41 protein-coding genes, 2 tRNA genes and 1 pseudogene are annotated in these 42,542 nt (G+C 60.8%); 26 read left to right on the top strand and 18 right to left on the bottom strand.

What is annotated here, in order from left to right:
• Positions 1 to 2,477, top strand: a 2,477-nt coding sequence (mgtA, locus tag Q7S58_RS13280; protein WP_304826314.1) for a magnesium-translocating P-type ATPase, incomplete at its 5' end; no start/stop codon positions are given.
• A 122-nt stretch (positions 2,478 to 2,599) separates the two neighbouring features.
• On the opposite strand, the gene Q7S58_RS13275 is transcribed toward mgtA, so the two are convergent.
• Both Q7S58_RS13275 and Q7S58_RS13270 read right to left on the bottom strand, forming a co-directional pair.
• On the bottom strand, positions 2,600 to 3,646 hold the full coding sequence (locus Q7S58_RS13275; RefSeq protein ID WP_304826311.1) for an LLM class flavin-dependent oxidoreductase: 1,047 nt from the start codon (positions 3,644 to 3,646) through the stop codon (positions 2,600 to 2,602).
• Positions 3,647 to 4,073: 427 nt separating this feature from the next.
• Entirely contained in the window at positions 4,074 to 5,408 is a 1,335-nt protein-coding gene (locus tag Q7S58_RS13270) for a sigma-54-dependent Fis family transcriptional regulator (protein ID WP_304826308.1), read from the bottom strand.
• A gap of 364 nt (positions 5,409 to 5,772) precedes the next feature.
• Here Q7S58_RS13270 and Q7S58_RS13265 point away from each other — a divergent pair, with 364 nt between their 5' ends.
• From Q7S58_RS13265 to Q7S58_RS13235, 7 genes are all read left to right on the top strand, one after another.
• The gene (locus Q7S58_RS13265) at positions 5,773 to 6,138 is read left to right on the top strand and encodes a hypothetical protein (RefSeq protein ID WP_304826305.1); all 366 of its coding nucleotides are present in this window, start codon (positions 5,773 to 5,775) and stop codon (positions 6,136 to 6,138) included.
• A gap of 184 nt (positions 6,139 to 6,322) precedes the next feature.
• On the top strand, positions 6,323 to 7,090 hold the full coding sequence (locus tag Q7S58_RS13260; RefSeq protein WP_304826302.1) for a cytochrome c oxidase subunit II: 768 nt from the start codon (positions 6,323 to 6,325) through the stop codon (positions 7,088 to 7,090).
• Positions 7,091 to 7,096: 6 nt separating this feature from the next.
• Positions 7,097 to 8,809, top strand: coding sequence for a cbb3-type cytochrome c oxidase subunit I (locus Q7S58_RS13255; RefSeq protein ID WP_304826298.1), 1,713 nt, complete (start codon positions 7,097 to 7,099; stop codon positions 8,807 to 8,809).
• A gap of 35 nt (positions 8,810 to 8,844) precedes the next feature.
• Positions 8,845 to 9,450, top strand: coding sequence for a cytochrome c oxidase subunit 3 (locus tag Q7S58_RS13250; protein WP_304826295.1), 606 nt, complete (start codon positions 8,845 to 8,847; stop codon positions 9,448 to 9,450).
• The gene (locus Q7S58_RS13245) at positions 9,447 to 9,761 is read left to right on the top strand and encodes a cytochrome C oxidase subunit IV family protein (RefSeq protein ID WP_304826291.1); all 315 of its coding nucleotides are present in this window, start codon (positions 9,447 to 9,449) and stop codon (positions 9,759 to 9,761) included. The genes Q7S58_RS13250 and Q7S58_RS13245 overlap by 4 nt, the downstream gene beginning before the upstream one ends.
• A 264-nt stretch (positions 9,762 to 10,025) precedes the next feature.
• Positions 10,026 to 10,205 (top strand): hypothetical protein, encoded by a 180-nt coding sequence (locus Q7S58_RS13240; protein WP_304826288.1) that lies wholly within the window; start codon positions 10,026 to 10,028, stop codon positions 10,203 to 10,205.
• A 57-nt stretch (positions 10,206 to 10,262) separates the two neighbouring features.
• Positions 10,263 to 11,786 (top strand): NAD(P)/FAD-dependent oxidoreductase, encoded by a 1,524-nt coding sequence (locus tag Q7S58_RS13235; protein WP_304826285.1) that lies wholly within the window; start codon positions 10,263 to 10,265, stop codon positions 11,784 to 11,786.
• 15 nt (positions 11,787 to 11,801) lie between these two features.
• On the opposite strand, the gene Q7S58_RS13230 is transcribed toward Q7S58_RS13235, so the two are convergent.
• The 7 genes and pseudogenes from Q7S58_RS13230 to Q7S58_RS13200 all read right to left on the bottom strand — a co-directional run bounded on the left by Q7S58_RS13230 (position 11,802) and on the right by Q7S58_RS13200 (position 16,406).
• Positions 11,802 to 11,876: transfer RNA gene (locus Q7S58_RS13230), tRNA-Glu, on the bottom strand.
• A gap of 33 nt (positions 11,877 to 11,909) precedes the next feature.
• Positions 11,910 to 11,985, bottom strand: a tRNA-Gln gene (locus Q7S58_RS13225).
• A 180-nt stretch (positions 11,986 to 12,165) separates the two neighbouring features.
• The gene (gene rpe, locus Q7S58_RS13220) at positions 12,166 to 12,876 is read right to left on the bottom strand and encodes a ribulose-phosphate 3-epimerase (protein WP_304826282.1); all 711 of its coding nucleotides are present in this window, start codon (positions 12,874 to 12,876) and stop codon (positions 12,166 to 12,168) included.
• A 253-nt stretch (positions 12,877 to 13,129) separates the two neighbouring features.
• Positions 13,130 to 13,489, bottom strand: a pseudogene (locus Q7S58_RS22200) (septal ring lytic transglycosylase RlpA family protein); the annotation flags it as partial.
• Positions 13,490 to 13,725: 236 nt separating this feature from the next.
• Positions 13,726 to 14,928: a CaiB/BaiF CoA-transferase family protein gene (locus Q7S58_RS13210; protein WP_304826275.1), complete on the bottom strand. Its 1,203-nt coding sequence runs from the start codon at positions 14,926 to 14,928 to the stop codon at positions 13,726 to 13,728.
• The gene (locus tag Q7S58_RS13205; protein ID WP_304826272.1) at positions 14,929 to 16,134 is read right to left on the bottom strand and encodes a CaiB/BaiF CoA-transferase family protein; all 1,206 of its coding nucleotides are present in this window, start codon (positions 16,132 to 16,134) and stop codon (positions 14,929 to 14,931) included.
• The gene (locus Q7S58_RS13200; RefSeq protein WP_304826269.1) at positions 16,131 to 16,406 is read right to left on the bottom strand and encodes a hypothetical protein; all 276 of its coding nucleotides are present in this window, start codon (positions 16,404 to 16,406) and stop codon (positions 16,131 to 16,133) included. The genes Q7S58_RS13205 and Q7S58_RS13200 overlap by 4 nt, the downstream gene beginning before the upstream one ends.
• A 280-nt stretch (positions 16,407 to 16,686) precedes the next feature.
• Between Q7S58_RS13200 and argS the strand changes: the two genes are divergently transcribed.
• From argS to Q7S58_RS13185, 3 genes are read left to right on the top strand one after another with little or no spacing between them, the layout of a single operon-like run.
• A complete protein-coding gene (argS, locus tag Q7S58_RS13195; RefSeq protein WP_304826266.1) occupies positions 16,687 to 18,363 on the top strand; it encodes an arginine--tRNA ligase in 1,677 nt (558 codons plus the stop codon).
• A gap of 8 nt (positions 18,364 to 18,371) precedes the next feature.
• On the top strand, positions 18,372 to 19,091 hold the full coding sequence (locus Q7S58_RS13190) for an SPOR domain-containing protein (RefSeq protein ID WP_304826263.1): 720 nt from the start codon (positions 18,372 to 18,374) through the stop codon (positions 19,089 to 19,091).
• A gap of 28 nt (positions 19,092 to 19,119) precedes the next feature.
• Positions 19,120 to 19,395 carry a hypothetical protein gene (locus Q7S58_RS13185; protein WP_304826260.1) on the top strand — a complete coding sequence of 92 codons (276 nt, stop codon included), beginning with the start codon at positions 19,120 to 19,122 and terminating at the stop codon, positions 19,393 to 19,395.
• Here Q7S58_RS13185 and Q7S58_RS13180 read toward each other — a convergent pair whose 3' ends face one another.
• Positions 19,396 to 19,602: a hypothetical protein gene (locus tag Q7S58_RS13180; protein ID WP_304826257.1), complete on the bottom strand. Its 207-nt coding sequence runs from the start codon at positions 19,600 to 19,602 to the stop codon at positions 19,396 to 19,398.
• Between the two features lie 58 nt (positions 19,603 to 19,660).
• Between Q7S58_RS13180 and trpE the strand changes: the two genes are divergently transcribed.
• The 10 genes from trpE to Q7S58_RS13130 are packed head-to-tail and all read left to right on the top strand — an operon-like array spanning position 19,661 to position 30,981.
• Positions 19,661 to 21,163 (top strand): anthranilate synthase component I, encoded by a 1,503-nt coding sequence (gene trpE, locus Q7S58_RS13175; protein ID WP_304826254.1) that lies wholly within the window; start codon positions 19,661 to 19,663, stop codon positions 21,161 to 21,163.
• Positions 21,164 to 21,182: 19 nt separating this feature from the next.
• Positions 21,183 to 21,779 (top strand): aminodeoxychorismate/anthranilate synthase component II, encoded by a 597-nt coding sequence (locus tag Q7S58_RS13170; protein WP_304826250.1) that lies wholly within the window; start codon positions 21,183 to 21,185, stop codon positions 21,777 to 21,779.
• Positions 21,776 to 22,804 (top strand): anthranilate phosphoribosyltransferase, encoded by a 1,029-nt coding sequence (gene trpD, locus Q7S58_RS13165; protein ID WP_304826247.1) that lies wholly within the window; start codon positions 21,776 to 21,778, stop codon positions 22,802 to 22,804. Before Q7S58_RS13170 ends, trpD begins: the two co-directional genes overlap by 4 nt.
• Entirely contained in the window at positions 22,801 to 23,601 is an 801-nt protein-coding gene (trpC, locus tag Q7S58_RS13160) for an indole-3-glycerol phosphate synthase TrpC (RefSeq protein WP_304826243.1), read from the top strand. The genes trpD and trpC overlap by 4 nt, the downstream gene beginning before the upstream one ends.
• A gap of 6 nt (positions 23,602 to 23,607) precedes the next feature.
• Positions 23,608 to 24,210 (top strand): phosphoribosylanthranilate isomerase, encoded by a 603-nt coding sequence (locus tag Q7S58_RS13155; protein WP_304826241.1) that lies wholly within the window; start codon positions 23,608 to 23,610, stop codon positions 24,208 to 24,210.
• A complete protein-coding gene (gene trpB / locus Q7S58_RS13150) occupies positions 24,191 to 25,384 on the top strand; it encodes a tryptophan synthase subunit beta (RefSeq protein WP_304826238.1) in 1,194 nt (397 codons plus the stop codon). Before Q7S58_RS13155 ends, trpB begins: the two co-directional genes overlap by 20 nt.
• On the top strand, positions 25,384 to 26,235 hold the full coding sequence (trpA, locus tag Q7S58_RS13145) for a tryptophan synthase subunit alpha (RefSeq protein WP_304826234.1): 852 nt from the start codon (positions 25,384 to 25,386) through the stop codon (positions 26,233 to 26,235). Before trpB ends, trpA begins: the two co-directional genes overlap by 1 nt.
• Positions 26,228 to 27,109, top strand: a complete 882-nt coding sequence (accD, locus tag Q7S58_RS13140) for an acetyl-CoA carboxylase, carboxyltransferase subunit beta (protein ID WP_304826230.1) — start codon at positions 26,228 to 26,230, stop codon at positions 27,107 to 27,109. The genes trpA and accD overlap by 8 nt, the downstream gene beginning before the upstream one ends.
• Before the next feature lie 58 nt (positions 27,110 to 27,167).
• Entirely contained in the window at positions 27,168 to 28,475 is a 1,308-nt protein-coding gene (locus tag Q7S58_RS13135) for a folylpolyglutamate synthase/dihydrofolate synthase family protein (protein WP_304826227.1), read from the top strand.
• Positions 28,399 to 30,981, top strand: coding sequence for an LPS-assembly protein LptD (locus Q7S58_RS13130; protein WP_370655515.1), 2,583 nt, complete (start codon positions 28,399 to 28,401; stop codon positions 30,979 to 30,981). Before Q7S58_RS13135 ends, Q7S58_RS13130 begins: the two co-directional genes overlap by 77 nt.
• 216 nt (positions 30,982 to 31,197) lie before the next feature.
• Here Q7S58_RS13130 and Q7S58_RS13125 read toward each other — a convergent pair whose 3' ends face one another.
• A complete protein-coding gene (locus Q7S58_RS13125) occupies positions 31,198 to 32,109 on the bottom strand; it encodes a decaprenyl-phosphate phosphoribosyltransferase (RefSeq protein ID WP_304826224.1) in 912 nt (303 codons plus the stop codon).
• A gap of 108 nt (positions 32,110 to 32,217) precedes the next feature.
• The gene (locus Q7S58_RS13120) at positions 32,218 to 33,336 is read right to left on the bottom strand and encodes a competence protein CoiA (RefSeq protein WP_304826221.1); all 1,119 of its coding nucleotides are present in this window, start codon (positions 33,334 to 33,336) and stop codon (positions 32,218 to 32,220) included.
• Between the two features lie 364 nt (positions 33,337 to 33,700).
• On the opposite strand from Q7S58_RS13120, the gene Q7S58_RS13115 reads away from it, so the two are divergent.
• From Q7S58_RS13115 to Q7S58_RS13105, 3 genes are all read left to right on the top strand, one after another.
• The gene (locus Q7S58_RS13115; protein ID WP_304826218.1) at positions 33,701 to 34,246 is read left to right on the top strand and encodes a hypothetical protein; all 546 of its coding nucleotides are present in this window, start codon (positions 33,701 to 33,703) and stop codon (positions 34,244 to 34,246) included.
• A gap of 59 nt (positions 34,247 to 34,305) precedes the next feature.
• Positions 34,306 to 35,361 carry a phosphotransferase family protein gene (locus Q7S58_RS13110; RefSeq protein ID WP_304826215.1) on the top strand — a complete coding sequence of 352 codons (1,056 nt, stop codon included), beginning with the start codon at positions 34,306 to 34,308 and terminating at the stop codon, positions 35,359 to 35,361.
• A gap of 145 nt (positions 35,362 to 35,506) precedes the next feature.
• Complete coding sequence (locus Q7S58_RS13105; protein WP_304826212.1) at positions 35,507 to 35,782, top strand: hypothetical protein; 276 nt, start codon at positions 35,507 to 35,509, stop codon at positions 35,780 to 35,782.
• A gap of 31 nt (positions 35,783 to 35,813) precedes the next feature.
• On the opposite strand, the gene Q7S58_RS13100 is transcribed toward Q7S58_RS13105, so the two are convergent.
• Positions 35,814 to 36,956 (bottom strand): acyl-CoA dehydrogenase family protein, encoded by a 1,143-nt coding sequence (locus Q7S58_RS13100; RefSeq protein WP_304826209.1) that lies wholly within the window; start codon positions 36,954 to 36,956, stop codon positions 35,814 to 35,816.
• A gap of 214 nt (positions 36,957 to 37,170) precedes the next feature.
• Here Q7S58_RS13100 and Q7S58_RS13095 point away from each other — a divergent pair, with 214 nt between their 5' ends.
• On the top strand, positions 37,171 to 37,470 hold the full coding sequence (locus Q7S58_RS13095) for a putative quinol monooxygenase (RefSeq protein WP_304826206.1): 300 nt from the start codon (positions 37,171 to 37,173) through the stop codon (positions 37,468 to 37,470).
• 47 nt (positions 37,471 to 37,517) lie between these two features.
• Here the strand turns inward: Q7S58_RS13095 and Q7S58_RS13090 are convergent, their stop codons facing one another.
• The 3 genes from Q7S58_RS13090 to Q7S58_RS13080 are packed head-to-tail and all read right to left on the bottom strand — an operon-like array spanning position 37,518 to position 38,751.
• Positions 37,518 to 37,958 carry a hypothetical protein gene (locus Q7S58_RS13090; RefSeq protein WP_304826203.1) on the bottom strand — a complete coding sequence of 147 codons (441 nt, stop codon included), beginning with the start codon at positions 37,956 to 37,958 and terminating at the stop codon, positions 37,518 to 37,520.
• Positions 37,959 to 38,008: 50 nt separating this feature from the next.
• Positions 38,009 to 38,500, bottom strand: coding sequence for a GNAT family N-acetyltransferase (locus Q7S58_RS13085; protein ID WP_304826199.1), 492 nt, complete (start codon positions 38,498 to 38,500; stop codon positions 38,009 to 38,011).
• A 29-nt stretch (positions 38,501 to 38,529) separates the two neighbouring features.
• Entirely contained in the window at positions 38,530 to 38,751 is a 222-nt protein-coding gene (locus Q7S58_RS13080; RefSeq protein ID WP_304826196.1) for a ferredoxin, read from the bottom strand.
• A 153-nt stretch (positions 38,752 to 38,904) separates the two neighbouring features.
• Here Q7S58_RS13080 and acpS point away from each other — a divergent pair, with 153 nt between their 5' ends.
• Entirely contained in the window at positions 38,905 to 39,297 is a 393-nt protein-coding gene (acpS, locus tag Q7S58_RS13075) for a holo-ACP synthase (protein WP_304826193.1), read from the top strand.
• A 172-nt stretch (positions 39,298 to 39,469) separates the two neighbouring features.
• Here acpS and Q7S58_RS13070 read toward each other — a convergent pair whose 3' ends face one another.
• Both Q7S58_RS13070 and Q7S58_RS13065 read right to left on the bottom strand, forming a co-directional pair.
• Entirely contained in the window at positions 39,470 to 40,882 is a 1,413-nt protein-coding gene (locus Q7S58_RS13070; protein WP_304826190.1) for a DUF4340 domain-containing protein, read from the bottom strand.
• Between the two features lie 24 nt (positions 40,883 to 40,906).
• Positions 40,907 to 42,469 carry a GldG family protein gene (locus tag Q7S58_RS13065; RefSeq protein WP_304826186.1) on the bottom strand — a complete coding sequence of 521 codons (1,563 nt, stop codon included), beginning with the start codon at positions 42,467 to 42,469 and terminating at the stop codon, positions 40,907 to 40,909.
• Positions 42,470 to 42,542: the final 73 nt, after the last annotated feature.

Raw genomic sequence — 42,542 nt, 5'->3', positions numbered from 1 at the left:
CCAGCGGGAGCCAATCTGACGCCGGCCTCTCCAGCGCGGAGGCGCAACGCCGCTTTGTTCGATTCGGTCCCAACGAGCCGGTGCGGGCGAAAGTCGCCGGCCCGCTTTTTCAATTCCTGCGCTTCTGCAGCAACCCGCTCGTCCTGGTATTGTTGATCGCGAGCGCGACCTCGGCGCTTGTGGGCCAGGCGGTCGGCGCGATCATCATCGCCGCGATGGTCGTGCTGAGCGTCGCGCTCAACTTCATCCAGGCCTATCGCTCCGAACGAGCAGTGCGGCGCCTCAGGGAACAAGTCGCTCCCACCGCGAGCGTCAAGCGCGACGGAAACTGGGTCGAACTGCCGCGCCGACAGTTAGTGCCCGGCGACATCGTGCGGCTTTCAGCAGGCGATCTGGTTCCGGCTGACGCCCGCCTGCTGCGATGCGAGGATCTTCACCTTCAGCAAGCTGCATTGACCGGTGAATCGATGCCGGTGGAGAAATACGTCGGCGAGGACACAGCCGACGCTACCAGCCCCGCGCGCCCTGACATTGTGTTCCTTGGTACTTCAGTCGTCAGCGGCGCTGCCATCGCCGTGGTGATCGCCACCGGTCCGCGGACCAGCTTCGGCGATATCGCGGCGCAACTTTCGGAGCGCCCTCCCGAAACCGAATTTAATCGTGGCGCACGGCAGTTCGGCGCCCTGATCATGAAGACCGTTTTTTTTCTGGTGCTGTTCATCCTGGTAGTTAGCCTGGGGATGCATCGCAACGCTCTGGAGTCGCTGCTCTTTGCAGTCGCGCTCGCGGTAGGACTCACACCGGAGTTCTTGCCAATGATCACTACGGTCACGCTTTCGATGGGCGCGATAAGAATGGCGCGAAGCAAAGTGATCGTGAAACACCTCGATGCGATCGAGAACCTCGGCAGTATCGACCTGCTGTGCAGCGATAAGACCGGAACCCTGACCTCGGGCGAGATGGAGCTTGACTCCTCGCTCGACCCGTTCGGAGAACCTTCTGAACGCGCTTTGCGTCTCGGCTATCTGAACAGCCGCTTTGAATCGGGAATCAAGAGTCCCCTCGATGCGAGCATTCTGAAGCATCCGCCGCCGAGCGTCGATGAATTCGAGAAGACCGACGAAATTCCGTTCGATTTTGAACGGCGCCGGCTCTCGGTCGTCGTCAAGACCCAGGGCGCCTTCACTCTCATAACCAAGGGCGCGCCCGAAGGAATTCTGGCCGCGAGCACTTCGTTCGAGGCCGGCGGCGAATGCCGCCCGCTGGGAGAGGCGGAGCGAAAGCGATGCACTGATGCCTTTCGCCACTTGAGCGCAAAAGGATTGCGCGTCCTTGCCGTCGCTTATCGACCGGTTGATCGCGGCGACCGATGGAGACGCGAGGACGAGCGCGAACTAATCCTTGCGGGATTCCTCACTTTTCTCGATCCTCCGGTCGAAGGAGTCGCCGAGATCATAGCTGCCTTGCGGTCAGATGGCGTCGGGATCAAGATTCTCACCGGCGACAACGAACTGGTGACCCGGCACGTGTGCGAGACGGTTGGAATCGACTGCTCGCGAATCGTACTGGGAACTGAACTCGAGCACATGACGGACTCGGCGCTGTTTCACGTCGCCGAAGAAGCTAACGTCTTCGCGCGGGTGTCGCCCGGCCAGAAGAATCGGATCATCCGCGCGCTCAAGAGCCGGGGCCACGTAGTCGGTTTTCTTGGAGACGGAATCAACGATGCACCTTCGTTGCACGCCGCCGACGTTGGCATTTCTGTGGCGGGCGCGGTCGATGTAGCCAAGGACGCTGCGGACATCATACTCCTCGAGCACGCACTGGGTGTTCTCCACAAAGGAATCGCCGAAGGCCGGAAGGCATTCGGCAACGTTCTAAAGTACATCCTGATGGGGACCAGCTCCAATTTCGGCAATATGTTCAGTATGGCTGCCGCAACCCTGTTTCTTCCGTTCCTGCCGATGCTGCCGATGCAAATCCTTTTGAACAACTTCCTCTACGATCTGGCCCAGGTGACGATCCCAACCGATAACGTCGATCCGATCTATGTTCAATCTCCGCAGAAATGGAACATCCGGATTATTCGCAACTTTATGATGCTGATCGGCCCGATCAGCTCGATCTTCGACTTTCTGACATTCTACATTCTGCTGAAGGTCTTTCACTCATCGGAAGCGCTCTTTCATACCGGATGGTTCGTCGAATCCCTCGCAACTCAGACTCTAGTGCTGTTCGTGATTCGTACCGCGGGCAAACCATGGTCCAACCGCCCGAGCCTGCCGCTCGCATTGACCACCATTCTGATCGTGCTTACCGGCTTGCTGCTCCCGTTCAGTCCGTTAGCGGGGTACCTCGGGTTTGTTCCGTTACCAGCAGCTTTCTTTCTTTTCCTCGCGATCGCTGTCCTCACCTACCTTATCCTCGTGGAGATGGTGAAGACGAGGTTACTGCGATCATTCCTGCTGCGGGCATAACGTGGCGCCGCGTCGAAGCTGCACCAGGGTAGCCGCGCGCCCCGCATCATGCTCGAAAAACCAGGAGCCCCGCTCGATGAGCAGGGCTCCAATGGTTCGCGGAATCACATTGCGGGCGAAGGTCAGCCTGCGGCTGCCGATACAGGAGGGCGGGCCGCGCCCTCCGGCTCGACGTTCTTGAAGTATGGGATAACGTGGCGGCCAATCAGCTTGATCGTGTCCATGATCGCCGCATGCGGCATCCTGCCCACTTGCACCAGCAGCATGAGTTCGTCGATGCCGGCCTCTGGGTACTTCTGCACGGCCTTGATGCAATCGTCGGGATTGCCGCAAATGACCGCTCCGCTCTGGGCCGCGGCGTCGATGTTGAACGCCGACGGCGCGATCGGTGCAACTGTCAGCGGCTTCGAATCGTCCTTCTTTTGACCGCGGCTCGAGATCAACGCGTCCGAGATGTTCGCATAGTACTGGTAAGTCTTGGCGCTCTTCGGGATATACAACTGCTGGCCCAGCTCCCAGAAAAATCTCATGTTGGGCTCCGCAACCTCGTAAGCTTTCGCTCTCGTTTCCGCGCAGCACGCCATCGCCGAAGAGGCGACCTGGTTGTTCACGAATGCGCCTGCGGGATTGGTGCACGTTTCAGCCGCGTCACGATAGATCTTCAATTGCGCCTCGAGCATCCCCGGCGCCAGGAATCCGAACGACAATAGCCCGACGCCCAGCTTGCCCGCGCGCTCGAAACTGCTGGGCTGCGTCGCGGCGTGCCACAGCGGCGGATGCGGTTTCTGGATCGGCTTTGGCAGCACCGAGCGCTCTGGCATTTTCAGATGCTTGCCATCGAAGCTGACCTTGTCCTTCATCCACATCTGCGGGATGGCGCGGACCGCTTCCTCCCATTGTTCGATCGTTTCGTCGGGGTCGATCATGAAGCCGCCGAGTTCCTGCTCGGTGATAGAACGGCCCGTGCCGAGTTCAACTCGGCCGTTGGAGAGAATATCGAGCACCGCGGCGCGTTCGGCGACCCGCGCCGGATGGTTGTAGCGATGCGGCAGCAGGACGACTCCGTGCCCCAGCCGGATTCGGCTGGTTCGCTGGGGCTGATCGCGCCGAAGAACACCTCCGGCGCTGAGCTGTGCGAATACTCCGTCAGGAAATGATGCTCGACGCACCAAGCTGCGTGGAATCCCATTTCCTCCGCCAGTTCGATCTGGGAGATTGCCTGCCAATAGGTGTTGTACTCCGAGAGTTCGTGCCATGGCTTGGCCATTTGCAGTTCGTATATGAGCGAGATTCGCATCGTGTGATTCCTCCCAATCGGGTTGTAGAGCGGCATACTCTGAAATATTTCGCCGAAATCTAGCAACAGGGATGCCATAAGCATGCTTGGCACGCCCAACTGATCACCCGTCAGAATAGGCTGGAATCCCTCAGATTCTCGTTCCTACGGAGGAGCCGAATTCAGTGCCGTAGCACGAGCCCGAATCGACCATCCGGCTCGAATTGATACACGTGTTTCCATCGGAGACAATTGCTTGCGAAGATGTCGCGGTCGGTGATGCTTCTTGCAAATCGTGGTGCGGAAGGATCGCGCGCCAGCTAGGCGAGATGGTACTTCGCGATCTTCGCGTACAGCCGCTTGCGCGAGATCTTGAGCAGCTTCGCCGCGGAGACCTTGTTGCCGCCGGTACTTTCCAGCGCGCGCCGTATCAGATCGCGCTCTGCGTCCGCAAAACTTCCTGGATGAATAGGCGCCGCACCCTGCTCTACCACCTGATGGCGGCCGCTAATAGATTCGGGTAGATCCGCGAGCTGAATCTGATGCGACTTGCCGAACGTGAATGCGGTTTCGATTGCGTTCGCGAGTTCGCGCACGTTGCCCGGCCACAGGTAATTGCGCATCGCTTCAAGCGCGGCTTCCTCCACTCCCACAACTGGCGTTGCACGAAAACCCCGTCCGTTCATTACTTCGATGAAATGTTCGACCAGCAGAGGGACGTCCTCGGGACGCTTTCTGAGTGGCGCGATAGAAAGCACGCTCGCCTGCAGCCGGTAGTACAAATCTGAGCGCAGGAGACCTGCGCTGACGGCTTCATCGGGGTTGCGGTTGGTAGAAGCTATGAGTCTCACGTTAACCGGGATCTCACGCGTCGAACCGACTGGGCGCACCGTTCGCTCCTGAAGCGCTCGCAGCAGCTTGCTCTGGGTGTCGGGGCTCATCTCGGTTATCTCGTCGAGCAGCAAGGTCCCGGCCTCGGCGGACCTGAACAGTCCTTCGTATTCGGTGGTAGCTCCGCTGAAAGCGCCGCGCTTGTATCCGAAGAGTTCACTTTCGATAAGTTCCCTCGGAATCGCCGCGCAGTTCAGAGCGACAAAAGGCGCTTTCGGATTCGGCCCGCACTCGTGAATCGCCCTCGCGACGAGTTCCTTGCCCGTCCCGCTCTCTCCGACGATAAGAACCGTTCCGCGCGTCGCGCCGACAGCCTCGATTCGTTCGTATAGTTTGCGCATTGTTTCGGCGCCGCCGACCAGGCCGTGAAACTGAGTCCGCTTATCAGGCGGCAATGACTTTGCCTCGCGTTCCAGCGCCTCGATGCGGGCGCCTGAGACCGCGGTCGTGGAGCGGAAATAGGTATCAGCGAGGATGATTATCCGGCAGTGACTGAGCTTGTCGAAGGATTGGTAGAGCTTGGGCAGCGAAGGCGGAAAGGAAGGGAAGAAAGCGGTAGCACTTTCCTCAAAAAGATGCATCGAGACGATCAATTCGGAAAACGGCACACCTCGCTCAGCCAGCATTCGTCCAATTTGCCCCATGTCGATTGCAAAGGTCTCCATGTCGCACGCGAGCAGGTCGCGCATAGTGGTGTCGAGTTCGGTACCGAAGATTTTGAGGAACTCGGGCTTGGTAAGTGAGCGCGCATCTCCGAAATGCATCACATACAAATTATGCCAATTGGCAAGGACCTCATCCCGATGCTTGCGTAGCGCGTGAAAAACGGATTGCAGCGCCAACAATTCCTCGTCCCATACGAGATGGAAGTAACGAGGCCCGGCTTGCGCTGCGCCGGTAGAGAGGGAGTTGCGATCTTCGCGATCAGATTTCATTCGATTAACTTTACCCATGTAACCATCGGTTACAACTCTCGCCGCCGATGTTCCAAATGGAATCAGTCGTGGCTGAGCTATCAGTCATCATTGTTCGCTAACGAATTGCGAAAAACTGGGGAGGTTCGGCGAAACCGAGTGGCACGAAACGCGCATTACCACCTAGCTAAGCTAACTAACGCATATGATGTGCTTGCCAACTATCGCAATCCTCTCGGCTGACCCGGCTATCTCGAATCTGGCCCGGGACCTCGTCGCCGAACGATGGCGCGTCGAGGAGAGCAGTGGCTCGCACACCGACAGAAGGTTTCCGGCATTTCCAGCCGTCAGAATCGTCATTTTCGACGATGAAACTGTCGATCTTGCCGATCGTAGCTGGTTGCTCGCGCAGATTCGCAAGCGTGCACCTAGTGCATCGATGCTGTACATAGCCGCGAACCACGACAGCAACACGGAGCGACAGGCGCGAATCAACGGCGCGCATTACTACTGTTCCAAGCCGATCGATCATAGCGAATTCAGGGCGGTCCTAAACTCGTTTCTGCGCACCTCCAAGTAGCCGCGATCAAACAGATCGCACTGGCTTCGGTCTTCATAAGAAACACTTGAGACTCGACTCCAAAGGAAACAGATGTATCGATCGGAATCATCTTCGCGGCACAGCGCGTCAATCACCGACCCCGTCGATTGGGTAATTGTCCAAGCTTTTTGCGTTTCAAGCTCGGATCAGAGACCGATCCGCGATGGCACGCCGCGTGCGTTTGTGGCGGACGTGTTTGAATAACCGAGGAACCGCAGCGACTGTGCTAGACCATCTTCTTCCCATCAACGTTTCGACTTTCGGTGGCGATATCGACCACGTCTTCTGGCTGATTTTCTGGATCGTCGGACTTTGGTTCATTGCCGCTGAGTGCATTCTTCTTTACTCGGTGATGCGTCATCGCAGGAAGGCTGGCGCCGTCGCGGCGTTTTGGCGTGGCGACACTCCACGCCAGCTCGCCTGGGTGCTGATTCCAGCCTTCGTTGTACTTTGCCTTGACCTGGGCATTGACTACGCAGGCGCCAGCGTCTGGGAGCGCGTCAAAGGAAATGCGCCTGCCAGCAATATCGTCGTGCGCGTCACGGCCAAGCAGTTCAACTGGATTTTCACCTATCCCGGGCCGGACAATAAGTTCGGGACTGCCGACGACGTCACCTCCGAAAACGATATGCACGTGCCGGTCGGGAAGGTAGTCCACCTCGAACTGGAATCGCCTGATGTGATTCACAGCTTCTTTGTTCCGAACTTGCGGCTGAAGCAGGACGTCGTGCCGGGTCGCACGATTCGAGCCTGGTTCGAAGCTACCAAGGCCGGCACTTACGAAATCGCCTGCTCCGAGCTGTGCGGATTCGGACACTACTCGATGCAGGGCAACGTCATCGTACAAAACCAGGCCGCATATGCAGCGTGGGTTCGGGAAACATGGCCGCGCTCGACGGCCGCTAGTTCATCGGCGTCGAGCAAGAACTGAAAAACGATGGGAGCCGCACAGGTGCGCGATTCGCACGAGCAGCCGGCCGGGTTTATCCGCCGCTACGTCTTCTCGACCGACCACAAGGTGATTGCGAAGCAATACCTGCTACTCAGCCTGGCGATGGCCCTGGTCGGCGGCTTCACTGCCTATCTAATCCGATGGCAGCTTGCCTGGCCGGAGACAGACATCCCGGGATGGGGTCCAATTGGACCGGACAACTTCAACGCGATCGTCACGATGCATGGCACGGTGATGGTGTTTTTCGTCGCGATGCCATTCCTGCTCGGCGCCTTCGGCAACTTCCTCATCCCGTTGATGATCGGCGCCAGAGACATGGCATTCCCGCGGCTCAACCTGATGTCGTTCTGGACGCTGTTCACCGCGTCGGTCGTCTTGACGGTTTCGATGTTTGTGCCAGGCGGTCCCGCCGCCGCTGGTTGGACGAGTTACGCGCCCCTCTCCGATAACTACATCTATACCGGGGTTACCTGGGGCCAGGATCTCTGGATCCTCGCAGTAGCACTGGAGTTTGCTTCATTTCTTATGGGTGGGATCAACTTCCTTACCACCACCCTCAACCTGCGCGCCCCGGGAATGACTCTCTTTCGGCTGCCGCTGCTGGTCTGGATGGAGATAACTGCGGCAGTAGTCTTTCTGCTGTCGGTAGGTCCGTTGATTGCGGGCGCGCTGATGCTTCTGATGGATCGAAAGCTTGGCACTTCCTTCTTCCGGCCCGACGGCGGCGGCGATCCCTTGCTATGGGAGCACCTATTCTGGTTCTTCGGTCATCCAGAAGTTTATGTCGTCGCGCTGCCAGGCTTCGGAATCATGCTGGAGGTGATTCCGGTGTTCGCCCGCAAACCGATCTTCGGCTATCGCGCCATGATCTGGTCAACTATCGCGGCGGGACTGCTGAGCTTCGTGGTCTGGGCGCATCACATGTTCGTAAGTGGGATGGATCCACGGCTGGCCACCTCGTTCAGCGTCACCACGATCCTTATCTCAGTGCCATTCGCAATCATCGTGTTTGCGATGATTGCGACGGTTTGGCGCGGCTCGATCGATCTTGCTACTCCGATGCTCTTCGCGCTGGGCGGACTTGCAACCTTTCTCATCGGCGGTGTGACGGGGATTTTCGTCGGTTCTGCAACCACAGACATCTTTCTGCACGGTACCTACTTTGTGGTTGCGCATTTTCACTACACGCTTTTTCCGGTGACGTTCTTCGGCGGTTTCGCTGGTATCTACTATTGGTACCCGAAGTTCTTCGGACGAATGATGAACGAGACGCTGGGCAAGATTCATTTCTACTTGACGCTCGTCTGTTTCAACGCGGTGTTCATCCCGCTGTTCCTGGCCGGCCTTCAGGGAAACCCAAGGCGCATCTACGAAATGAGCTCGTACGACTTCCTGAAGCCGGTGCAGCCCATGCACCTGATCGCGACGATCGCGACGATTGGCCTGCTACTTGGACAACTGCCGTTCGTAATCAACTTCGGGTACAGCCTGGTGCGCGGCAAGAAGGCCGTCGCCAATCCGTGGCAAGCCAACACGCTCGAATGGATGACCGATTCTCCTCCGCCTCACGAGAACTTCAGAACGGTTCCGATTGTCTGTCGCGATCCGTACGAATACAGCGTGCCGGGCGCGTCCCGCGACTGGATTCCGCAAACGGAACCCGAACCGGCTGTCCTTGCCACCGCGGCGGCGGAATGAATGATGGCGAACCCCAACACCGCGCGAGTCTATAGATGAGCAACGCCGTGCATACTTCATCCGTCGAAACGCTTGAAGGACTCGATGCATTCCATCCAGCCGTCGGGAAGCTCGGCGTTTGGTGGTTTCTTGCTTCGGAGGTCATGATCTTTGGCGGACTGATCGGCTCGTATGTGCTGCTCAGAATCGCGCACGGCGGCTGGCCCGATCAGGCATCGCATGTGAATTGGCAGCTCGGCGCTGTCAATACAGCGGTGCTGGTGACCAGCAGCCTCACGATGATCCTCGCGCTGAATGCTGTACGTTCAGAACGCCGCGAGCGCGCCGCCAGATTTTTACTCGCAACAGTGCTGCTTGGATTCACGTTCCTGGGCGTCAAGTCGATCGAGTACTCGCGCGAGATCAGTGAAGGCTTCACTCCGGGCGCCGGGATGTTCTGGTCATTTTACTACCTGATGACTGGGCTGCACGGGGTTCACGTATTCGGCGGAATCATCCTGAACGCGACGCTATACGCCGCGGCGGTTAGTGGCAGCTTGTGGTCGAGCGATCGGCGCGAGCGAGTCGAGTTCGCCGGGCTGTATTGGCATTTCGTGGATGTCGTCTGGATTTTCCTGTTTCCGCTCCTGTATCTCGCATGAACCCGCAACAAGCAAAGGAGCCAAAGGTCTTTGTGACTGCTGAGAATTCGGATCGCTCGTCGGTGATAATCTGGATCTGGCTGCTCGTCCTGCTAGGCGCCGGAATGGCCGTGTTCAAGTTGCCGATTTCGCGAATCCCGGCCTTGGTGCTGATTTTCGGAATCGCCACGTTAAAGGCCGCACTGGTGCTGCGCAACTATATGCACCTTAAGTCCGAGCAGGTATTGATATATGCGATAGCGTTCGTGCCGGTCCTTCTTGCTATCGGAATGGCGCTCGTTTTGATTCCTGACATCGTCTTTCGTCGATGACCTATCTATGCGAAATTGCTTGACCACCGGACTTAGGAACCTTGCAGCCGCTATGGCATTCCTGGCAGCCATGCACGGCGATGCTTTCGCATGCTCGGCGTGCTTCGGTGCTTCCACGCCCCTGGCGCTTAGAGCGTTTTACGTCAGCACGATTCTTTTGAGCGCGATGCCGTTCGCAATCATAGCAGGGTTTGTAATTTATCTTAGGCGTCATCGACTGGGCACCGGCGTATCGTCGCGCACTTAGAGAAGAGGATCGAAGCAATGAACTCTGAAAAGCAGGAAAACGCCATGCGTGAATACCAAGGCTACTTGATCAAGGAAAATTCCGAGACTGGCCGATGGGAGGTCTTCTGGCGCGAAAGAAAGCAGAAGGTCGATTTCGCCCGGGAAGCGGAAGCCGAGGAATGGATCGACGACCAGATACCATCGCATCGATTCTAATCGCGTGCGAGCGTGACATTTGGCAATAGCTTGCTGAACGCGCCAGGAGGGCCTTCTATGTCCGGTCAATCACAACCTGTTCGCCGCATCGCGATCATCGGATCGGGCTTCTCAGGTCTTTGCCTGGGTATCCAACTGAAGAAAGCAGGGATCAGTTCATTCACCATCTTCGAGAAATCGGATCGGCTGGGCGGCACCTGGCGAGACAACACCTATCCCGGCGCGGCCTGCGATGTCCCTTCGTTTTCGTATTGCTTCTCATTCGAGCAAAAGACCGACTGGTCGCGGAAGTGGTCGCCACAGTCAGAGATCCTGGATTACATGGAGCACTGCGCGCGGAAATACGAGATCCTGCCGCACCTCAGGTTCGGCACCGAGATCGCCTCGGCCCGATGGGACGAAGATGCGATGCTATGGCATATTCGCACAACCCAGGGTGAAGAGCTCGAGGCTGAGATACTCGTAAGCGGCGTCGGTCAGTTGAATCGTCCTCACACACCTAAGATTCAAGGTATCGAGACTTATAGGGGCGTCGCGTTTCATTCGGCGCGATGGCGCCACGACGTCGATCTGACCGGCAAGAGCGTGGGTGTGATCGGCAACGCCGCCAGCGCGATTCAATTCATTCCTCAGATCGCGCCGAAAGCCGCGAAGGTGTTCGTTTTTCAGCGCAGCGCGAACTGGATGGTGCCTAGGAACGATCTCGCCTATAGCGAACAGCAGAGGCGCCGCTATGCGCGCCATCCGTGGCTGGCGAAGCTCTATCGATGGAAGATCTGGCTGCAGCACGAGATCAACTGGCCGGTCTTTAGGAGGAACACCTTCCTGGCTGGCAGAATGCAGCAAGCGGCCGAGAACTATATGCGCTCGACCGTCAAAGATCCCGAGCTTCAGGCAGTGCTGATCCCCGACTATCCGATCGGCGGCAAGAGAATCCTGATCTCGGACGACTATTTTCCAACTCTGAACAGGGAAAACGTTGAGGTCGTAATCAGCGGAATCGATCACCTGTCGGAAGGCGCCGTCAATACCAAAGACGGGCGTGCGATACCGGTCGATGCGGTCATCCTCGCAACCGGATTCGAGTCCACAGCATTTCTCGCTCCGATGTCTATCAGGGGCCGCAACGGACGGCTGCTGCGGGACGAATGGAAAGGCGGCGCGCGGGCTTATCTGGGTATCAGCGTAGCCGGCTTTCCGAATCTATTCCTGATGTACGGCCCGAACACGAATCTGGGTCACAACTCGATCATCTTCATGATCGAATGCCAGACCAACTACATCCTGGATTGCCTGCGCAAGATGGACGAACGCGGCGCCTCGGTGATCGATCTCAAGCGTGAATCTATGGATGAATTTGACGCGCGCGTGCAGCATGAATTGCAGACCACGGTGTGGGCATCGACCGGCAAGAGTTGGTACAAGACGAGCGACGGACGTATCACCAACAACTGGTCAGGCAGCACCATTCGCTATTGGTGGAATACGCGGCACGCAAATCCGGGGACGTATCGCTTCGAAGCGCGTGAGGCGTCTCGATCCGCGGCTGGAAGCGACAGCTCGGCTCATCGCGCGGCGTAAGCACATGATTTTTGGTGGTGATCCCAGCGGGAGTCGAACCCGCGTTACCGACGTGAGAGGCCGGTGTCCTAACCACTAGACGATGGGACCACATCGTCGCGCGCTGCTTGCGCGCTTCTGAGTTGGCTGAGGAGGCAGGACTCGAACCTGCAATCGCCTGATCCAGAGTCAGGTGCCTTACCAATTTGGCCACTCCTCAGCGCCTTCGTGATAATAACCAACGACGGTCGAACGCGCCACCTCGAAGGGGGCGCGATAATCGCGGAGAGGGGAGGAAGCGGCGATCGATCGAGACCTGGACGGAAGATGCGGTCGATTCATTTGTGGCACAGGCTTTAGCCTGTGGTGATTTGAGAAAAGAGTCTAAGACAACCGATCGCTACAGGTTGGGGGAAGTGCGGCGGAGGGTGTCGCGCATCTCGTCCGCGATCTTTTTGTAATCCGGCTTGCCGAAAATCCCGGAGCCCGACACGAACACATTCGCTCCCGCCGCCTTCGCGTCTGCGATATTGTCGAGCTTGATTCCGCCGTCGATCTCGACGTCGAGCTTGAGCCCGCGCCGCCTGAGCTCGCGCCGAATATGGCGCAGCTTCTCGAGCGCCGACGGGATGAACGCCTGGCCACCGAATCCCGGATGCACGCTCATCACGAGGATCATGTCGAGATGCTCCGCGAACGGCAGCACGCGGTCGGCGTCGGTCTCGGGCTTGATTCCGATCGAGGCGCGCGCGCCAAGCGCGTGGATTTTTTTCGCCATCGCCGGAATATCGGGGCATACTTCGCAATGCACCGAGATCGAATTGGCGCCCGCCTTGACGAACGCCTCGACGTAGCGCTCGGGCTCGGAAATCATCAGATGCGCATCGAGCGGCAGCCGGGTGATTTTTCGCACCGAAGCCATCACGGGAATTCCAATCGACAGGTTGGGCACGAAATGCCCGTCCATCACGTCGAAATGAATCAGGTCGGCGCCCGCGGCCTCGACCGCGCGGATTTCGTCGCCGAGCCGCGCGAAATCCGCGGCGAGAATTGAGGGCGCCAGCTTGTCCGCAGGATCGGGTCCGGAATTTTCGTCGATGCGGCCTGCCATGCGCTCGACATTAGCGGCGTCGCGATTCGGTTGCGAGTGTCAGCCGAGCGTTTCACGTGAAACATTGCCGTGTGCACGCTCGATCGCTGTGGCGCCGCTACTCGATATCTTCTGCTTTGATGATTCCGGCTCGCGGCGGATTGCGCCGAACCTTGGTCTGCGAACGGCGCCGGCTTCGGCGCGGCTCGTCGGCCGCATCCGCACCGACGCGCGAGCGGCGACTCGCTGGCGCGGCCTCGTCTCCGCCGCCGGTCATCGAAGCGACGCGGACTCTTGCGACGCCTTTTTTGGTGATGCCGATTTCCTGCGCCGCGCGCCGCGACAAATCAAGCGTGCGGCCGCGCCGGTGCGGTCCGCGATCGTTGATCCTCACCACCACCGACTTGCCGGTCGAAGGATTCGTCACCTTCACGTGCGAGCCGATCGGCAGGGTCTTCGAGGCGGCCGTCAAGGCATTCGGATTGAACCTCTCGCCCGTGCTGGTGCGACGGCCGACGAAGCCCGGACCGTACCACGACGCGACTTCGGTTCGTTCGTGAGGATGAGGAAGCGGCTGGTAGTACGATGGCACGTTGCTGCGCGCGGAGCATCCTGCGATCGCAAACGCGAGCATCGCGGCAACGGCGAAGGCCGGGCAATCGAGCGAAGGCTTGAAGTACGCGAGTTTCGCGCGGGATTCACAGGCGGCGCGCGAATCCCGATTCAGGGCTGGTACAAATTCCACACAAATCAATCCCGCGGGTCGCACGCGAACCAATCAAGCTTACAGCTCCAGGTAAAGCCCCTCTAATATTAGAGATCGATGCGCACCTCGCAAAATCCGATGCTATCGTTTAGAAGCGGAATCGATCAGGGCCAGACCGCGCCGTCGGCGATCAGCGAGTCTCGCTCCGCCTTACTGAGCCCCAGCAGCTCGCCGAGCACCTGGTCGGTGTTCTCGCCGACTTCGGGAGCGATCGTGCGCACGCTGCCGGGCGTCGCCGACAGCTTGAACGGGATGCCGGTGACGCGCGTCGCGGCGCCCTTGGCCGGCGTGACCTTGGGCCAGAAGCCGCGCTCCTTCAGTTGCGGGTCGCGCGCGCAGAGATCGATCCCGTTCTCGACCACGCCCGCCGCGATACCGGCCTTTTGCAGCGTCGTCATCGCGTCTTCGGCGCTGCGCTCGACGGTCCATCGCGCGACGTTGGCGTCCAGCTCGGCCGCATTGCGCATCCTGAGATAGAGCGTCCGAAACTTCGCGTCGCGCGACCATTCCGGCGCACCGACCGTATCGACGAACCGACGCCACTCGGCCTCGCCGCGCACCGCGATCGCGATCCATCGATCATTGTCGTCGCCGCGCGCCTTGCACGGATAGACGCCGTGCGGCGCGCTCGGTCCCTCCTGCGAATTGTAGCCCGGCGGCGATTGCGCCCGCCCGTTCACCGAGAAATCCAGCAGCGCCGGACCGACTACCGCGGCCGCCGCCTCGAACTGCGAGAGATCGACGAACTGCCCTTGACCCGTGCGTCGCCGATTCCTTAGCGCCACCAGCGCCGCGAGCGCGCCGGTGTATCCGCCGCACATGTCCGCGTACGAGTAGCCGTATCCGGCCGGCGTGCCGTCAGGCTCCGCCATCAGCAGCGTGAATCCCGCGAGCGCCTGCAGGGTCGGCCCGTAACTCACGTAGCTCGAGCGCGGCCCGGTATGCCCGAGCCCGCTCATGCTGATGCAAATGATATCGGGCTTGACGGCGCGCAGGCTCTCGTAATCCATCCCCCACGTGCGCATCACGCGCGCCGAAAAATTATCCATCACGATGTCGCTCTTCGCCGCGATTCGCCGCGCCAGTTCGACCCCGCGCGGATGCTGCATGTTGATCGCGAGCGATAGCTTGTCGCGATGAAGATCGCATAGCAGCCCCAGCTTGCGATTGCCGAGTTGCGGCGGCTCCTTGCGCTCGATCTTGAGCACTTCAGCGCCGTGATCGGCGAGGATTCGCGTCGCGACCGGCCCCGCGACGACCCAGGTGAAGTCGAGAATCCGAACTCCGTCGAGCGGCATCGGCGCCATCTAGATGATCCCCTCCGCCGCGAGCGCCGCGATCGCGGTTTTGTCCATGCCGAGATCGTTGCGCAGAATTTCCCCGCTATGCTCTCCCACCAGCGGCGGCCGCCGTCGCGCGCGCCACGGCGTTCCGTTGAAAAAATACGGCGCGCCGGGATAGCGAAACGTGCGCCCAAGCTCCGGATGCTCGACCTCGACCATAAAGCCGCGCGCCGCGAGTTGCTCGTCGTCGAACATCGCCTCGGGCGGACGCACCGTCGCGTACGGCTGCCGCAGCAACTGCGCGCGTTCGATCAGTTCTTCGCGCGGATAGTCCTTCACCCATTCGTCGAGCACGTCGAACAGATGCTCCGCCATCAGGAAGCGATGCATCACCTGATGGTACTCCGGCGCCTCGAGATCGCCCGCCTTGCCGTCGGCCTTCACCCATTCGATCAGCGAGGTCCAATCGCCGAGCGAGCAATGCATGATGTATCCGTCGCGGCATTTGCCGACCCGGAAAAAGCGGCTCCAATGCAGCGTGCCGCGCCGCGGCTCGGCCTCGCCGCGCTCGAAATATCCCGCCGCGACGTGCTCGACCGCAGCCGCGGTCGCTTCCTGCATGCTGAGATCGATCCACTGGCCCTCGGAAGTTTTGTCGCGCGCAAACAGCGCAAGCATCACGGCGATCGCGCCGAAATACGACGACGAATGATACGCCTGCAGGCCGAGCGGCCGCACGGGCGGATGATTCGGGTAGCCGTTGACGTAGAGCATCCCGCCGAGCGCCGTCAGCACCGTGTCGTCGGCGGTGAAATCGCGATACGGCCCGGTTTGTCCGAAGGGCGCGATCGAGCAGAGCACCAGCGCTGGATTCTCGCGATGAAGCGTCTCCCATCCGAGGCCCATCTTTTCGATCGTGCCGGGCGCGTAGCTCTCGATTATCACGTCGGCGGAACGCGCGAGCTGGAGCAAAATCTCGACTCCGCGCGGATCGTTCAGATCCAGCGTGAGCGAGCGCTTGTTGAGATTGTAGAACCAGAAAAAGAGGCTGCGATCGCGATGCGGCAAATCGTCGAGGAACGGACCGATCCGGCGCGCGTCGTCGCCCGCGGGCGGCTCGACCTTGATCACGTCGGCGCCCATGTCGGCCAGCAGTCGCGCGCAGAGTTGTGCGCGATGACCGGTCAAATCGAGCACGCGCAGGCCCGCCAGCGCGCCGGGCTCGCTCACCGGATTACCTTCTTTTCTTGCTTCTTCGCTTGCTTCGCTTCGCGCGCCAATTGCTCAATCGCGAACGGACTCAAATCCTGGGTCGGCGGTACCTCGGCCAATACTTCGTTCTTGGGCCCGGTGCATTTGCCGCCGCGCACGCGAATCGTTTCGAACGTGTCGGGATTAACCCACCGGACGCCGAGCACCGCGGGCTTCGCCTGCCCGTCTTCATCGACGGGCACGAGCGCGGTTCCCTCTTTGTCGAATAGAGTTACTTTTCTAAGTGACATGTTTGATGCGATCTCTTGCGATTTTCCAACGATGCCAGGTTCTTGTGCGGTCGCTTCCGAGCCAGCGTAGATAGCGCAATCCGCTCGCGCAAGCCCATCCGCGCTCGTATCGTCCGACAAATTTGGGAATGCGGCACCCAAAGTTCCAGGCTAACTCAGGTGTTTGGAAAACATGAATTTCGCCGCGCCGAGCCGGCGACATTCGCTCCGCCTTAACAGCGCGCGGCGTATCTGACACGATGCTGGACATTCGGCGCGTGCTTCCGGCGGCCGATTATCGATGAAGGAACTGATTCTCAACACTCTCGAGGCAGCAATTGAACGGGCGCGCGTGGCAGGTCAACTGGTTTCCGTGCGCCCGCCGGTAGGAATCGAAGCGCCCAAGGATCCCGCGCACGGCGACATCGCGTCGAACGTCGCGCTGACACTGGCGCGCGCCGAAAAGAAGGCGCCCAGAGCGATCGCGGAGATCATCAAAGCCAATGTCGAATTGCCGCCGAAAGTGATCGAAGTGTCGGTCGCGGGTCCGGGGTTCATCAATTTCAGGATGGCGCCGGCGTATTGGCATTCGGAGATGCGCCGCGCGGCAGAGCAGGGCGCGGAGTTCTGGAAGCCGCAAAAATGGATGCTGCGGCCCGGCGCCGGCGACAAAGTCCAGGTCGAGTTTCTCTCCGCCAATCCTACGGGGCCGCTGACCGTCGGCCACGGGCGCAATGCGGTGCTCGGCGACACGATCGCGCGGCTTTACGAAGCGGCCGGCTTCGACGTTACGCGCGAATACTATTTCAACGACGGCGGGCGGCAGATGAAACTGCTCGGCGAGTCGGTGCGCGTGCGATATCTGCAAGCGCACGGAATCGCGGCGACGCTGCCCGAGGACGGATACCAGGGCGAGTATATCGTCGATATCGGACAGGCGCTCAAGGCCGAGCACGGCGACAAGTACGTCGCGGAAACCAATCTTGAAATTTTTCGCGCGGCGGCGGTGAAGGCGATTTTCGCGGACATCAATCGCACTTGCGCGCGTTTGGGAATCCGCTTCGACGTTTTCACCAACGAACTCGACCTGATGAAGTCCGGCACCGTCGATTCGGTGCTGGCGGCGCTCAAGGATCGCGATCTCACCTTCGAAAAAGACGGCGCAGTATGGCTCCGCGGCGAGCCGCTCGGGCTCCCCAAGGACGCGGTGCTGGTGCGCTCCGATGCCGACCGACAGCCGACCTATCGCACGCCGGATATTGCGTATCATATCGAGAAGCTGAAGCGCGGCTTCGATCTGATCATCGATGTGTTCGGCGCAGATCATATCGGCGAGCATCAGCAGGTCATCGCCGCGGTCAAGGCGATGGGCCACGACACGACGCCAATCAGCGCGATCATCTACCAGTTCGTCACGCTCACGCGCGGCGGCGAAAAAGTGAAAATGTCCACGCGCAAGGCGACCTACGTCACGCTCGACGGATTGATCGACGAAGTCGGCGCCGACGTGGTGCGATTTTTCTTCGTGTTCCGCAAATCCGACAGCCAGCTCGATTTCGATCTCGAGCTCGCGAAGAAGCAGGCGCCAGAGAATCCGGTTTTCTACGTCCAGTATGCCCACGCGCGGCTGGCGAGCGTCTTTCGCGAGGCGGAAAAAGCGGGACTCGCGTTGCCCGACGATGCGGCTGCGATCGATCTCGGTCTGCTCGACGCCGAAGAACTCGATCTGGTGAAGCGCGCGATCGCGCTGCCCGAGGTGATGACGGCGGCGGCGCAGTCGCTCGAGCCGCATCGGATTTCATTCTACCTGCTGGAGTTGGCGGGCGAGTTCCATCGCTACTACAACCAGTCCTCGAATCGTATAATCGGTCCCGATCGCGAGCTGAGTCTCGCGCGAATTTTTTTGGCGCAAATTCTGAAGGGCGCGCTCGCGGGCGGTCTTGAATTGCTGGGGGTCAGCGCGCCGGATCGGATGTGAGGAGGGGGATGCGATTCGAACTGAAGTTTGGCGGTGCGTTTGTAATCCTCGTCGGACTTTTCACGCTGTCGGGCGCGGTGTTTCTGCTCGGTCTCTACGCGGGATACCAGATGGCGTGGCAGAATCAGCCCGCGCTGAATCAGATTTCGAGCACGTATCCGCTACCGAGTGCGCCAGCCGGCGCCAGTACGCCGGCGTCGGCGATGACGCCCGCCGCGGTGACGTCGCCCGCGGTCGCGAGCGGCGCACCGATTAAGCCGATCGCGCCGCGCGCAGCCGCATCGATTGCTCCTGCGATCGCTGCACCCGCGATTCCGCCGGCGCCGATACCGCGCGCAACGGCTGGCGCAATCGCGCGCGCCAAACCGCCGGCAATCGCGCCCGCCGCAAAACCGCCGCCTGCTGACGAAGGCGACGATGAAACCGACGCTGCCGATTCGGGTTTCGAGCGGCCCGCGCCGCCGACGTCGTCGAGCGCGGCGGCCGGTGGGCGGCCGGGTCACAAGCCGTTCAATATCCAGATCGAAGCAGTGATGGACAAATCCGGCGCCGACGAAATGGTCGCGCGGCTGCGCGGCCTCGGCTACAACGCGCAGGAATCCACCACCAATCTGGGGGGGCAGACCTGGTACCGCGTGCGCGTCGGACCGTACAACAGCGAAGATGAAGCGCGCTCCGCGGAACAGAAGCTGCGCGATCAATACAAGCACGCGTTCGCTCCACGCTAAGGCGGGGCGCGCTACGCGCTGTTAGTAAATGAATCGTGAAAAACATTCCGCCACTGCGATCGCGCTGATCGCATGGGCATTGATGCTGCCGCGCTATGATCTCGACGGTCGAGTCGAAGACAAGGCGCTGTTATCGGAATGGAAAATTCACAGCACTTATGAATCCCGCGACGACTGCGAGCGAGTGCGTGATCAGATGGTCGAAGTAGCGAACGAGTTTATCGCCGCGCAGGAACGGCGGGCGGAGATGGATGGCATCCCGGAAGCGTCGGTGATGCTGGCGGCGAAGTGCGTCGGCACGTAGTCATCGCATCACGCGCGAGCGACCCTGATTGACAGCGCGCCGAGCGATGTGGATATTAGTTGCAACGATGAACTTCTCGAGCCGGAAAATCAGCACGGGTTGGTGGCGTTGGCACGTCGATGCACCCGCCTGCGCGCCGGTCTTGTAATCCATCACAAAACCGATTTCTTGAGGGCCGCGGGCGAAAGTCCGGCGGCCCTTTTGCATTTTGGGCCGCGCGAAAGAAGACCGCATCGCGATCGGGAAACGCGAAAGAGGACGCGAGATGCTGCAACCGAGCGAACGTGATTTCGAACAACTGGTGGCGCAGGGATTCAATCTGATCCCGGTGTTCGAGGAAGTCGCCGCGGACCTCGAAACCCCGGTCTCGGCCTTCCTGAAGGTCGCGCGCGACGACTACGCCTTTCTCCTCGAAAGCGTGCGCGGCGGCGAGAAGTGGGGACGCTACACGTTCCTCGGTTCCGAGCCCTCGATGGTCATCCGCGCGCGCAAAAACCGGATGGATATCATCCGGCCGGGACGCGGCGTCGAAGTGCGATCCGTCACGAATGCATTCGAGGAATTGCGCGCCGAGGTAAAGCGCTTCCGCTCGCCCGAATTGCCCAATCTGCCGCGATTCTTCGGCGGCGCGGTCGGATTTCTCGCCTACGATATCGTGCGATGCTTCGAGAAGATTCCCGAAACCGCACATGACGATCTCGGCACGCCCGATCTTTTCCTGATGTTCACCGACACCGTGCTCTGCTTCGACAACGTGCGCCAGACACTCAAAATTATCGCCAACGTGCCGGTCGAGGAATTCGCCAGCACGCATATCGCGTATCAGAGCGCGCGCGTGAAAATCGACGAGATTATCGAGCGCCTGAAGAAGCCTGCGATACCGCCCTGTCTCGAAGACGTCACCGCGGTCGCCAACGACGCGACGATCGCGTCGAATCAGACGCGCGAGGGCTACATGGCGATGGTCTCCGCGGCGAAGGAATACATCGCGGCCGGCGACGTGATCCAGGTGGTTCCGTCGCAGCGTTTTGAAGCGCCGCTCACCGCGCATCCGTTTAACATTTATCGGAGCCTCCGCACGATCAATCCGTCGCCGTACATGTTCTATCTTCGGCTTGGCGATCACACGCTGGTGGGCGCGTCGCCCGAAGTGATGGTCCGGGTCGAGGGCCGCGAGATCACGCTACGGCCGATCGCGGGCACGCGGCGACGCGGCGTCACCGAGGCGGAAGACAAGGAACTCGAAGCCGAGCTGCTCGCCGATCCCAAGGAGCAGGCCGAGCACGTGATGCTGGTCGATCTCGGGCGCAACGACGTTGGCCGCGTTTCCGAAATCGGTTCGGTGAAAGTTACCGAGTTGATGGTCGTCGAGCGCTACTCGCACGTGATGCATATCGTGTCGAACGTGACCGGCGTGCTGCGCGAGGGGTGCGACGCGTTCGACGCATTCGCCGCGACGTTTCCGCAAGGAACGGTTTCGGGCGCGCCGAAAATCCGCGCGATGGAAATTATCGACGAGCTCGAAACGGTGCGCCGCGGGGTTTACGCGGGCGCGGTCGGTTACTTCAGCTATACCGGCAACACCGACACGGCGATCGCGCTCCGCACGCTGCTAATCAAGAACAACCGCGTGTATATCCAGGCCGGCGGCGGCATCGTCGCGGACTCGGATCCCGGCGCGGAATTCGAGGAGTCAGTGAACAAGGCGCGCGCGATGGTCCGCGCGCTGCAAGCCGCGCGCGAATTCGAAGCAGCCGCCAAAAGGTAATCGGCAAACGGCAATAATCATGGCGACCGAAAAATCGAAACTGAAAATCCTGATGATCGATAACTACGATTCGTTCACCTACAACCTCGTGCAGTACCTCGGTGAACTCGGCGCTGACGTGATCGTCAAGCGCAACGATGCGATCGACGTCGCCGGGGTGCGCGCGATGCGTCCGGCGGCCGTCGTGATCTCGCCCGGTCCATGCACTCCCAGCGAGGCCGGCATCTCGGTGAAACTGCTGCGCGAGATGGCCGGCGAGTTGCCGATTTTCGGCGTCTGCCTTGGCCTTCAATGCATCGGCGAGGCATTCGGCGGGCGCGTCGTGCGCGCGTCGCGCCTGATGCACGGCAAGACCTCGCCGATCCTCCACGACGGTAATACGATCTTCGCGGGCATCCCGAGTCCGTTCGACGCGATGCGCTATCATTCGCTAATCGTCGAGCCCGACTCGCTGCCGCCGACGCTCGAAATCAGCGCGCGCACCGCCGAAAACGAAATCATGGGACTTCGCCACAAGGAAGTTTCGGTCGAGGGCGTGCAATTTCATCCCGAGTCGATTCTGACTTTTGAGGGCAAGCATCTGCTGCAAAACTTTCTCGACCGGGTCGCGCAATGAACTCGATTCACGACGCGCTGGCGGCAATCGTCGAAGGCCGCACGCTCACCGAAGACGAAGCTGAATTCGCGATCGGTGAAGTGATGGACGGCAAAGCCCACGATGCGGTCGTCGGCGCGTTTCTGATTGCGCTCAAGCTGAAAACTGCGGAGGGAGAAGAGTTGGCCGGCGCGGTGCGTGCGATGCTCAAGCGCGCGCGTCCGCTCGATCTCCGCGGTCGCGAGGTGCTCGACACGTGCGGTACCGGCGGTGACGGCGCTCGCACGTTCAACATTTCGACCGCGGCGGCGCTGGTTGCGGCGGCCGCCGGCGTGCGCGTCGCGAAGCACGGCAATCGCGCGATCAGCGGACTGGTCGGCGCCGCCGACGTGCTCGAGGCGCTCGGCGTGAAGATCGATCTCGATCCGGATGGGCTCAATCGATGCCTCGACACGGCGGGAATCTGTTTCATCTTCGCGCCCAGTTATCATCCGGCGTTCAAGCGCCTCGCGGAGGTGCGGCGTGCGCTTGCGATGCCGACGATTTTCAACCTGATGGGCGCGCTCGGCAGTCCCGCGCGTCCGGCGTTTCATCTTCTTGGGGTTGCCAACGACCGCCTGATCGGTCCGATCTCGCGCGCGCTCAAAGCGCTCGGCGCCAAGCGCGCGATGGTCGTGCGCGGCGCAGATGGCCTTGACGAGATTTCGATCAGCGGACCGACGCGCGTCGTCGAACTTCGCCAGGGCGGCGAGCTAACGGAATATGAGGTGACGCCGGAAAGTTTGGGCGTCACGCGCGGCGATCATCGCGCGCTCGAAATCGAAAACCTCGACGACGCGATTCGGATGCTTCGCGTCGCGCTTGATGGCGGCAGGGGGCCGGCGCAAGATGTCGTCGCGCTCAACGGCGGCGCTGCGATTTACCTCGGCGGCAAGGCCGATTCGCTGAAAGCGGGTGTCGCAGCGGCGCGCGAAATAATCGCGTCGCGAGGTGCGCTTAAGGTGCTCGATAATTTGCGGCGCGCCAGCCACGATGAGATCCGATGAGTTCCATCCTCGACGAAATTTACGCGGCCAAGCGAGTTGAAATTCGCGCGCAACGACAAGTCGTGTCGCCGGTCGCGATCGTCGCGCAGGCGGGACGCGCGCCCAAGCCGCGCGATTTCATCGGCGCGCTCCGCTCGCGCCGCCCCGCGATTATCGCCGAAATCAAACGCGCCTCGCCGAGCAAGGGCGACATCATGCCGGGACTCGACCCCGCGACTGTTGCGCGCGAGTACGTCGAGGCGGGCGCCGCCGCGATTTCCGTCCTCACCGATCGCCACTTCAAAGGCTCGCTCGACGATCTGCGCGCCGTCCGCGCCGCCGTCGATGTACCCTTGTTGCGCAAGGATTTCATTTTCGAGCCCTACCAGGTTTACGAGGCGCGCGCCGCGGGCGCCGACTGTGTCCTGCTGATTATCGCGATGCTCAAAGAAGGCGAATTGCGCTCGCTCGCCGCGCTCGCGCGCGAACTCGGGATGGCGACGCTAGTCGAAGTGCACAACGAGCATGAATTTGGTATCGCCGCGCAAATCGGCGCCGGGCTTATCGGCATCAACAACCGCGACCTGCACACTTTTGTGACCGATCTCGCGGTGACGGAGCGATTGCTCGATCGCTACGCCGGCGACGCGACGATCGTCGCGGAGAGCGGAATCGATACGGTGAGCGACATCCGTCGTCTCAATTCCGCCGGTGCGCGCGCGTTTCTAATCGGCGAAAGTCTGCTGCGCGGCGGAGCGCCGCGCGCGAAACTCGGTGAACTGATGAAGGCATTCGAGAGTGATGGCGAGCTCAAGTGAAATGAGATGAGTGTTCGAGTGAAAATTTGCGGGATCACTCGCGTCGAAGATGCCGACGCCGCGATCGCCGCCGGCGCCGACATGCTCGGGCTCAATTTTTTTGCGCCGAGTCCGCGTTATCTCGCGCTCGATTGCGCGCGCGTGGTGCGCGACGCGATCGGCGCGCGGGCTGGCGTGATCGGCGTGTTCGTCAATGCCGATCGCACGTATATCGAGGAGTATCGCCGCGCGCTCAGCCTCGATCTGCTGCAATTCTCCGGCGATGAGGACGACGCGATGCTGCGCGGATGGCCGATTCCGGTGATCGCGACGCGCCGTATCGCGGCGGGAGCGCAGGTTGCGCCGAGTGCGAGCGATTTTGTGCTGCTCGACGTGTTCGACACGAAACTGTACGGCGGCACCGGCCGTCGAATTCCGTTGGACGATTTGCGCGCTCTCGATTTGAGCCGAACGTTCGTCGCCGGCGGCCTCACGCCCGACAATGTCGGCGAAGTCGCGGCGCTGAATCCGTATGCGGTGGACTGCGCGAGCGGCGTCGAGTCGTCGCCAGGAGTCAAGGATCACGACAAAATCAGGAGCTTCGTTATCAATGCAAAACGTGCCCGATAGCCGCGGCCATTTCGGCCAGTTCGGCGGTAAATACGTCGCGGAGACGCTGATGCCCGCGCTGTTCGAACTCGAAAGTGCGTACAAGCAGGCGCGGCGCGATCCGAAATTTCGCGACGAGCTGGAAAAGCGTTCGCGCGATTTCGTCGGCCGGCCAACGCCGCTTTATCTCGCGGCGAATCTGACCGCGCGGCTCGGCGGCGCGAAGATCTATCTGAAGCGCGAGGACCTTTGCCACACCGGCGCGCACAAGGTGAACAATACGCTCGGCCAGGCGCTGCTCGCGGTGCGCATGAACAAGGAGCGCATCAGCGCCGAGACCGGCGCGGGCCAGCATGGAGTTGCGACGGCGACGATGGCGGCGCTTTTTCAGCGCGAATGCGAAGTGTTCATGGGTGCGGTGGACGTCGAGCGGCAATCGCTCAACGTCTTTCGGATGAAGCTGCTCGGCGCGAAAGTCACGCCGGTCGATAGCGGCAGCAAAAGCCTGAAGGACGCGATGAACGAGGCGATCCGCGATTGGATCGCGACCGTGCGCACCACTTATTATTTGATCGGCACGACGGCTGGGCCGCATCCGTATCCGATGATCGTGCGCGATTTTCAATCGGTGATCGGACGCGAAGCGCGCCGCCAGATTCTGAAAGAGGAGGGGCGACTGCCCGATATCCTCGTCGCGTGCGTCAATGGCGGCTCGAATGCGATCGGGCTCTTTTATCCGTTTATCAAGGACAAAGGCGTGCGCATGATTGGCGTCGAAGCGGCCGGCCTCGGGCTCAGCGGACCTCATCATGCGGCGACGATCACTGCCGGCAGCGTCGGTATCCTGCACGGCAACAAGACTTATCTGCTGCAGGACGAACTCGGCCAGGTGCGCGAAACCCATTCGATCGCGGCGGGCCTCGATTATCCCGGCGTCGGGCCGGAGCATTCGTGGCTGAAAGATGTCGGCCGCGCGGAGTACACTTCGGTCACCGACGCCGAAGCGCTGGAGGCGTTGAAGACATTGTCGGAGATCGAGGGAATAATCCCGGCGCTCGAAAGTTCGCACGCGGTCGCGCACGCGATCAAGCTCGCGCCTACGCTCCCGCGCGAGCAGGTGATGATCGTGAATCTGTCGGGGCGCGGCGACAAAGACATGCAAACAGTCGCGAAAGCATTCGGCGTGAGTTTGTGATGGCGGCGGCGAATCGTATCAAGAAAAAATTCGCGGAGCTCAAAGCGCGCGGCGAGGCGGCGCTGATTCCGTTTATCGTCGCGGGCGATCCCGATCTCGACACTACTCGCAGGCTGGTGCTCGAACTCGATGCGCGCGGCGCCGATATGATCGAACTCGGCGTGCCATTTTCCGATCCGATGGCCGACGGTCCTGCGAACCAGCGCTCGCTCGCGCGCGGCTTGGGCGCGGGCGCGTCGCTGGCGGCGATCCTCTCGATGGTGAGCGAGTTGCGCGCGCATACGCAGATTCCGCTGATTCTATTCGGCTACTACAACCCGATTTTTCACTACGGATGCCAGCGCCTTTGCGCCGACGCGGCCCGCGCCGGAATCGACGGGATGCTATGCGTGGATCTGCCGCCCGAAGAAGCCGATGAGCTCAAGCGGCCCGCGCGCGCCAACGGTATCGACATCATTTTTCTGCTCGCGCCGACTACGCCGATCGAGCGGAGCCGCAAAATCGCGCGCTCTGCCAGCGGCTTTCTCTACTACGTCGCAGTGACGGGCGTGACCGGCGCGCGCGCCGAGCTCGATACCAACCTTGCGTCGCACATGCGCGAGTTGCGTTCCGTTACCGATCTGCCGCTCGGCGTGGGCTTTGGAATTTCGACGCCGGCGCAAGCTGCCGAAGTCGCGAAGCTGGCCGACGCGGTGGTAGTCGGCAGCGCGATTTCGCTGCTGATTGAAAAGCACGCCGTGACAGGCGACGTGCTTGAGGCGGTCGGCGGGCTGGTCGGCGCGATGAAAACTGCGATGAACGCGGCGCGACGCGCCGATCCGATCGCAAACGCGGGAGATGCCAATGGCTGAAGGCGAACAAGTCGATCGCAGCGCGCATACTGCTTCCCATACAGCTACCGACGACATCTGGTCGAAGTGCCCGTCCTGCAATGCGATCGCGTTCCGCAAAGAAGTCGAGCGCAATCTCAACGTATGCCACAAATGCGGGCATCATTTTCGCCTCACCGTGGCGCAGCGGCTCTCGGTCACCGTTGATCGCGGCAGTTGGCGCGAAATCCTCGCCGAACTTGCGATCGGCGATCCGCTCGGCTTTGTCGATTCGAAGCCCTATCCAACACGGATGGAGCAGGCGCGCGAGAAGAGCGGCCGCAACGACGCGGTTGTGGTCGGAATCGGCAAGATCGAGAACCGGCCGGTCGCGGTCGGCGTGATGGATTTCGAATTCATGGGCGGCAGCATGGGAATCGTGGTGGGCGAGAAACTCGCGCGGCTGTTCGATCTCGCGTGCGATCGCAAGTTGCCGGCGATCGTGTTTGCGGCGTCGGGCGGGGCGCGGATGCAGGAGGGCGCGCTTTCGCTGATGCAGATGGCGAAGGTGTCGGCCGCGATTGCGCGGTTCCGCGATGCGCGCCTGCCGTACATCTCGGTGCTATGCGATCCGACCACGGGCGGCGTTGCGGCGTCGTTCGCGGTGCTCGGCGATCTGAATATCTCGGAGCCGGGAGCGCTGATCGGTTTCGCGGGCCGGCGGGTGATCGAGCAGACGACGAATCAGCAGCTACCCGACGATTTTCAGCGCTCGGAATTTCTGCTCGCGCACGGGATGCTCGACGCGATCGTCCCGCGTCATCAGATGCGCTTCACGCTCGCGCGCCTCCTCGCGATGCTAACCCGCCCCCGCGCCAATCGCGGAACCGGAGCTGTTCGGCACCGTAAGAAGTAAATCCGCGCGGGGGAGGCTTTCGCCGAAAAGTGTTCGTCGCTAAACTCGGGCAATCGGGATGGACCAGCTAAGCAAAACCATCGATTGGTTGTTCTCGCTCGAGGCGCGCGGCGAGATTTATAAACTCGAGCGGATGGACGCGGCGCTTGACCTGATCGGCAATCCGCATCGCAAGCTCCGCGCGGTGCATATTGCCGGCACCAAGGGCAAGGGCAGTGTCGCCGCGATACTCGATAGCTGTCTCCGCGCTGCAGGCTATCGTACCGGCCTCTACACCAAGCCGCATCTGGTGCGGCTTTCCGAGCGCACGCGAATCGCCGGCGCCGAAATCCCTGCGGCGCAGCTGCTCGATTATATCGAACGCCTGCGCGCGATTTACGAGCGGGCCGGCCTAGCGCTCACCTTCTTCGAGTTCACCGTCGCGATGATGTTGCTCTACTTCGCCGACGCGGGCGTCGATGTCGCCGTGATCGAAACCGGACTCGGCGGACGCCTCGACTCGACCAACGTGGTGACGCCGATTTTGAGCGTGATCACGCCGATCGGTTTCGATCACATTGAGTATTTGGGCCATACGATTGGCGCGATTGCGGGCGAGAAGGGCGGCATCATCAAGGACGACGTGCCGGTGGTGATTGGCGCGCGCGAGCCCGACGCGCGGCTGGTGCTGACCTCGATCGCGGCGAATCGCCATAGCGCGGTGCGATTGATCGAGCGCGATTTTTCGTATCGATCGCAATCGCCGGCGCATCGCTTTGACTACCACGGACTCGGCCTCGACTTGTTCGATCTCGAAATCGGTTTGGCGGGTCCATTCCAGCATGAGAATGGCGCGATCGCGGTTGCGGCGCTGGAAGCGCTTCGTGCGCAGGGCTGGAACATTGACGAGGATTCGATTCGCCGCGGACTGAGGGACATCTACTGGCCCGGCCGCTTCGATATCGTTTCGCGGAATCCCACCGTCATTCTGGATTGCGCGCACAATGAGATGAGTATCGCGGCCCTGCTCGAGACGATGACCGCGGAATTTGGTGCCGTGAAGCCGCGGCTGATTTTCGGATGCCTCTCCGACAAGGATTGGCCGAAGATGGCCGCGATGCTGGGGCCGCGCGTGCGCGACGTGACGCTGACGAAGGTGAAGCCGAAGCGCCCGCTCGAGCCCGAGAATCTGCTGCCGTATTTTTCCGCGCACGCGCCGGCGCGAGTCGAGCGCGAGCCGATGGCTGCGGTGGAGCGCGTGATGTCCGAAATCCGCGCGGATGACGTGGTGCTGATTACCGGTTCGGTGTATCTTATCGGCGAAGTATATCCGTACTTTTTGGCGCGCGACGGCCGCAAAGGTTTGTTTCCTGAAGCCGACGTTTAAAATCCGTGTTCTGGCGGCGCTATGGACTGCGATCCTGATCTCGTCGGGAATCGCGAGCGCCGCGGGCAAGCAGCACTCCGCAGGAATCCCTCAAACCGTCCGCGCGCAGCACGAAGAGCCGATCAATATCACTGGCCGCGAGACGATCTACGATTCGAAGACCGATACTTTCATCGTCAAGGGCGACGCCGTGATGACGCAGGGCGGCAGCGTGCTGAAGGCCGACGAAATCGACGTGGTGCGGCGGGATCGGCAGGCGAAAGCAATCGGGCATGTGCATCTGATCGATCCGGAGGTCGAGATTTGGGCGACCGAAGCGCATATCGATATCAACAAAGAGACGTTGGTGATGTACGACGCCAAGGTGCTCGCGAAGCACGACACCTATCATCTTGAAGGCCAAAAGATCGCCAAGCTCCAGGGCCAAAATTATCAGGTAACCAAGGGTTTTTTTACTACCTGCGGATGTTCGAAAGGCACGCCGGACTGGTCGATCACGGCCGATCAGATGGACGTCAACGTCGGCACGTCGGGCATTGCCAAGGGCGGCAAATTCAACGTGCTGGGGCATCCGCTGGTGTCGCTGCCGTTTGCAAAATTTCCGGCGGACTCGTCGCGCCACAGCGGTTTTTTGAGTGGGCGCGAGGGGCAATCGAATATCCGCGGATTCCAATGGCTGCAGCCGTACTATCTCGCGATTAACAAAAGTTCCGACGCGACGGCCGCGCTCGATATCGAAACGTCGCAGCGAATCGGCGGGCTTGCGGAATATCGGCTGAGCAACGGCAAGGACGACTATCTCTGGGTCGATGGCGCGTTTTACGACGAATCGATCCGCACCAACGGCAATCGAATCGAAGATACCGTCGATAACGAAATTGCCGATCCGCATATCCCGGTGAACCGCTACGGGATAATCGGGATGACGCGGCAGCATCTGACCGACAGCCTGACCGCCTATGCGGATACGATTTCCGTCAGCGACAGCCTCTACCTGCGCGAGATGAACGTGTGGACGCTGTCGCGCGGCTTCGGCACGAATTTCGGCTCGCTGCGCAATGCGCAATCGCATTTTGGATTGATCCAGGAATTCGAAAATGTGTTCGTCAAGTTTGGTGGCACGTGGAATCAGGATTTGATTCAACCGCAGGAATTTGCGCTGCAACGACTGCCGCAGTTGGATATCACGGGCCGCCAGGAATTGTTCAACCATCTGATGTTCGCCGACTTCGACGCGCAGGCGGTTAATTTCTATCGCTACAAAGGCGTCGATGGACTCCGCCTCAGCGCGAATCCGCGAGTGACGCTACCGTGGCGTTTCGGCGACTACGTGACTGGTTACGGAACCGTCGGCAGCAAAGCCGCGCTGTACGACACGTCGGGGCACAATCCGACGATCACGCCGGTCGGCACGCCGGGTCCGTTCACATATAACAACGGCGTATCGCTCGGACCGATCGATCAGACCAGCACAAAAGGAAACGCGATCCCATACGCGAAGGCGGGAATCTCGACGGTGCTCGATCGCGTGTACGATCTCGGCGATTGGCACGGTATCGAAAAGCTGAAGCATACGATTGAGCCGTTCGCGACGTACGCCTACGTACCGCGGATCACGCAGGGCGGGTTGCCGCTGTTCGATCAGATGGATCGCCTCAACCCGCGCAGCCTGATCACGTACGGGACGACGATGCGGCTCTTCGGCAAGCTCCGCGATCAACCTGAGGAGCCCGACCAGGCGACCGACGTGACGCCGGGACAGCCGCTGACCGAGCGCGATTCGACGGTGGGGCCGTATCATCAAGCGAACGAGCCGGGCGAATCGCTGACGCCGAAGGGCGGAGCGATTTTTCGCGAGGGCACCCATTCGCAGCAACTGGCGCAACTCACGATAATGCAGGCCTACGACCTCAGCCATCAGGTGGCGATCGACGGCTCGAATATCTCCGACCTCGAGGCGATACTGAATATCTATCCGACCTCGATCGCGGCGATAAGCTCGCAGGTCGATTACAATCCGCGCAGCCACGCCGGCGTCACCTACGCGAACACCTACGTGACGATTCAGCCGCCGTGGTCGGGGCGGAATAAGCCGAACCTCTACATGGGCAAGGCGCTGCAGGGATCGTTTTTCCAGTTCGGATACAACTACTCGAGTCCGCGCGCCGCGGTTTTCGAAGGCACAACCGGCAACGGCGCGTCGCTGATGACCGGGCGGATGTACACCGACGTGTTCAATCGATTCGGATTCTACTTCGCGCCGTCGTACGACTTCGCGGCGCAGAAGATGCTCTCGACCCAGTACGGCGTACGGCTCAAATCGCCGTGCGATTGCTGGGCGGCGGATGTCGGCGTGATCGATTCGTACAATCCGAACGAAGTGCAGGTCCAGTTCCAGCTCACGCTGGGCGGTCTCGGCTCGGCGGGCCGCAGTCCTTTCGGGCGCAATCCATTTCAGACCATGGGCCTCGCAGGATCACCGACCGGAGTGCTGCCGGCGTATTAAATACCTCGCCCGCTTTTTTGCGGCAGAGGTCGCCGATACCGAACGAAGTGAGGGATCGGCGGGTGAGGGTGCAGGTCCGACGCCGGAAAGAAATCCGAGATTCTTCACCGTCGATGCCATCTCAGCACGATCTGCACCCTCACCCGCCTCATCGCTAACGCGCTTCGGCGTCCTCTCCCGCAAAAAAGCGGGCGAGGTAAAGAAAAGCGCGAGCGGCTAGAAATACAGCAGCACGATATCGGTCAGAATCCAGAGCACGACGGCGAGCATCAGCGGCCGATCGCGGAGCAGCAATCGCGCGGGGTCGCCGCCCTCATTGCGCTCGTCGATCAGGTAGAGATAGCGAAGGATTCCGAAGGCGACGAACGGCACCGTGAGGTACAGGTGCGGAGTGCCGAGCTTCGCTTCGACCTCCGCCGACGCGGTGTAGATCATGTAGCCGACCAGCGTCGCGGCCGCCACGATCGAGATCATCTGATCGATCAGCTTGACGCTGTACTGCGAGAGCGCCCCGCGATGAGCATCAGCGCCGTCGCCGAGCAGGATCAATTCGTGGCGCCGCCGCGCGAGCACCAGCAAAAGTGCGAGCACGAAAGTGATGAACGCGAGCCATGGCGACACGGTGACATCGATCGCGGCGCCGCCGGCGAACGCGCGCATCACGAAGCCGATGGCGACAACGATCACGTCGATCACCACCTGGCCCTTCGCCCACAGTGAATACGCGAACTGCAAGGCGATGTAGGCGACGGCGATCGCGAGGAAATGCGGCCCAAGCAGAATACTGAGGATCAGCGCGACAGTGCCGAGGCCGAGCGCGATCCTGCGCGCGGTCGCGACCGAGAGATCGCCGCGAGCGAGCGGACGATCGCATTTTTCGGGATTCAGGCGGTCGGCCTCGCGGTCGGCGATGTCGTTCAGGACATAGCCGGTGCTCGAGAGCGCGCAGAACGCGACGAACGCGAGCGCTGCGAGCAATGCGTCTCCGAGCACGAACAAACGCTGGCTGAAGACCAGCGCCGCCAGCACCAGCCCGTTCTTGATCCACTGATGCGGCCTCAGCAGCCGAACGATTGCCGCGGGGTTGCGGACCGCGATCTCAACCGGGAACTTCTGCGCCGCATCCACGAGGTCTTTTGTATAGCTCCGGCGAATGCAGTCGCAAGCCGGATTCGCGGGCGAGTGGAATTCAAAGGCCGGCGGGGTCTCGAAAATACCGATCGCGGCGCGCGGTTATCAGGCATTGGGCAAGTCGAATTGCGACTTTAATTCTTGGCCGATTTTCGAGTGCATCCGAACGGTGGCGCCGCGCGTAAAGGGTCTCCACTTCCATGTTGCTGCTGGGAGATAGGCGAGATCCCGCCGTGCGACGCTGAGTGTGATCGGATGGTATTCAAAAACGTGGCAGCCCAGATAGAAGCCGAAGACGCCAGCCTCCGGGCAGCTGCAGTTGGAATAGTTGCAATCTACTGTCTCGGTGAAGAAGTCTGCAGTCATAAACCAGTCGCCGATTAAAGCCTGACAAAAAGGGCACGAAGCGGCAAAGTATCGGCCACCCGACGTTTTGCTGTAGCGCTTCGATACGGGTGTTACGCGGGGATCTTGACTGCGTAGATTTTCAGCGAATAGAGCTATCGCATTGGTGTCCGAAATTTGCACCAGCGTGACGAGTTTATTGTTGATGACGTATCCTCGAATAGCTCTGATGGGAGAGTGGCATTTCCAGCATGAGATCGAGGCGACCTGAAGTTCCACATCAACCCTGCCCGAATGCGCCTCGGCCCAGAAAAACTCTCCGGTGAGCGCGCCTTTCACGAAGTCAGCCAGCGGAATCGTGGCTTCGCTTCTTTCAATCCGCACCGTCATGTTTGCCGGCTCTTTTACGTCAAGCAAAACGAGCGGGAAGTCCTTGGACGGCGGAACCGACTCGATAGACGAGCCGTTCGTTCGTAACTTTGTTAGCCAGAGACAACGGATACCGGATCGCTGATATCGCCTCTGGCGCGTCTGATATTCGTCGAGCGATTGTTCGGCAAGCTGAATCTCGAAAGCCACTTTGGCTTTGTCCCGCGTGCAGAGGACGTCCGCGATCCACGGGTTGCCATCCGGATCGCTCCCAGGCTCTTCGGTGGAAGCGTGCCATCCTGCCGCTCTTGCGGTCTCTGCAACGATGAACTTCGCCCTAAGGTGTTCAGGAGATTCGTCAGCGGTCTGGCAGGCCCCGCTGCTTTTGTGAGCAAAGAAGCGTGTGCCTAAACTGCTCAGCTTGGGGATCGCTGGGCTGGAGCAGCAGCGCATCGAAAGACTCATGCTCCGGTAGTTGGTCCTGACGGTCGACCATTCGTCATCACTCAATAGAAATGACGCCAGAAGATTGCCGTCGCGTAGACAACTAAGGGGCATGGCTGTTCAGCATCTGATCCAACCGCTCGAGTTGCCTGAGCGCCTCGGCTGGCTGGATTCGCGGCGGTCCGCGTGGTTCGTTCTTTTTCCAATTAGCTCTATGCGCCGGTCAAGTAAAGAGTAAGCGCAGGGCCGAGAAGCAGGGGTAGCAATCCGTTGAAACAGACCAACCGAGTGAAAACCCAGTCAGATAGCCGAATCAATTGAGCGACAGCCCTGATGTGCCCACACGATGCCTCCTTCGCCTTCTGCCGGGATTGACACAAAATCCTACTATGAGTAGATATGAACAATCAGCAAAGTCGGGGGAATCGCGATGAAGGTACCGTCTCCTTTTTCAAGCCATCATTTCGAACCGGCCAGAGAACATGATTCCGACGCCGTCTCGCAATTCGTCGCGGCGGGATTGATCAGTATCGCGATCCTGATCGCAGGGTCTTCGATCCCGGTTGGCGCAGCGCCAGGAACCGGTCATCGCCAGCACGTGTATTCGGTCACTGCGGCCGGGAAGGCCGGGGCAGTGCGGCCGGATCGCCACGCAGAGCAGCCGAACCAGTCGGCGCTGATCTATCCGGGAGCGATCGCGCGAGCGATGAATGCTTCGCTCGATATTGCGGCGGGCGCCGTCGAGCCGGTATGGGACGCCGCGCTCTGGATTTCACGCCAGGCGCTCGCGATCCTTGCCGATTCCGGACTCGATCCGAGCGTCGCGAACGACGGCGTGTTGCGCGGCACGCGCGGCAATCGCGCGGCCTCGGCAATCGCGGTCGCACTCATCGGGATGTTGCTGTTCGGGATGTCCGGGCCGCTCTACTATTCGTGGAAGATGTGGCGGCTCGGGCACATTCGCCGCTACCGCTAGCGTCAGCGGTGTGACTGACGCTTGACCTCGCGCCGTAATTGCGAAAACAGTACGGCTCGATGAGTACATCAGCGCAGGAAAAGACCGGACCTTCGGCAACAGTCGATCTCGCTGGACTCGGACGTTTTATCACCGAACGCAAACTCGGCGATATCAGCGCACTCCGATCCGAAAACATCTCGTTCGGCCACTCGAACGAGGTCCATCTGATTCACTTCGATAGGCATTCGTGGGCGCTAAGGCGGCCGCCGCGAGGCCCGCTGCTGCCGACTGCGCATGACGTGATGCGCGAGGCGCGCGTGCTCGAAGCGTTGCAGAACACGCCGGTGCCGGTGCCGCGCATCTATGCCGCGTGCGACGATCCGTCCTACATTGGCGCGCCTTTTTACCTGATGGAGTACGTCAAGGGCGAGGTGATTCGCGCCGATGGCAAGAACTTTGCCTCGACGCCCGAGATTCGCCGCGTCGTGAGCCGCGTCATGGTCGATCTGCTCGCCGATTTGCAAGATGTCGATTGGCGCGCGGTGGGCCTCGAAGGCTTTGGCCGTCCCGACGGCTACCTCGAGCGCCAGCTCCAGCGATGGGTCGATCAACTCGAACGCACGCTTCCGTACACGCGTCCGCTGCCGGTGATGGATCAGGTCAAGGAATGGCTGCGCGCGCACATTCCCGCGTCGCCCACGCCGACGATCGTGCACGGCGATTTCAAGCTCGACAACGTGATGTGGAATCCTGCGACGCGCAAAGTGATCGCGGTGTTCGACTGGGAGATGTCCACCATCGGCGATCCGCTGGCGGACTTCGGCTGGATGCTCTCCTACTGGCCGGATCCAACCGACACGTCGGGCGGAATCATCGCGAGCACCGCCGCCGAAGAAGGTTATCTGTCGCGGCGCGAGATGATCGATCTATACGAGCAGAGGACGGGACGCGCGATGCGCGATTTCGTTTTCTACCAGGCGTTCGCGCTGTTCAAGCTCGCGATCATCATGGAGGGCAGCTACTCGCGTTTTGTGCGCGGTCAGACCGACGATCCGCTGTTCGCGGGCCTGACCGAGCGCGTACCGGCGCTGGCCGATGCGGCGTGGGCGGTGTGCAACTCGCCGCGCGTTTAGCGCCACGATTCGCGCATCAGGACGCCGCAATCGATTCGCGTGAGGTCGGCCGCTCACGCGGTGATCGAGAGCGTCTCTTGCGATTCAGCATCAGCGGCGCGAAAATGGCGATCGGGGCATCTGTTCGCTTCTGCGCCGTTTCCTGATGGATTGTATCAAGCTGTTGGCGAGATTGTCGGCGCTCACCGCGGCGATGACGTTGGCGTCATGCGCGACGCCGCCACCGCCCGCACCCGAGCCGGCGCCGATCGTCTATATGCCGCCGAGCGAGCCGCCGCCGCCCGACGAATGGAACATTTTCCCGGATCCGACGACGGGCCAGGTCGATATCTACCACAAGGGCGATTACGTCGGCGCGGTTACCGGCAAGGAACCGGAGACCGAGGATCCGCCGATGCCGCATCCGGTGCAAAAGCAGTAGGCCGCCTCTCCACAGGCTAAAGCCTGTGCCACTATTCCTTCAGCAGATTGCGCGCGATCACGACCCGCTGAATCTGCGAGGTGCCTTCGTAAATCTGCAGCAGCTTTGCGTCGCGCATCAGCTTCTCGACGGGATACTCCTTCATGTATCCGTAGCCGCCGAAAATCTGCACCGCATCGATAGTGATCCTCATGCACGCGTCGGCGCTGAAGGCCTTGGCGTAGCTCGAGATCGCGTTGGGGCTCTGGCCCTGATCGACCAGCCACGCCGCTTTGTAGGTGAGCAGCCGCATCGCTTCGATCTCGATCGCCATGTCGGCCATCATGAACTGGATCGCCTGGAAGTTCGAAATCGGCTGGCCGAATGCGCTGCGCTGTTTCGAGTATTTGAGGCATTCGTCGAGCGCGCGCTGTGCGATTCCGATCGCGATGGCGCCGATTTCGGGCCGGCTGTGATCGAACGTCGCCATCGCATACTTGAATCCTTCGCCCTCGCGCCCGAGCAGCGAACTCGCCGGGATGCGCACGTTGTCGTAAAAAATCTCGCCGGTGTCGGCGGCGCGCTGGCCGAGCTTGCCATGCATCCGGTTGCGCGTGAGGCCGGGCACATTCGACGGAAAGACGAACGCCGAGATGCCCTTATGCTTGAGCCGTTTGTCCGAGGTCGCAAACGTAACGTACCAGTCGGCGCGCGAGCCGTTCGAGATGAAGTGCTTGTTGCCGTTGAGGACAAACTCGTCGCCCTCGCGGCGGTAAGTGGTGGTCATCGCCGCGACGTCGGAGCCCGCGGATGGCTCGGTGATCGCGAACGCGCAGAAGGTGAGTTGCTTGATCAACTGGCCGAGGTAAACCTTCTTCTGTTCAGCGTTGCCAGCGATCAGAACCGGCAGCGTCGCGAGATCGTTGGCGCCGACCGCGTTCGAGATACCGGCGCATCCGTAGTTCAGTTCCTCGACGATCAGGCTCGTGTCGAGCACGCCGAGGCCGGGCCCGCCGAGATCTTTGGGCACGCCGAAATTCATCAGGCCCGCGTCGAACGCCTTTTGGCAGATGTCCACCGGGAAGATTTCCTTCTCGTCGCATTCGCGCGCGCGCGGAATTATTTCATTCTCGGCAAACTTCCGCGCGAGGCTCTTGAGTTCGCGCTGTTCGTCGGTGAGGTCAAAACCAAGCATCGTCAGAGTCTCCGTCGGCGCCGCGCTTTGACAGCGCAGCCGTGGCAATTGGTGTTAGCCGAGCGCGAGGCGGTTGAAAAGAGCCGCAGGGCGCTCGCGCGATCTGCTTGTAAATCCGCGCGGGTGCGGATATGACGGCGATCGGATCATTTGATTCGCATCACGGGCAGCGGCGACGGCAGTCGCGCCCAATTCAGCATCCAAGGAGATAGCGATGGCAATTACGGTACTTGCAAAAATCAAGGCCAAACAGGGCAGCGAAGCTGCGGTCGAAGCGGCCTTCAAGGACATGATCGCGAAAGTGCGCGCCAACGAGCCCGGCACGCAGGCCTACGTGCTGCACAAGGTGGAAAAAGACCCGACCACGTACTGGTTCTACGAGGTTTACCAGGACCAGGCTTCGTTCGATTCGCACGGCAAGACCGAGCACATGAAGGAACTGGGCGGCAAACTGGGGGCGCATCTGGATGGCCGTCCGGAAGTGCACATCATGAACGAGATCGCGCGCAAGTAACACTTGAAATTTTCGCGACGAAGGGCGGTCATGATGGCCGCCCTTTTTCATTGCTCGTTGTAGAGCGCCTCGGGTCGGATGCCGTTTCGGTACACGAAGCTCGAAAGCACGATTCGCGGAGTGGCGGCACAGTTTATCGCGGGGGCATGCAGCATCAGCGGATGCACTAGATAGACGTCGCCGGGCTCACCGATCATCTCGACGACACGCAGCTCGATGCCATCGACATTCGCGCCGCGGTTCATGAATCGCTCGATACGATCGGCATCTTCGGCGCGCGAGCATAGCGCCTTAACCCACGGATCCGCGCGAATCAAAGCATTGCGCGGCGTCCAGGTCTCGGGATCGTCGCGGCGAACAGGATAGCGACGGCTCAAGTTGCCCCACACGCAGGCGCACATTGCTTCGGCGTCGGCAGTCGCGATCGCATTCGGCACGCGGAGAATCCCGCACCGATCGAAATCGTCGAGCTGTTGCCGGGTCAGCATATCGAGAACCGCCAGGAACACATGATACTTGCGCCGAACCTCGGCGGGAACTATCGCTCGATCAGGCCGTCGCGCGAGATGTCGAGATGGAATGCGATTTCGCGCGCAAGCTCGTCCGGCCGCGCGCGATAGTATTCGACCTCGGGCACGCAGCTCAGCGCGTCGAGCAGTTGCGGCATCGCGACACGTTCGAAGCCCAATCGCATGAAGAATTGGCCAGCCTCGGTGCTGAACAAATAAAGATGGCGCGCGCCGCGAGTGTGCGCGGCTTTGCGCGCGGCGGCTACCAGCGCGGCGCCGATTCCGCTCCGCCGCATCGATTCGATCACGTAGAGCGAGCGAATCAGCGCCGCATCGATTTGCGGCTCGACTCCGATCGCGCCGATCGCCTCGTCGCCGTAGAATGCGAGCAGGTAGCACGCCGCCGGCCATTCGATTCCAGCCGTGATCATGCCGCCGCTGTCGAGAAGCGTGCGCAGGCGCGCGATATCCCGCGTCTGCTCGATTACGAGTTCACCCTCGCGATGCTTCCTCAGCGCCATCGCATTTCAGATTGCTTTGCGCGATCCGATCACTTTTTCGGGATTGGATAGAGTTGCGTGTCGCCGTCGACGACGGTGATTGCCTTGACCGGGCATGAGCGCGCAGCCGCGACGATCGACGAATCGGCGGCGCCGGTCGGATTCACGACCTGCGATTTTCCTTCGTCGTCAAGCTGAAACACCCCGGGCGCGGTCTCGACGCAATCGCCGCTGCCGATGCATCTGGTTTTGTTCACGGTGATCGAAAGCATCGTTGCTGGAACCTCCAACCATTAATCACGGTCGAATGAAGAATAGGATTCGCCGAGGACGCGCGGCAAGCGTTGCGCGCGCTGCGCATTAAGTTCGAGATCGACTTTGAATCGCATTGCGCCGCAGCTAATACTCATCGGCGAGAGGATGAGATGGCGCAAATCGCTGGCACCGGAATCGACGTGATCGAAGTGGACCGAATCGAGCGCGCGCTCACGCGACCGCTCACCGGCGACCGCTTCCGGATGCGCGTGTACACGCCGGGCGAAGTCGAGTATTGCGAATCGCGCGGACGCCCGCGCTACCAGAGCTATGCCGCGCGCTTCGCCGCGAAGGAAGCTGCGATGAAAGCGATGGGCACTGGATGGAATCGCAACGTCGGATGGAGCGAGATCGAGGTCGTGCGCGAGCGCGGCAAGGCGCCGACGATCGTGCTGTCGGGCAAGGCGGCTGCGTTTGCGCGCCGCAAGCAGATCAGCGGCTTCCACCTGAGCATCACGCACACGGCGAAGGAAGCGATCGCGCACGTGATCGCGGAGTCGTGAAGAGCCTCGGCACCCCCTTTTGGGTGGCCGCGACCCAGTACGAATGGGTAGCCGTGGGCCTCCGTGCCCACGCGGGCTCTACACAAAAAAACACCTATGAAGACCGCGGGCACGGAGGCCCGCGGCTACCCAACCGGAGGCCCGCGGCTACCCAAACAGGCGAGCGCTGGGATTATTTCGGGGCGGGAGTGGGCTGCGTGCGCGCCTTGTAAATCGACGCCGGATTGTCGAGCTGCGAATAGTAATAATCGCTCAGCGTGTACACCGCCTTCGACGCGCCGGTGCTCAAGTAGTGCTCGATGCGCGGTTTGGGCGACTCACCCGGCAGCGGCGGACTCGAAGGCTTAATCGAGAGCATCGCGGCCTTGAGATCGCCGATTTGCTTGCCGTCCTTGCCGGTCAGCGTGATTTCGACGGCTGGATTGTCGAGGCCAAAGGGCGCTGCATTCGGCATCGGATCGGCGATGATCGACGCGCCTTTCAAACCTTTGAGTTCGCTCAGCAAACGCTCGACGACGGCGACATCGGCGGGCGAGGTTTGCCCGCCTTCGATCACATCCCATTTGCCGCCGGCCGCGCGCTTCAGGGTGAAATTGCCGTCCTTGGTCTTGATCGCAACGCTCTCGACTGCCGACGGCTCGAACTTGAGCGCGGTTTTGTCGCGTAATTCGAGAATCGATTTGTTCGCGCTGGTCATCACGTAGGCGGGGACGGCGTACACGGATGCGCGCTCGCCGCGGCGAACGTAGATACCACCCTTGCCCTGCTCGGTCTGCTTGAAGCCAAACAGCACCGATTGCTGCCCGCCGTTTTTCAGCATCGCAGTGGCCGTCAGATGTGGTTTTTCGAGGCCGTACTGCGCGACGCTCGCAGGCGCATCCGCGATAAAGTCCGCGACTCGAGCGCTCACCAGCGTATTGAGCACCTGGCGGACTACGGCTTCGTCGGCGGCATAAGCGGCGGGCTTGACGACCTTCCAGCCCGCGCCGTCGCGATCGACTTCGATCGTTTCGCCATTGTCGCGCGTCAGGATCAATTTCTGGACATCGTCCATTTTGAACGTGACCAGATCCTTGTTGCGCAGATCATTGACGGTCTTGTTCATCCCGGTCGGGAACACCGACGACGTCAGCAGCACCGCCGGACTGTTGGACATCTTGACGTAGGCATTGAAGCCGACCGGCGCATTCTTGCCGATCTCGATCGATGGCAGCGCCTTGCCGTCGAAAGTCTTCACCGTGACGACGGTGGTGGGCTTGGCGAGTGCAAAGGGTTCGAGGTTGGTCGGTTTTTCCTCGACGGTTCGCACCAGTTCAGTTTCGGAGATCGCGTGCGCGAGATTGTTGCACTGGAACTGGTCGGCGTCGCTGCCGATTGGCTTCACCAGCACCCACGGCTTGCCCTTCTCGCGCCGAATCAGGATGTCGCGATCGGCGGACTTGAGCTCGATCTCCGCCATCTGCTCGGGCTTCAGATTGATCAGCTTGCGATGCTCTTCCGGGACGGAATAGCGCGCCATGATGAACGCGTAGCCGCCGATAAGGGCGAACAGGATCAGCGCGATGATGGTGTTGCGAGGCCGCATCGAAGCAAGCGAAGTTGGCGGCGCTCAGTTGCGCCGTTCCCACCAGACGACGATTCCGGCGATCAGCAGCATCTCAGGAAGCAGCAGCACCGCGAGCGCAAAGACGATCGCGAATTGATCGGTGGTAAGACGGAAGCGCGAAGCGCGAATCGAGCGCGGCCGAATCGAGATCGAGTTCTCCTCGCCGGTCAGCCAATCGACGCTGTTGACGAAGAAATCGCGGTTGAAGAAATTGCCGACGTACTGATTGTCGCCGAAATCGGTGCTGCCGAAGATGACCATCCGCGCCGTGCCCTTGCCGAAGCCGAGCGTCTCCAGGTTGGCGTCCACCGTCTCGACCACGGCGATCGGTCCGCGCGTATCCTTCTCGTCGAGTTGCGCCTTCTGCTGTTTGAACAATACGTCGAGCGAAACTTCCGCCCATGAGGTATCGCTGGTCTTGGAAATCGGGGTGACGGTCAGGCCCGGCTTCAGGTTCGTGTCGGCGGTGAGCGAGCGCGCCATCGGGAACACGGTGCGCTGCTTGAAACCCTTGGTGATCGGATGCTCGGCGTAAGTCTGCACCAGCGGATTCAGGCCGAGCGCGGGCCCTGCGAACAGCCGCACGACCTGATCGACCACGATGTCATTGCCGACCTTGACACCCCAATCGCCGACCAGCTTAACCAGCCCCGACTCGTCGATGGACGAATCGGCGCGCTGCGGCCGGAACATCGCGATCATGCGTCCGCCGTGCTTGAGATACTCGCTCAAAGCGTCGAGTTCATGCTGGCCTAGCGGCTTGGTCGGACCGGCGGCGACGATCAGATTTACCTCGTCGGGAACTTTCGGCATCGTCGCGAGCACGATCTTGTTGACCGTGTAGCCCTCGCCTTCAAGCGCGGTCTTGATCGAGCCGAAGCCGGTCTGGCCTTCGGCGTCGTCCGGGTCCGCTTCGCCGTGCCCGTCGAGAAAATCGACGACCTTTTTCGTTTCCTTGGTCGCGCGGATGATCGCGTTGGTCAGCGCTTCTTCATTCAGCTCGGCGACGTTGGTGCCATCGCCATTCTCGCCGCCGTACTGCACGCGAGTGGTGCCCATGGTGGTGACTTTGAAACGTTCGGCAAGCTCGGGATGTCGATCGGGATCGACCATCTCGAAAGTGACCTTCGGCGAGTAGTAGGCAAACGTCTCATAGAGACTGCGCGCAGTGCCGTTGTCGCCGCCCTGGAAGAAGCCGTAAAACTTGAGCGGCTTTTTGAGCTGTTTGACCACGTTGATCGACTGACTCGAGAGGCTGAAAACTTTGGCCTCGGTCAAATCGAGCCGGGTGTGATGCAGCGTCGAGATGTAATTGATCGCGACCAGCAATCCGATGAACGCGATCGAATAGACGACTGCGTTGGCGCCGTACCGGGTTGAGCGGCGGCCGGCGATCGAGGCCAGGGCGGGACGGCTCGAGGTAAGCCAGAGGATGATCGCGAACACTCCGCCGATCAGATTGATGAAGACGAAAACGCGGAAGCCGCTCGCGATAAAATAATCGACCAGCCCGAAAGCGAGCAGTACCAGTCCGAGAATTCCGTACAGCGCCGACGATCTCCGCATCCAGATTTCCCGCTAACGCCAGCGCGCCGACTCGACCGAGCGTTGGGTCAAGAACAGCGCGACGAAGATGAGA

It is taken from the genome of Candidatus Binatus sp. (assembly GCF_030646925.1).
Classification (GTDB): Bacteria; Desulfobacterota; Binatia; order Binatales; family Binataceae; genus Binatus.
This window is presented reverse-complemented; position numbering and strand designations above follow the sequence as displayed.

Bases quoted from the DNA above. Each gene is read 5' to 3' on its own strand.
- Q7S58_RS13270 (WP_304826308.1), bottom strand. From the start codon at position 5,408: ATGCATTTCGGAGATGCGCGCTCACTTACCAAGCCCGAGTTCCTCAAA.
- Q7S58_RS13260 (WP_304826302.1), top strand. From the start codon at position 6,323: ATGGCACGCCGCGTGCGTTTGTGGCGGACGTGTTTGAATAACCGAGGA.
- Q7S58_RS13255 (WP_304826298.1), top strand. From the start codon at position 7,097: ATGGGAGCCGCACAGGTGCGCGATTCGCACGAGCAGCCGGCCGGGTTT.
- Q7S58_RS13250 (WP_304826295.1), top strand. From the start codon at position 8,845: ATGAGCAACGCCGTGCATACTTCATCCGTCGAAACGCTTGAAGGACTC.
- Q7S58_RS13245 (WP_304826291.1), top strand. From the start codon at position 9,447: ATGAACCCGCAACAAGCAAAGGAGCCAAAGGTCTTTGTGACTGCTGAG.
- Q7S58_RS13240 (WP_304826288.1), top strand. From the start codon at position 10,026: ATGAACTCTGAAAAGCAGGAAAACGCCATGCGTGAATACCAAGGCTAC.
- Q7S58_RS13235 (WP_304826285.1), top strand. From the start codon at position 10,263: ATGTCCGGTCAATCACAACCTGTTCGCCGCATCGCGATCATCGGATCG.
- rpe (WP_304826282.1), bottom strand. From the start codon at position 12,876: ATGGCAGGCCGCATCGACGAAAATTCCGGACCCGATCCTGCGGACAAG.
- Q7S58_RS13210 (WP_304826275.1), bottom strand. From the start codon at position 14,928: ATGGCGCCGATGCCGCTCGACGGAGTTCGGATTCTCGACTTCACCTGG.
- Q7S58_RS13200 (WP_304826269.1), bottom strand. From the start codon at position 16,406: ATGTCACTTAGAAAAGTAACTCTATTCGACAAAGAGGGAACCGCGCTC.
- argS (WP_304826266.1), top strand. From the start codon at position 16,687: ATGAAGGAACTGATTCTCAACACTCTCGAGGCAGCAATTGAACGGGCG.
- Q7S58_RS13190 (WP_304826263.1), top strand. From the start codon at position 18,372: ATGCGATTCGAACTGAAGTTTGGCGGTGCGTTTGTAATCCTCGTCGGA.
- Q7S58_RS13185 (WP_304826260.1), top strand. From the start codon at position 19,120: ATGAATCGTGAAAAACATTCCGCCACTGCGATCGCGCTGATCGCATGG.
- Q7S58_RS13180 (WP_304826257.1), bottom strand. From the start codon at position 19,602: ATGCAAAAGGGCCGCCGGACTTTCGCCCGCGGCCCTCAAGAAATCGGT.
- trpE (WP_304826254.1), top strand. From the start codon at position 19,661: ATGCTGCAACCGAGCGAACGTGATTTCGAACAACTGGTGGCGCAGGGA.
- Q7S58_RS13170 (WP_304826250.1), top strand. From the start codon at position 21,183: ATGGCGACCGAAAAATCGAAACTGAAAATCCTGATGATCGATAACTAC.
- trpD (WP_304826247.1), top strand. From the start codon at position 21,776: ATGAACTCGATTCACGACGCGCTGGCGGCAATCGTCGAAGGCCGCACG.
- trpC (WP_304826243.1), top strand. From the start codon at position 22,801: ATGAGTTCCATCCTCGACGAAATTTACGCGGCCAAGCGAGTTGAAATT.
- Q7S58_RS13155 (WP_304826241.1), top strand. From the start codon at position 23,608: ATGAGTGTTCGAGTGAAAATTTGCGGGATCACTCGCGTCGAAGATGCC.
- trpB (WP_304826238.1), top strand. From the start codon at position 24,191: ATGCAAAACGTGCCCGATAGCCGCGGCCATTTCGGCCAGTTCGGCGGT.
- trpA (WP_304826234.1), top strand. From the start codon at position 25,384: ATGGCGGCGGCGAATCGTATCAAGAAAAAATTCGCGGAGCTCAAAGCG.
- accD (WP_304826230.1), top strand. From the start codon at position 26,228: ATGGCTGAAGGCGAACAAGTCGATCGCAGCGCGCATACTGCTTCCCAT.
- Q7S58_RS13135 (WP_304826227.1), top strand. From the start codon at position 27,168: ATGGACCAGCTAAGCAAAACCATCGATTGGTTGTTCTCGCTCGAGGCG.
- Q7S58_RS13115 (WP_304826218.1), top strand. From the start codon at position 33,701: ATGAAGGTACCGTCTCCTTTTTCAAGCCATCATTTCGAACCGGCCAGA.
- Q7S58_RS13110 (WP_304826215.1), top strand. From the start codon at position 34,306: ATGAGTACATCAGCGCAGGAAAAGACCGGACCTTCGGCAACAGTCGAT.
- Q7S58_RS13105 (WP_304826212.1), top strand. From the start codon at position 35,507: ATGGATTGTATCAAGCTGTTGGCGAGATTGTCGGCGCTCACCGCGGCG.
- Q7S58_RS13100 (WP_304826209.1), bottom strand. From the start codon at position 36,956: ATGCTTGGTTTTGACCTCACCGACGAACAGCGCGAACTCAAGAGCCTC.
- Q7S58_RS13095 (WP_304826206.1), top strand. From the start codon at position 37,171: ATGGCAATTACGGTACTTGCAAAAATCAAGGCCAAACAGGGCAGCGAA.
- Q7S58_RS13090 (WP_304826203.1), bottom strand. From the start codon at position 37,958: ATGCTGACCCGGCAACAGCTCGACGATTTCGATCGGTGCGGGATTCTC.
- Q7S58_RS13085 (WP_304826199.1), bottom strand. From the start codon at position 38,500: ATGGCGCTGAGGAAGCATCGCGAGGGTGAACTCGTAATCGAGCAGACG.
- Q7S58_RS13080 (WP_304826196.1), bottom strand. From the start codon at position 38,751: ATGCTTTCGATCACCGTGAACAAAACCAGATGCATCGGCAGCGGCGAT.
- acpS (WP_304826193.1), top strand. From the start codon at position 38,905: ATGGCGCAAATCGCTGGCACCGGAATCGACGTGATCGAAGTGGACCGA.
- Q7S58_RS13070 (WP_304826190.1), bottom strand. From the start codon at position 40,882: ATGCGGCCTCGCAACACCATCATCGCGCTGATCCTGTTCGCCCTTATC.
- Q7S58_RS13065 (WP_304826186.1), bottom strand. From the start codon at position 42,469: ATGCGGAGATCGTCGGCGCTGTACGGAATTCTCGGACTGGTACTGCTC.